At 36.0% G+C, this 57,671-nt stretch carries 49 protein-coding genes (2 of these 49 running past the window's edge); 15 read left to right on the forward strand and 34 right to left on the reverse strand.

The genetic code is table 11. The features are described 5' to 3' along the window. The 18 genes from G440_RS0103130 to G440_RS0103220 all read right to left on the reverse strand — a co-directional run. Nucleotides 1–813, reverse strand: partial view of a type I restriction-modification system subunit M gene (locus G440_RS0103130; protein ID WP_026449961.1) — the 5' portion only. 801 nt of this gene lie to the left of the window's left edge; 813 of the gene's 1,614 nt are visible here — the first part of the coding sequence; the start codon lies at nucleotides 811–813; its stop codon lies off the left edge, out of view. Nucleotides 814–988: 175 nt separating this feature from the next. After that, entirely contained in the window at nucleotides 989–1,369 is a 381-nt protein-coding gene (locus G440_RS0103135; RefSeq protein ID WP_026449962.1) for a hypothetical protein, read from the reverse strand. A gap of 36 nt (nucleotides 1,370–1,405) precedes the next feature. Next, nucleotides 1,406–2,296: a hypothetical protein gene (locus G440_RS0103140; protein ID WP_026449963.1), complete on the reverse strand. Its 891-nt coding sequence runs from the start codon at nucleotides 2,294–2,296 to the stop codon at nucleotides 1,406–1,408. A 584-nt stretch (nucleotides 2,297–2,880) separates the two neighbouring features. Further along, nucleotides 2,881–3,489 carry a hypothetical protein gene (locus G440_RS0103145; RefSeq protein ID WP_026449964.1) on the reverse strand — a complete coding sequence of 203 codons (609 nt, stop codon included), beginning with the start codon at nucleotides 3,487–3,489 and terminating at the stop codon, nucleotides 2,881–2,883. A 145-nt stretch (nucleotides 3,490–3,634) separates the two neighbouring features. Next, nucleotides 3,635–4,243, reverse strand: coding sequence for a hypothetical protein (locus tag G440_RS0103150; protein WP_034258901.1), 609 nt, complete (start codon nucleotides 4,241–4,243; stop codon nucleotides 3,635–3,637). 481 nt (nucleotides 4,244–4,724) lie between these two features. Next, nucleotides 4,725–5,114: a hypothetical protein gene (locus G440_RS0103155; protein ID WP_245574818.1), complete on the reverse strand. Its 390-nt coding sequence runs from the start codon at nucleotides 5,112–5,114 to the stop codon at nucleotides 4,725–4,727. Nucleotides 5,115–5,335: 221 nt separating this feature from the next. Beyond that, nucleotides 5,336–6,169 (reverse strand): prolipoprotein diacylglyceryl transferase, encoded by an 834-nt coding sequence (gene lgt, locus G440_RS0103160; RefSeq protein ID WP_026449967.1) that lies wholly within the window; start codon nucleotides 6,167–6,169, stop codon nucleotides 5,336–5,338. Further along, nucleotides 6,169–7,398, reverse strand: coding sequence for an MFS transporter (locus tag G440_RS20550; protein ID WP_084426561.1), 1,230 nt, complete (start codon nucleotides 7,396–7,398; stop codon nucleotides 6,169–6,171). The genes lgt and G440_RS20550 overlap by 1 nt, the downstream gene beginning before the upstream one ends. A 165-nt stretch (nucleotides 7,399–7,563) precedes the next feature. Beyond that, nucleotides 7,564–8,433: a hypothetical protein gene (locus G440_RS0103170; protein WP_026449969.1), complete on the reverse strand. Its 870-nt coding sequence runs from the start codon at nucleotides 8,431–8,433 to the stop codon at nucleotides 7,564–7,566. Continuing rightward, nucleotides 8,433–9,146 carry a hypothetical protein gene (locus tag G440_RS0103175; RefSeq protein WP_026449970.1) on the reverse strand — a complete coding sequence of 238 codons (714 nt, stop codon included), beginning with the start codon at nucleotides 9,144–9,146 and terminating at the stop codon, nucleotides 8,433–8,435. The genes G440_RS0103170 and G440_RS0103175 overlap by 1 nt, the downstream gene beginning before the upstream one ends. 45 nt (nucleotides 9,147–9,191) lie before the next feature. Further along, nucleotides 9,192–9,641: a hypothetical protein gene (locus G440_RS0103180; protein ID WP_026449971.1), complete on the reverse strand. Its 450-nt coding sequence runs from the start codon at nucleotides 9,639–9,641 to the stop codon at nucleotides 9,192–9,194. A 708-nt stretch (nucleotides 9,642–10,349) separates the two neighbouring features. Beyond that, the gene (locus tag G440_RS0103190; protein WP_026449973.1) at nucleotides 10,350–13,385 is read right to left on the reverse strand and encodes an AAA family ATPase; all 3,036 of its coding nucleotides are present in this window, start codon (nucleotides 13,383–13,385) and stop codon (nucleotides 10,350–10,352) included. Between the two features lie 3 nt (nucleotides 13,386–13,388). Further along, nucleotides 13,389–14,591, reverse strand: coding sequence for an exonuclease SbcCD subunit D (locus G440_RS0103195; RefSeq protein ID WP_026449974.1), 1,203 nt, complete (start codon nucleotides 14,589–14,591; stop codon nucleotides 13,389–13,391). Nucleotides 14,592–14,939: 348 nt separating this feature from the next. Continuing rightward, entirely contained in the window at nucleotides 14,940–15,695 is a 756-nt protein-coding gene (locus G440_RS0103200; protein ID WP_026449975.1) for a carbonic anhydrase family protein, read from the reverse strand. 42 nt (nucleotides 15,696–15,737) lie between these two features. Then, nucleotides 15,738–16,940, reverse strand: a complete 1,203-nt coding sequence (locus G440_RS20555) for a serine hydrolase domain-containing protein (protein ID WP_026449976.1) — start codon at nucleotides 16,938–16,940, stop codon at nucleotides 15,738–15,740. Nucleotides 16,941–17,457: 517 nt separating this feature from the next. Then, complete coding sequence (locus tag G440_RS0103210) at nucleotides 17,458–18,129, reverse strand: response regulator transcription factor (RefSeq protein WP_026449977.1); 672 nt, start codon at nucleotides 18,127–18,129, stop codon at nucleotides 17,458–17,460. 42 nt (nucleotides 18,130–18,171) lie between these two features. Then, nucleotides 18,172–20,409, reverse strand: coding sequence for an ATP-binding protein (locus G440_RS0103215; protein WP_026449978.1), 2,238 nt, complete (start codon nucleotides 20,407–20,409; stop codon nucleotides 18,172–18,174). Between the two features lie 389 nt (nucleotides 20,410–20,798). Beyond that, on the reverse strand, nucleotides 20,799–21,854 hold the full coding sequence (locus G440_RS0103220) for an NAD(P)-dependent alcohol dehydrogenase (protein ID WP_026449979.1): 1,056 nt from the start codon (nucleotides 21,852–21,854) through the stop codon (nucleotides 20,799–20,801). 356 nt (nucleotides 21,855–22,210) lie between these two features. Between G440_RS0103220 and G440_RS0103225 the strand changes: the two genes are divergently transcribed. After that, a complete protein-coding gene (locus G440_RS0103225; protein ID WP_026449980.1) occupies nucleotides 22,211–22,852 on the forward strand; it encodes a hypothetical protein in 642 nt (213 codons plus the stop codon). Between the two features lie 181 nt (nucleotides 22,853–23,033). Then, nucleotides 23,034–23,189 (forward strand): lmo0937 family membrane protein, encoded by a 156-nt coding sequence (locus G440_RS21160; protein ID WP_014783457.1) that lies wholly within the window; start codon nucleotides 23,034–23,036, stop codon nucleotides 23,187–23,189. A 58-nt stretch (nucleotides 23,190–23,247) separates the two neighbouring features. Here G440_RS21160 and G440_RS0103235 read toward each other — a convergent pair whose 3' ends face one another. Continuing rightward, nucleotides 23,248–24,180 carry an EamA family transporter gene (locus tag G440_RS0103235; RefSeq protein WP_026449981.1) on the reverse strand — a complete coding sequence of 311 codons (933 nt, stop codon included), beginning with the start codon at nucleotides 24,178–24,180 and terminating at the stop codon, nucleotides 23,248–23,250. A gap of 340 nt (nucleotides 24,181–24,520) precedes the next feature. On the opposite strand from G440_RS0103235, the gene G440_RS0103240 reads away from it, so the two are divergent. Then, nucleotides 24,521–26,032, forward strand: a complete 1,512-nt coding sequence (locus G440_RS0103240; RefSeq protein ID WP_026449982.1) for a toll/interleukin-1 receptor domain-containing protein — start codon at nucleotides 24,521–24,523, stop codon at nucleotides 26,030–26,032. Then, entirely contained in the window at nucleotides 26,029–28,257 is a 2,229-nt protein-coding gene (locus G440_RS19390) for an nSTAND1 domain-containing NTPase (protein WP_051285124.1), read from the forward strand. Before G440_RS0103240 ends, G440_RS19390 begins: the two co-directional genes overlap by 4 nt. Nucleotides 28,258–28,260: 3 nt before the next feature. Here the strand turns inward: G440_RS19390 and G440_RS0103250 are convergent, their stop codons facing one another. The 5 genes from G440_RS0103250 to G440_RS0103275 all read right to left on the reverse strand — a co-directional run bounded on the left by G440_RS0103250 (nucleotide 28,261) and on the right by G440_RS0103275 (nucleotide 34,890). Beyond that, complete coding sequence (locus G440_RS0103250) at nucleotides 28,261–29,607, reverse strand: DEAD/DEAH box helicase (RefSeq protein WP_026449983.1); 1,347 nt, start codon at nucleotides 29,605–29,607, stop codon at nucleotides 28,261–28,263. Between the two features lie 159 nt (nucleotides 29,608–29,766). Beyond that, nucleotides 29,767–31,005 (reverse strand): peptidoglycan-binding domain-containing protein, encoded by a 1,239-nt coding sequence (locus G440_RS0103255; RefSeq protein ID WP_026449984.1) that lies wholly within the window; start codon nucleotides 31,003–31,005, stop codon nucleotides 29,767–29,769. 272 nt (nucleotides 31,006–31,277) lie between these two features. Beyond that, on the reverse strand, nucleotides 31,278–32,831 hold the full coding sequence (locus G440_RS0103260; RefSeq protein WP_026449985.1) for a DEAD/DEAH box helicase: 1,554 nt from the start codon (nucleotides 32,829–32,831) through the stop codon (nucleotides 31,278–31,280). A gap of 95 nt (nucleotides 32,832–32,926) precedes the next feature. Then, a complete protein-coding gene (locus G440_RS0103265; protein WP_026449986.1) occupies nucleotides 32,927–33,148 on the reverse strand; it encodes a VF530 family protein in 222 nt (73 codons plus the stop codon). A 125-nt stretch (nucleotides 33,149–33,273) separates the two neighbouring features. After that, entirely contained in the window at nucleotides 33,274–34,890 is a 1,617-nt protein-coding gene (locus tag G440_RS0103275) for an SDR family NAD(P)-dependent oxidoreductase (protein ID WP_084426581.1), read from the reverse strand. Between the two features lie 359 nt (nucleotides 34,891–35,249). Between G440_RS0103275 and G440_RS19395 the strand changes: the two genes are divergently transcribed. Continuing rightward, on the forward strand, nucleotides 35,250–35,531 hold the full coding sequence (locus G440_RS19395) for a YtxH domain-containing protein (protein ID WP_034258905.1): 282 nt from the start codon (nucleotides 35,250–35,252) through the stop codon (nucleotides 35,529–35,531). 75 nt (nucleotides 35,532–35,606) lie between these two features. Here the strand turns inward: G440_RS19395 and G440_RS0103285 are convergent, their stop codons facing one another. The 3 genes from G440_RS0103285 to msrA all read right to left on the reverse strand — a co-directional run bounded on the left by G440_RS0103285 (nucleotide 35,607) and on the right by msrA (nucleotide 37,613). Then, complete coding sequence (locus G440_RS0103285; protein WP_026449988.1) at nucleotides 35,607–36,053, reverse strand: cold-shock protein; 447 nt, start codon at nucleotides 36,051–36,053, stop codon at nucleotides 35,607–35,609. A 326-nt stretch (nucleotides 36,054–36,379) separates the two neighbouring features. Next, the gene (msrB, locus tag G440_RS0103290) at nucleotides 36,380–36,937 is read right to left on the reverse strand and encodes a peptide-methionine (R)-S-oxide reductase MsrB (protein ID WP_026449989.1); all 558 of its coding nucleotides are present in this window, start codon (nucleotides 36,935–36,937) and stop codon (nucleotides 36,380–36,382) included. Between the two features lie 130 nt (nucleotides 36,938–37,067). Beyond that, nucleotides 37,068–37,613 carry a peptide-methionine (S)-S-oxide reductase MsrA gene (gene msrA / locus G440_RS0103295; protein ID WP_026449990.1) on the reverse strand — a complete coding sequence of 182 codons (546 nt, stop codon included), beginning with the start codon at nucleotides 37,611–37,613 and terminating at the stop codon, nucleotides 37,068–37,070. Nucleotides 37,614–37,765: 152 nt separating this feature from the next. Here msrA and G440_RS0103300 point away from each other — a divergent pair, with 152 nt between their 5' ends. After that, nucleotides 37,766–38,377: a hypothetical protein gene (locus G440_RS0103300; protein ID WP_026449991.1), complete on the forward strand. Its 612-nt coding sequence runs from the start codon at nucleotides 37,766–37,768 to the stop codon at nucleotides 38,375–38,377. Between the two features lie 14 nt (nucleotides 38,378–38,391). On the opposite strand, the gene tamL is transcribed toward G440_RS0103300, so the two are convergent. Together tamL and G440_RS0103310 are read right to left on the reverse strand one after the other, a co-directional pair. After that, entirely contained in the window at nucleotides 38,392–40,656 is a 2,265-nt protein-coding gene (gene tamL, locus G440_RS0103305) for a translocation and assembly module lipoprotein TamL (RefSeq protein ID WP_245574819.1), read from the reverse strand. A 56-nt stretch (nucleotides 40,657–40,712) separates the two neighbouring features. Continuing rightward, nucleotides 40,713–45,857, reverse strand: coding sequence for a translocation/assembly module TamB domain-containing protein (locus G440_RS0103310; protein ID WP_026449993.1), 5,145 nt, complete (start codon nucleotides 45,855–45,857; stop codon nucleotides 40,713–40,715). Nucleotides 45,858–46,127: 270 nt separating this feature from the next. Between G440_RS0103310 and G440_RS0103320 the strand changes: the two genes are divergently transcribed. Then, on the forward strand, nucleotides 46,128–46,652 hold the full coding sequence (locus tag G440_RS0103320) for a YceI family protein (protein ID WP_026449995.1): 525 nt from the start codon (nucleotides 46,128–46,130) through the stop codon (nucleotides 46,650–46,652). A 10-nt stretch (nucleotides 46,653–46,662) separates the two neighbouring features. Beyond that, a complete protein-coding gene (locus tag G440_RS0103325; RefSeq protein ID WP_026449996.1) occupies nucleotides 46,663–47,538 on the forward strand; it encodes a pirin family protein in 876 nt (291 codons plus the stop codon). A 31-nt stretch (nucleotides 47,539–47,569) separates the two neighbouring features. Here the strand turns inward: G440_RS0103325 and G440_RS0103330 are convergent, their stop codons facing one another. Next, on the reverse strand, nucleotides 47,570–48,163 hold the full coding sequence (locus G440_RS0103330; RefSeq protein WP_026449997.1) for a Crp/Fnr family transcriptional regulator: 594 nt from the start codon (nucleotides 48,161–48,163) through the stop codon (nucleotides 47,570–47,572). Nucleotides 48,164–48,285: 122 nt separating this feature from the next. Here G440_RS0103330 and G440_RS0103335 point away from each other — a divergent pair, with 122 nt between their 5' ends. The 6 genes from G440_RS0103335 to G440_RS0103360 all read left to right on the forward strand — a co-directional run bounded on the left by G440_RS0103335 (nucleotide 48,286) and on the right by G440_RS0103360 (nucleotide 53,312). After that, nucleotides 48,286–48,729, forward strand: a complete 444-nt coding sequence (locus tag G440_RS0103335; protein ID WP_034258907.1) for a Fur family transcriptional regulator — start codon at nucleotides 48,286–48,288, stop codon at nucleotides 48,727–48,729. 54 nt (nucleotides 48,730–48,783) lie between these two features. Continuing rightward, nucleotides 48,784–48,960 (forward strand): hypothetical protein, encoded by a 177-nt coding sequence (locus tag G440_RS21305; protein ID WP_169718936.1) that lies wholly within the window; start codon nucleotides 48,784–48,786, stop codon nucleotides 48,958–48,960. A 13-nt stretch (nucleotides 48,961–48,973) separates the two neighbouring features. Continuing rightward, nucleotides 48,974–50,923: a heavy metal translocating P-type ATPase gene (locus G440_RS0103345; protein WP_026449999.1), complete on the forward strand. Its 1,950-nt coding sequence runs from the start codon at nucleotides 48,974–48,976 to the stop codon at nucleotides 50,921–50,923. A 166-nt stretch (nucleotides 50,924–51,089) separates the two neighbouring features. After that, entirely contained in the window at nucleotides 51,090–51,842 is a 753-nt protein-coding gene (locus G440_RS0103350) for a YoaK family protein (protein ID WP_026450000.1), read from the forward strand. A 211-nt stretch (nucleotides 51,843–52,053) separates the two neighbouring features. Further along, the gene (locus G440_RS0103355) at nucleotides 52,054–52,383 is read left to right on the forward strand and encodes an ArsR/SmtB family transcription factor (RefSeq protein WP_026450001.1); all 330 of its coding nucleotides are present in this window, start codon (nucleotides 52,054–52,056) and stop codon (nucleotides 52,381–52,383) included. 41 nt (nucleotides 52,384–52,424) lie between these two features. Continuing rightward, nucleotides 52,425–53,312, forward strand: coding sequence for an arsenite methyltransferase (locus G440_RS0103360; protein ID WP_026450002.1), 888 nt, complete (start codon nucleotides 52,425–52,427; stop codon nucleotides 53,310–53,312). Between the two features lie 11 nt (nucleotides 53,313–53,323). Here the strand turns inward: G440_RS0103360 and G440_RS0103365 are convergent, their stop codons facing one another. From G440_RS0103365 to G440_RS0103380, 4 genes are all read right to left on the reverse strand, one after another. After that, complete coding sequence (locus G440_RS0103365; protein ID WP_026450003.1) at nucleotides 53,324–54,592, reverse strand: MFS transporter; 1,269 nt, start codon at nucleotides 54,590–54,592, stop codon at nucleotides 53,324–53,326. Nucleotides 54,593–54,665: 73 nt separating this feature from the next. Next, nucleotides 54,666–55,280 carry a YqaA family protein gene (locus tag G440_RS0103370; RefSeq protein WP_026450004.1) on the reverse strand — a complete coding sequence of 205 codons (615 nt, stop codon included), beginning with the start codon at nucleotides 55,278–55,280 and terminating at the stop codon, nucleotides 54,666–54,668. 729 nt (nucleotides 55,281–56,009) lie between these two features. After that, nucleotides 56,010–56,315: a DUF1456 family protein gene (locus G440_RS0103375; RefSeq protein WP_026450005.1), complete on the reverse strand. Its 306-nt coding sequence runs from the start codon at nucleotides 56,313–56,315 to the stop codon at nucleotides 56,010–56,012. 207 nt (nucleotides 56,316–56,522) lie between these two features. Next, nucleotides 56,523–57,365: a mechanosensitive ion channel family protein gene (locus G440_RS0103380; protein ID WP_026450006.1), complete on the reverse strand. Its 843-nt coding sequence runs from the start codon at nucleotides 57,363–57,365 to the stop codon at nucleotides 56,523–56,525. Between the two features lie 161 nt (nucleotides 57,366–57,526). Between G440_RS0103380 and G440_RS0103385 the strand changes: the two genes are divergently transcribed. Next, nucleotides 57,527–57,671 carry the 5' portion of a hypothetical protein gene (locus G440_RS0103385; RefSeq protein WP_026450007.1) on the forward strand. It continues 170 nt past the right edge of the window, so 145 of the gene's 315 nt are visible here — the first part of the coding sequence; the start codon lies at nucleotides 57,527–57,529; the stop codon falls past the right edge of the window.

The following is a 57,671-nucleotide window of genomic DNA, read 5'->3' on the forward strand; positions in this document are numbered from 1 at the left end:
TCCGTAAAAGTTGGTTACTTCTTCCACTTCCTTGGCAACCCGCAAAAGCAAAGATCCACTTCCGCAAGTTGGATCATAGACAGATCTTAACTTGGTTTTTCCAGTGGTTACCAACTTCGCTAAAACGATACTCACCTCTTGCGGGGTGTAAAACTCCCCTGCCTTCTTCCCTGCCCCACTAGCAAATTTCCCGATAAGGTATTCGTAGGCATCGCCTAAAACATCTAGTTCGGTTTGCTCTAGCTTAAAGTCTATTTTATCTAAATGCGCGAGTACCTTGGCAATAATCTCGTTACGTGCTGCTGGCGTTTTCCCCAGTTTGGTAGAGTTAAGATCCATATCCTCAAAGAGGTTGTCAAAATCTTCTTCGCTCTCCGTGCCCATCGTACTGTTTTGTACGTTGTTTAGGATTTTCTGTAAATCTTCTAGTATAAAGTTGTGTTTGGTGTTGTAGCTATGTACTTCTTCCGCAGCGAGATCTAACGCAACTTCTTCGTTGTGATTCCCGCGTTTGGCTACGGCGCTAAACAGTTCGGAAGGTTTTAAAAAGTAGCCTAGTTTTTCCAAAGCTTCTTCCCGAATGGCAGCAATATATTCCTTGCCATTGGTAGCGTTTTCGTCTATATCATTAAATTCAATTCCATCGGGTTTTAGAATGGCATTGGCATAGATTTCCATCCGTTCGGATAAATATTTGTAGAAAATAAAGCCCAGGATATAATCGCGGAACTCATCGGCGTTCATTTTTCCTCTTAGAGTATTGGCAATATTCCAGAGTTGTTGCTCCAGTTGTTTTTTATGGTCTTCGGACATTGGTGGGGTTTATGTGTTTGGGGGTATTGTTTGTTTTGAAATTGTATTTTTTGATTGGTTGGGGAAGTTAGGGAAAATTTTGGGGAAATGTTAAGATTGTAGGATTGAAAGGGTGTTGTTCTGGGCATATAGCTCGCTTATTTTTTTTTTGGAATGCTTAATATTATTGGTTGTTTCAATCTTCTAAATATGCCTTAAAAAGTTCTTCCGGCTTTGATTTTATTATGTTATAGACTACAACACTATGCGACCCGTGATAATTCATAGCTCTAAAAAGAGCAGCGTTTTTCACTAAGGTTATTTGATTCCGCCACTTATGATTAAAATTTAATATTTGATCGTCGTTTAAAAAAATGTAATCATTTTCACTTAGCGCAAAGACAACTAGAATATATAATTTCTCATCTCCATCCTGTTCAAATAAGTGAGGCTCCAAAGAAGAAAAATCTGTATCCTTTGGCAGGTTATGCACTATTATTTCTTGCCCAATCAGGTTGCGTTTGCCTAGAAGCAGGAATGCAACAGTAAGCCAGATATATATTGTCGATTTGTTCATTTTTAAAATAGCAACTACTTTTAGCAAACGTTTTTATTACTCGTACTCAATATCAAATTCACTTGCGTTGTGTACGTTAGGTTCTTCATTTACATTTATTGGATAATGGGCATTGTCATATAAATAGTTAAAATTACTATCCAAATTTCCATTCTTTCTTAGAGAGGTTATATTATTTTTTAAAAAAGGAAAGTAATATCCTTCATACCCATCCCAAACAAACTCTCCAAAATACGCGTCAATAAATGCATTTAAGAATAATGGTAAATAAATTGATTTTAATTGACCGTGAAAAGGGTTAGGTTTATTATCATATGAATATCCTGTAGTATTTAATAAATTATCATTAATATCAAATACCTTAATTTCCGATATATTACCATTTGTGTCATAGCTAATCACTACGTAATACAGACTTTCAATCATTTTATTAATTAATTCCGAATTATTAACTTCTAAAGTAACTACCCTTGTATCGCCTGTACTAGAACCAATGTTTACAGTAATAATATTATTGTTATACGAAAATTCTTGGGTAATAATTTTGATTGGATTAATTGGGTTATTAGGTTGATTAATAGTTAGAACAGCTTTTAAAAGTCTGTTACTTCCGTTAAAGGAATAGTTTGTTATTGAACTATAATTCGAATTCCTTGACACTAGGTTTCTCTTTACTATATTATTTGAATTGTAAGTAAAGTTTATTTCAGAATCGATTTCTTCTTGAATATCAATATCAAGAATTCGAGTTAAATTTCCATTTTCGTTGTATCTATATTCTAAATTGACATTATTACTTGCATATTCTCGTTTTACAAGATGGTTGGTGTTGTTCGGTTCATTTTCTTTGTCGTTGTTATCGGTTGAACAAGATGAGAATATAGTAAGTCCGATTAAAATTCCGCAAAATAATTTCATTTTTTTCATTCGTAATTTAGATTTAAATGTTTGCTAACATGCATATATAGAACTTCCGATGCCGAATATAACACAAATGAGTATCGCGGCTTTTATTAAGCTAATCCTTAAAAATTTAATAAATACTTAAAACCGGAACAAGCTTCTAGCACAATTGGGTTTAAGTTTTCTGGGGAGGAGAAAGCAAAAGCTTCAATTTCAAATATATTAAAACTATTTAATCCTTTAACGTAATTGTCTTAAAAAAAATAACGTTTATAGTGTATTTGCTTGTGGGACGGTTGTGTTATTGGGGGTATTATGAACCCTATGGCCAAAACCTAAGAAAACGGCCAGAGAAACCTCAAAAATAGCCAAGAGAAACTACAAAATGTACAGCGATCTTTGACTCCTTAACAAAAACAGCAGCCAACGATCCCAAATCAGGAAAAACCGACTCCTGAAAATCTATTCCAAACTAGACCAATCCCCATAGTGCTGATCGACAAACACCGGTTCCACCTGCGGAGGGCGGGCAGTCAATCCCGAACATTTGGGATTTTCATGTTGGGCCGTACCGGCCATACGAATGCTTAGTTATTGTAGCACGCTTTCTAATCAAATTTTGAGCTTTTCCAAGCATTCATCATTTCGTTTTTTTCTTTGTCATTAATATAGTTTAGGTTAACTCCAAAATCATATCCATTTATGAGTTTGCCGTACATATCTTGGTGCAACATTACTTTTCCGTCTGGACCGTACATTTTAATATGAAAAACGTGGAATTCTATATTATCAATAATTTCTTTGGAGGAGGAAGTGTCAATTTTTATATCACGTGTTGAATAGATCTCATAGATTAGTTCCTTCAGTCCAGCGTTGTTTTCTTCCCATTCGCCATCGTATTCGAGCTCAAAAGGTTCAGAAGTTGATTGAAAAATATGAGCTCGGTCATTTTGAAAATTTAATAGTTGTTTTAGTTCGCTCGCATTATAATCACTTCCTGCTGTCTCATTAATTGCATTTAATCCTTTTTCAGTCCGTTTAAGAAGTTCACTTCTGTGAGTTACCTTCCACCCTTTTGGGATTTCCATTGTCCAACCAATTTCTTCGCTGTGATAAATATTCTCAGTGATTTTACCTTCATCAATTTGTTTATTCGGGTCAGATTTACACGAAACAAAAAATGCAATGACTAAAACTGTTAGTAAATTAAATTTCATAGGTTTTTTTTTGATTTGGCTAGATATAGTTCCTGTTCACTAAGATTTCTACTTTTAATTTCCCTTTTGGCTGTTTCGACTGCAGTGTGAGAGGCGCAGTGGCGACTTTTAAGTCGTCACCCGTCTACTCGATTGCCACACGTTTTTATCCCCCTTTATATTCATCTTTCATTTTCGGAGGCAGTGGTGGTGGTGGGATTTGTCTAAAATAATCAAAGAAAATTCTTAATTCGATACTGTCATTAACTTCTTCTTTAATTTCATCAAATGACCTCGTTAATTTGGTCAAAACTTCTTTAAGTTCTTTTCCGCTTTTACTTGTGTCAATTGTAACTTCAATTAGAGCCCTTCTTGTTGATACCGAATAACTTAAGTTTTTTCCATCGTTTAAATAATGTCTTTTTAAAAGTTTTTTTAGTTCTGTAATTGGATAGCCATAATCTTTAAGTATTGAATCCGATGTAATGGGTAATACATTCCGAGATTTTATTAATCCACCATCATAAACATAGGGTATAATTCGCTTTTTTATATTTCCGTCATCGAATTCCACAACTAATTTTCCGTAATCTTTGTAGAAAGTCCCAACTTTATTAGTTAAGCCTATAAAATTTAATTTAGTTGTATCAAGTCCGATTAATTCAGATTTTTCATTTGAAAATTCACGGTCAGTTGGGTAATACCTTATCTCGGTTGTTTGTTTCCCACAACTAAAAATCAGAAGTAATGTTGATATGTAGATAATGTTTTTCAAATGTGTGGAAACATAGATATATTCAATAGACAGTGACGTATATATAGCACTTGTATATAGGTTTTAAAGTAATATTTCAAAATTTAATAAGCACTTAAAACCACAATAAGCTGGTAGCCTAATTAGATTTTAGTTTTCTGGGGAGAATAAAGCAAAAGCTTCAATTTCAAATATATTAAAACTATTTATTCCTTTAACATAATTGTCTTAGAAATTTTAACATTTATAGTTCATCTGCATGGGGGTAACGCCACTCCCTACTAGATACTATAGTTTTGGTTTGCTGCTACACATTTGGAAAACCTCGATTTTATGACATAAAAAAGACCTAACAGGTTTTTCATCCTGCGGATCAAGCTACGGACGAAAAAGAAACCTGTTAGGTCTAATTCTACATTAAAAACTGCCTCGGTTTATTTCTAAGCAATCATTTGGTCAAAAAATATCTGGGAATTAAAATAAACTTTTGACTATATTACTTTTAGTCTTCGCTATCTGCCTCCGTATATTTTGCCAAAAGCTTACTAGAAACCTTATAAGTCGCAGCATAGGTAAGTCCGGCTTGGCGAGATTTAAGCGTTAGAAATGCTTTTTTATACCATTTTGGATCTGTAGCTTTCTTTTTAAAATCGTCGTGTTCGGCTACTTCAAAAGCTTCTCCATTTAGCCAAGTACTAATATTATAAACTCCTATTCCGTTGTGTTCAACGAGTTCAAGTAGGCTTTCAAAATCTGCTTCGGAAAATTGCTGCACGTCGTCCGCATCGGTTCCTTCGTTTATGTTTTTAAAGTCAGTGAATATATATTTTTCTAAGTATTCGGTTTGTTCCATTTCAGTATAAAAGATTAGTGGTGGGTTTAAATTGTTCAAAGATAGTCTTATTAGAAAGCTTTGGTTTAAAGATGGAGATAATTTGCTTGATAGATTTGAGAGGTTATTGAACTTGATTTATTAGTAATTTCAAATAAAATCATCAAGGCACGAAAAATTCACATAGAATCGAATTGCTTATTTTTAAAAAGTTCAAAACTATACTTACGCTAGAATTAATATGTACATGTTGCTTTTGAAGAACAGGATTGATTGTTTTATCAGACCCTTTGGTGCATACTTCGATTCTTCCTAGTAACTATTAAAATAAGTCCGATAATGATAAACGGAATACTTAGAATCTGCCCCATATTTAGCAACATTTGGTTTTCAAAATCGACTTGGTTTTCTTTAAAAAACTCAATGATAAACCTTGCAGAAAAGACCAAGACAAGAAGCACTCCAAAAATAAGTCCGTTGGATTTTTCTTTAGCATTTGTGTTATAGATAAATAGTAATGCACCGAAGATTAAAAGGTATGAAAATGCTTCATAGATTTGTGTGGGATGTCTTGGAATTAAATCATCTCTTTGAAAAACAACGCCCCAATTTCCATTTGTTGGTTTTCCATAAATTTCAGAGTTCATAAAATTGCCTAATCTTATAAAGACAGCTATTATTGGCGTAACAATGGCAATTTTGTCTAAAACCCCTAAGAAGTTTGTTTTATACTTTTTGCAGAAAATTGCGATGGCAATTAAAGTTCCAATTCCTCCGCCGTGACTTGCCAATCCCTGAAAACCAATAAACTGATAAGAATCTCCAATCTTTTTAATTGGTAACAAGATTTCGAGTGGGTTTTGAAAGTAATACGCAGGCTCATAAAACAAACAATGGCCAAGCCTTGCGCCTAAAAATATTCCAACAACAATATAGATGAATAGCTTTTCGAAATTTGCAACTGGTATATCCTCTTTAATGTAAATACGCTTCGCAACATAATGTGCTATAAGAATCCCTACAACGAAAAAAACTCCATAATATCGTAAAGGGAAGGTATCGGTTATCCAGAAAATTACTGGGTCGAGGTTCCAATTTATGACTTTGTTGTTCATTAGGTGTTGTGGTTTCTGGCAATATAGTGGCTAACTTTTTTATTCCACCATACATATCCAATAAGTCCAATTCCAACAATAATCATTAATATAATTCCGATTTTCAATCCTAAAATTGGGTTGTCAAAAATTCTATCATTGAACAAACCAAAAAGTAGATAAATTAGACTTGTTGGCAAAAATGCCAAACTAATTAATATTGCCAAATATTTCGGGTTTGAATATTTTGTCAATATTGAATGAATTATTGGTGCAATATGAATTTCCGAAATTCCAAGAAAAAATAGTGACACCAAATACGTAATTGCATGATGTTCAGTTGGAATTTCTGGAATTAAAAATAATATTCCTAATGATATTACTCCAAATATGCAACCCAGTATTAATTTAAAAAACTGAGAACTATAGAAATATGTCCATAGAACGATTGCAGCTAAACTAATTGTTAATGTGAAAATAGAACCAATAGATTGCCACATACTTTTTGATATATCCAAAGCTGAAATTTCCCTGAATTCTAATTGTAAATTTAAAATCCGAATTTGTGAGATTTCATAAGTGCCCCAAAATATTGCAACAACAAGAAGTGCAATTGAAATATTTAATATCCTTTTGCCTATTGATACTTTATTTATTTCAATGTTATTTTGTGTTTTTTCTTTTAAAATAACTATGGGAACTATTGATAATAACATTAGTATTCCAGACATAATAAATCCAATACTATATCCAAAAGTTTCTCCTAAATATCCAATTAGTAAAATTCCAAGAAACGAACCTATATTTATGGCAAGATAAAATATCGTAAAACCAGAATCCAACAATTTAGTTTTATTCAAGTATGATTTTCCGAAATTTGAAATAATATTTGGTGTGAAAAATCCGCTACCTATAGAAACAAGGAATAACCCTAAATAAAGTCCAATGGTCGAAGGAATACATAAGCTAAATGCCCCGATTGCTTGAATAATTCCACCAAAAATAACCGCTTTTCTATTTCCAATAAGTAAATCACCAAATACTCCCCCAATGATTTGAGAAAGCACCACGGAAGCTGTAAGCCAAGCATAAATGCCTAATGCTTCAGTTGCTTCCATTTTAAACGTTTCCCCAACCATATAGAGAAAGATAAGCGCACGAAAACCATAATAAGATGCTCTTTCCAACATTCTTGAGATCGCGTAGTACAGAGTTTCTCTGGTATGTTTCTGATTTTGAATTTTTTCCATTCAGTTTCTTGGGTTGGGAATGTCCTATAACGTGTATAATTAGTTACGTGATTAAGCTCGGAATTTAGTAAATAAAAACCGGACCTGCCTGCTGGTAGGTAGAAAATTCGCGAGTCCTGATAGCTATCGGGATTCGTAAGTAGGCGATGACTAGCCATTAATTATTCACGGTATTGTTTGTAATTTTTTTATGTTATAAACGAACGTTAAAACCCTTAAATTCCATAATGTCAATGTTTGTTCTGCTGTAATTACTTCATTTACCGAACTTACGACAAGTTGGTCTTTAAATGATTTAATGTATTTAGTCCATAGGTTTCCTTTAGAGTCATTTAATAAAAAATAAAATCCGCTATCTCCAATTTTTCTTCCCGAAGATTTTAAAATTAGTTCTCCATTCTTTCCTACATTTGGTTCCATTACAACTGTTGCGTTACCGTTGGGTAAAGGAAAAATAGCTTTTATGCACGTTTGTCCATTCGGAATAGTACAAGTTTCGTAAACACCTGAATAAACTACTTGTCCTGAGTTTTTAAAAGTTCTGAGCCAGATTGTCCGTTTTAATTCTTTGGTTTTTTTATCAATTAAGTGTATTATTTCACTTGTTAAGACCTTAGAGTCCTTGTTGTTTCCCATTGGTAGGTTTAATTGTTCAATTCTATTACTAAACAATATTTTTAATAATCTCCCGAAAACTTTAAAAAATGGATTCCACTTAACTTTTAAATCAAACTCATAATTGCTTGTGGCTTCGTAAAAGTCAATTACATTTTTTGATAGACAGTTAAGTTGTTGATTTGATAAGTTTAGTTGATTTATTGACTTTATTAAACCTTTTTCATGTTCACTTCTATCGATTTCTAAATTTTCGTTTATCGCTAATTGCTCAATTAGTTTTAGGCCAATTCCTTTGGTTTTACCGAAAGGACCTAACAACCATTCATTTTGACTGGGAATGATTTTCCTACCAAATAGAATAACCCATTGTTGGGTTAACCAATCTTGAAGATTTTGTCTTAAAGATGCAATTCCCATTATTCGTTTACATTAAGGATTGGGATATAACTTTTTTTTCCTTTCCAAGTTCCAAATTCAGAAAGTGGTTTAAATCTTAATGTTGAGAATTCAAAGTGAAAGTTCTTTCGTTCTCTCTCTTTCATTGCATTTGAATGTCTTTCTGGTTTAGGTATATCGCTATGACCGTGAACCATATTAGTCATTTCTTTTTCTGTTTTCCAAATTGAAAAGGTAGAAACTGTATTAGGAAATCTAAATGAAGCTAATGAAAGTAAAGTTCCTGTATGGTCACGAACTAATTTCTCAACTGGTTTTCCCCAATGCAAAAATCTGGGAATTGCTAAAGGTTTCATTCTAGCAATTGTAACTGCAACAACTGGAGATGAAGGACTTTCCAATTTTGCTTTTTGATTTGGTATTTTGAACCCACTTATTTTCCCCCATTCTCTCATAAATGCTAATCGAACGTGCCAACCATCTGTCAAAATTTTACCAAACTCCTCCTTTTTTAAGTAGTTTTCAAGAGCTTGTTCATTTTCCCATTGTGCAAAAATTGCTACTTGTCTTATATGAAATCTTGAAGGGGACAGGATTGGAGAACCTAATGTCATTGCTGACATATATTCAAGGTGAATTAGGCCCTTTGTTTTCTTTTGAATTGGGGCTGAGAATAATCCTTTTATCGCTAATGTAAATGGTACTTTTACAAGATGATAAGAGAATATACTCATATTAATTGTAGGTTTTGTCGCGTTTCTGAAATGTCCATATAACGTTTATACTCGTGTTGTGCATTGTTTTTCCAATTCTTCTATTATACTTTTCCACTGTAAAGCATTTTTTACTTTTAAATTAAAGCTTTCAGGTTTTCCAAGTTCCGTTTTATAATAAATCGTAATTCGGTTAAACCTGTTTAAAATTCTATTCTTTCGGTAAAATTTAAATTTATCTATCGAATTATAATCAATTTCCAAATGTTCTAATTGATCTGAAATGGTAACTCTATAATCAAAAACAATCCTGTCATCTTGGAACTTAAAATTGGTCATATAATATTCCGCTGTGTTAAAAAGAAAAACTATCGTCACAACGAATAAAATCAGAATGAACAGTATTGTGTTTTTCCAATTACCACCAGATATTAATAGCATACCTAACGGCGGTATTATTGAATAAACTCCAGCAGAAATAGTTCTATCGATTATTATGTCTTTCTTATCAATCATAAATAATGCACAACATGGGTTTATAAAACACCAAAGTGAGGTATATATAGCACTTGTTCATCTTGTCAATAATAATTTTTACATCAAAATCTTAAAAGATTAAAAACAACCTCGGGTTCATGTAAAAAAATAGAAGTGCTGCGTTTTTTTATAATAGCTTTAAAACTAATATTATTAAAGTAATATCTCTCTCTAAAAGAAAAATATTCAATCAACCTCACTGCACCATCTCCAAGGGAGAATAGCGCAAACTGCCTTTTTCCAATTTAATCTGCGTGGTAATCGGCTCTTCTAGCGCACTGACGATAAATGTGGAATGGGAACAACCCCTTTCGTTTTGCCTGCCGAAGGCATGGCAGCTGGATTGAACATATTGCGTTAAATCAAAATGTTTGCCAGCTGCCACCCTTCCGAAAAAATGGCAGGCAGGCTTCCCCTATGAAACTATTTTGTCTATTGATTTAAAATGATTTAAAGGGAAGAACCCCTTCCGTCAGCTGGATTAGACATATTGCGTTTAAGAAGACTGTTTCCCAGCTGCCACTTCTTCGCTAAAAAGCTTCAAAGAGCAAAGCACCTTCCCCTGTAAAACTAGTCTTTAAATTTGAAATGGTTAGAAGGGGAAGGAACACGCCGCGTGGAGTTGAAGTTGGAGTTAATTTATTGACTGATAAGCCTTAGATTTTTGAACCCGAAACTTGAAACCACCTACTGCACTACTTCCAACGTAGAATACCCCAAACTACCTTTCTCCAATTTAATCTGCGTGGTAATGCGTTCTTTTAAAGCGCTTACGTGCGAGATTACACCAACGGATTTATCGCCTTCGTTTTGCATTTTTTCGAGGATGGTGATGGCTTGGTCTAAGGTTTCTGGGTCTAGGGTTCCAAAACCTTCGTCTATAAATAGGGATTCTATTTTTACGTTTCTGGCGGCAATGTCGGACAAGGCAAAGGCCATTGCCAAACTAACTAAAAAGGTTTCCCCACCAGATAAAGTACGGACGGAACGGCGAGCGTTCCCCATATATTTATCGAAGATCTTTAGGGTGTCGCTTTTTTCGGCTTCTTGGGAAGTGGGAATATCCAGAAGATAGCGATCGCTAAATTCTGAAAGGCGTTTGTTAGCAAATCCAATAAGTTGTTCCAAAGTTAGATCCTGCACAAAGTTTGAGAATTTGTTTCCCGTAGCATCGCCAATTAAATCGTTCATTGATTTCCATAGGGCCAAATCTTTCTTTAAAAGGTTTAATTCGTCCACAACTTTTTGCTGGCGCTTCTTGTTGTTTTCATCGTCTTCCAAGCTTTGGGTGATTTTCCCGATGTTTACTGAAAGTACGTCCCATTGCTTTTTAGATTCGTCAAAGAGAGAAGTTAAGGCTTCGATTGTAAGTTTTACGTCATCTTTTTCGGTTAATTCCTTTAAAACTTTTTGAAGAGAAGTTTCCTTTTCTGAAATCCGCGTTTTCCGTTCCTTAAGTTGGCCTTCTTGTTTTCTAATTTTACTAGCTCGCTCTTCCGAAATAATTGATTTCCGTAGCGCTTCAAGGTTTTCTAAGTCTTCTTTTAAAACAATACTTTCTAGCTCCGTTGCTTTCTTCGTTTTCTCTGAAGCAGTGACTTTGAGCTTTTCTGTAGTATCGTATAATTGCTTAGTTATAGATGAAATATTTGCGACAGATTGGGTGATTTGAGTCGCTAAACTATTTGATTCCTTATTAATATCCTGTCCTCTATACAGTGAGCTGCGCTCTTGCTTTAACCTTGTATAATCTTTTTCGGAAGTTGCCCAATGTTTTAAACTCGCGTCCAGGTCTTTTAAAATAGAATCTGCTTGAAAAGCTTTTTTGGAGGCTTCCATTTTTTGAATCTGATGGGTTAAGTCAGATCTACGGGTTTTAAGAGTTTCTAAATCTTCCTTATAATCCCATTTTAGTTGATTGGCAAGTTTTGTGAGGGTTTCCGAATATTGGGTCTCCTCCTTTTTTAAGGTTTCAATAGCAGTTTCTAATGCAGTGATATCCTTTACTTGGAATTTATTCTTTTCATTTAAAGTGATTAGATGCTTGGTTTTTGTTTGAAGCGAATCCTTTTTTTCCTTTAATAACTCCTCTTTGATATCGAAATAAGGCTCTTCGGAAGCATACGGATGATGTATGGAACCACAAAGCGGACAAGGTTGCTCGGGATCCAATTGCAAGCGATATTCGTCTAAGCTCTGATGTTTTCGTTGTTGCTCTAGGTTCTTCTCAAGATTTTCTACTTCCTTCTTTAATTCGGAAACATTTTTTTCTAAAGTCGCGATGGCCTTGGTGTCTGCGTCTAGGCTTTCCTTGGCAGTATTAAGTTTTTCTAAATGGGTTTTAAGATTGGTTTGAACTTTTAGTAACTGCTCTTTTTTAGTGAGTAATTCTCCTGCTTTTTCCTGTTTTTCGCGAATGAGTTCTAATTCGGTGTTTAACTCCTCCATCGTCTCCACTCCAGAATTGGTAATGCTTTCCTGCACTGATCTTGAAAAGGAACCAAATTGCGGTTTAAACTGTTCTGAGTTTTCTGCTTGATTGAGCGTATAGCCCAAAGACTTTATATTGCGAACATAACTATTCAACTGGGTTTGATGGAGATTGGCTTCCCCCTTTTTCTTTTCTTCCTCGGTTTGAAGTTTTGAAATTTTACTTCGGAAAGCTTCTAACTTGGCATTCGCATTTGCAATGTCTATTTTTTCTGCAAGCAGATCTGAAACTGTGTTTAGATATGTTTTTTGTTGCGTTTCAGCTTCCTCTTTTGATTTCCCAAGTTTCTCCAATCCATCATTCAGTTGGTTTACTTCTTTTACAACTGCGTCGTATTCCCTAAGATTAACAGCGTATTTGGAAAGCTTTTCGTGCTTTTCCAATTCAACTTTAAAAGGTTTAAATACTTCAACATCTTCCTTTAACCTTGCTTTTTCGGCTTCCAGTCCCTTTTGTTCTTCTTGCTTCTTTTGAAGATTTTGACGTGTCTTTATTTTTTCTGAAGCAAGATTATATGCTTTTTCTGTTTTTGGTTTTGATTCCGTTAATGTTTTTAGTTCGGCTTTCTTTTCCGTGATAACTTCTGAAGTCAATAATTCGATACCTTCCAGTTTGGCTTCAACTAAATCAATTTTCTTTTCAATTCCCTTAAATCGGAAATAAACTGCTCTTCCAATATCTCGATAGGATTTTGCACCCGTAATATCTTCCAACAACTTATTGCGTTCGTTGCGCGGAGCTTGTAGCAATTTGCTAAATTCTCCCTGCGATAAAACCATAGCTTTTACAAACTGCTCATAACTTAAACCAATAACTTCGTGGTTTTTATCGGGAGTTTTGGTGCCGGATTCTAAAATCTGACTCGTGGCAACTTCCACCAGTTCCTGTTTTCGGGCGTTTAGGTTATTATTCCTATTGCGCTCAATGGACCAATGGCTGCGATAGTCTTTTCCGTTTACGCGGTATTCCACTTCGGCATAACAACTTTTCATATTGCGGGTCATAATCCCACCGTCATCTTCCAAAATTGAGTTGCTAACGGTTTTATCCACTCGAGCAATCCGGTTGTACAGCGCCAAAGTAATAACATCCAATAACGTAGATTTCCCAGAACCCGTAGGACCGGTAATGGCAAAAAGACCTGCTTCGGCCAAGATGCCGTCGCCAAAATCTACTTCGTGTTCGCCTTTTAGGGAATGTATATTTTCAAATCTTATTTTTAGAATTTTCATAAACTATAGATTCAATTCTTGTAAAATTTCACGAAATGCGTTTTTTAATTCTTCTGTATTTTCCAGTCCGCTTTGCAACTCCAACTTTTTTTCAAACATCTGCATCGGGGTAACATCGGCTACATCTGTGCCAACAGCAAAAGCGTCACTGGCGCCACGAACTAAGTTTTTAAAAACCAGCCGTGACTTTACGATTGCGATATTTGCATTGGGTTGCGAATTGGTTAGCGCTTCAAAAGCTTGCCTTCTTTCCAAACTCTCGCTTTCTTCATTTACGATTATTTCGGCTAAGGAAATCAACGTGGTTTCTTCGGAATAGGCGTTTAACTTCTCCTCCACTTCTTGTAAACTCCCTTCAAAAGTGACCAAGTTTCTGTGTTTTGGAATGGGGACGATTTCAACATTAGTAATTTTATTATCAGATATTGTAATCACATTAATTTGCTTGCAATCCTCCTTTTCTGAAAAACTTAAAGAAACAGGAGATCCGCAATAATGGATGTTTTGCTCGTGCGAAATAACTTGGGGTTTGTGGATATGTCCTAATGCCACATAATCTGGAACTTCCTCAAACATACTAGCCTCTACCCCTGCTTGATTCCCTATTTGAATATCTCTTTCACTTTCTGAAACCTCGCTTCCCTGCACATATAAATGTCCCATTAAAATAAAAACCTGATCAGGATGATATTCGTCATAATACTTATTTACTGTTGAAAAATACGTGCGAAGTCCAGATTTTATCTGTTCAATTTTAGTGGCATAACTTTCCCCAGCAACCGACTTCCGGATATCCCGATCTTTTAGGAATGGAATTGCTGCCACAACTAATTTTTCATTGTTTTTTTCAACTTCTACAAACATTTCTGCGATCATTTCGGTAGCGCCGCCAATAACGCTAACGTCGAACGCTTTTAACAGTTCTGCTGGGGCATTTAATACCGCTGGCGAATCGTGGTTTCCGCCAGTCAGGATAATTTTACAATCTAGATTTATCAGTTTTTTTAATAAATCATAATATTGTTTATACGCAGCTTGAGAAGGGTTTGCTTGGTCAAAAATATCGCCTGAAACTAAAAGTACGTCGATGTTTTCAGCTTTTATATATTCGATCATCCACTCAAAAAACAGCTCAAGATCTGGGCTTAAATCGTATTTATGAAGTTGTTTCCCGATATGCCAATCGGAGGTGTGAAGAATTTTCATTGGATAGGTTTATTGTGAAAGATTCAAAGATAGGACTTTTTAAAAAGTAGTTTTTGCGGAATCCCGTAATATGTGGAATTGTTTGTTGTGAGATGTCGGTTCTCGGTTGTGGGTTGTCGGTTCTCGGTTGAGAGTAGTAAGAACGAGAGTAAATAAATCTAGGTTGGCACATATTAACCTCGTTTTTTCTTGAATTCTCAGGGTATAATTTAAGTCAGACTAGGTTGTTGGCTAGCCCTGGAACACGAATAGATATAAAAAAAGCCAAAACAGTTTTTAAGCTGTTCTGGCCCTGGGAGAGTTAAAAATAATAATTTCAATAACATCTATCTAATTGAAAAGGGGATTCTAGTTTAACCAATCTACTTTTCCAGTTTCTAAATTATAAACCGCACCTACAATTTTAATTTCACCTTTATATTCCATTTCTTTTAAAATAGGGCTGTTTTTTCTGATGTTGCTAATAGTATTTTTTACATTACTATGATTGGCCATTTCTACGAATTCAAGGTTTCCTGAAGTTCTATCTCCCTTATAATCAACCATTGCAACTGCTGGCTTTATTTTTTGTAGCATGGGAGTAATATTTCCCAATTTAACATCGTCTACAGCCGCTCTCACAGCGCCACAATGATTGTGTCCCATAACCAAAACAAGTTTTGAGCCTGAAACGGCACATGCAAATTCCATACTTCCGAGAATATCCTCATTGGCAAAATTACCGGCTACACGTGCAACAAAAATATCTCCAATACCTCTATCGAATACATCTTCTACAGGAACTCTACTGTCAACACAAGACAAAATTACGGCCTCGGGAAACTGTCCAGAAACACTGTTTTTTACTTGTTTTGAGTGATTTCTTGCGGTGAGATTATTATTTATAAATCTTGTATTTCCATCTGCAAGGGATTTTATAACATCATCTGGCGATAAAGCTTCTTGCTGCTTTTGACTTAAAACTTCACCAACCAAAACAGTTGTTGGCTCTTCGGCCATAACATCAAGTTTTGCTACGTCTTTGTCTGATTTTTGCCCTTGCATACAGCCTGTGAAGGACATAAGTGCAATTGCGATTGCTGAAATTTTAATTGTTGTTTTCATAATAAGTTGGTTTTAATGGTTTATATAAAATTTGGTTAATAATTATTTTTGATATTCCCGAATCGCCACGTGGCACGCATCCCTAATATCTAAGCCCAGATCAAAGACACTTTCGTTGCCAGTAGCGGGATCAATCCTTATAAAATTGGCTGACATCAAGACGGTTATTCCTGTGTCTGGATTATACCTTAAGGAGGATATATAACTTAGATGGGCGCCATTATGCCCATAGCCCAAACCCTCGTCATAAACCAAGCCCAAGCCATACACGCCGTGGCCTCCATCTGCGGGTAACATTTCTTTCATTAAGGCTACGTTTGATGCGTTTACTCCGGCATTTCCCGTTAATAGCAATTGCATCCACCTTGTGATGTCTTTTGGTGTGGAGACTATATTGCCCTCTGTTACATGTATTGACATATTATCTTGTGAAGTTTCTTCGGTTTCTTCGCCTTTAATGTACAAGTAGGAATTTATGTACGGCGTCCTCATTTCCAAATCGCTACCCTTCCAAGCACTATACGTTCCTGTTAATCCTAAAGGAGTGGTAAATTTTTGCTCTATAAATTCACTATAACTAATCCCAGAAACTACCTCAATTATTTTCCCCAGAATATTATAGCCTGTATTTGAATAGAAAAAACCTTTCCCAGGAACCGCTGCGCTCAATTGGTGCTCTGCATTTATCGCCACCAATTCCTCAAAAGTAAAAGTGTGCTGATTGTCTTGGCTCCTAACGTAATCTTCATACTTCATACCTGCGTATGGTGCATTGACAGATTCAGGAATTTTATTATTGGTAACGTCAAAAACGCCTGATCTATGTTGTAATAACTGCTTAATGGTGATTTGATTTCTGTAAGGAATATCATAAGCTGGAATATTGGGAATATACTCACTTATAAAATCGTCAATGTTTAAAGCTTCTTCTTGCTGAAGTAACATGACGGCAGCAGCGGTAAAGGTTTTAGATATACTGGCCACTCTAAAGTGGGATTCTGGAAGTGGATTAGGCGTTATATTACTTGAGGCCATATAGGTTCCGTTTGGACCATCGATATAAACAAAAACTCCCGCTTTATCTATATCCCATTTTTCGTTAAAATTATTGTAAACACTATCCGCTAGATGCTGCAAGGAATCCTGAACATCTCTTTTATCACCACCATTATCATCTTTATTGCAAGAAATGGAAGTTGCGCTGAGGCTTAGAATTACTGCAATTAGTAGTATTTTAATATCCATAATTTGAGTTTTATTATGATTACGTTTTTTTTAGGTTACAATCTTACTTTTCGAAGGTTGATGCTTAAAAAACCATCACGTGGTTTCATTATATTTTAGTTATAATTGATTTTTATATCTCAGTCTTTAAACAAGTTTATTTTTGAGTTTATTTCATAAAACAAACATTTTTATTGCATTAATATTAAATTTTTAACCATAAATATTTATTTAGTTGCTAAATTATATGATTTATTAGTTCTATGAAATAAGTAAGCCTACGTATGGTGTAAGTAGATCTACGTACTTCTATGTTTTACTTTTCTGAATGGTTTTAGGAAGATTGTAAATCATCATCGACTGAAATAACTAAGAAGCTATAGGACTTGGGTTGGGGTTATAATTGGCTCCTGTTTTAGTAAGAAATAAAAAAAATGCGATCCCCAGTGGATCGCATTTTAGTTGATGGTTTATATGATTTGCTTAAAAAAAGTTCGGCATTCAAAAAACTTTAAGATACGAATGCGAGCGTTTCTATCTACTGAAGAATACCATTTTCTGAAGCAAATTTATATAGTGAAACGGTGTTTCCATCTATGTTCAGTTTTCTGAAAATGTTACGGCGATGGGTTTGTACGGTGAAGATAGAAAGAAAAAGGCGCTTCGCTATTTCCTTGGAATTATAACCTTTGCAGACCATTTGAATCACCTCGGCTTCACGTTTGGTGAGGTTGTATTTTTTTAGAAATTCGTCTAGATAGGTAAACTCATTGGGATCTTCTTCGGTATTTTTAGAAAAGTCTGGGAAGGCTGTTTTACCTTCCACTACTTCCAAAATTGTAACCGCTATTGTATCTAACCCGTCAGACTTTAGAATATATCCATGAGCACCCGAAAGAGCACATTGGTCCGCGAGCTGTTTAGAAAAATAAGATGTTAGCACCAAAACCTGAAGCTTGAGGTTCATTGCTTTTATGTCTTCCAAAACCTGCAATCCATTTTTGCCAGGCATATTCAAATCTAAAAGCAAGACATCGGCATCTGCCAAACAGGAAGATTGCATTAACCCATTTCCATTTTTAAAGGTAGCCATAATGCTAAAACTTTCGCTCTTCTCCAGAACCTCGGTAATTCCACTTATAATGAGCGGATGATCGTCTGCAATGATAACCTTTATTTTAGTTGGATGAGGATCAGTGGGTTTATGCATGTAAATTTTGGTTTTATAGTTAATGCGTTTAGTTGCATGGAATTAAACAGAAATTTTCTCCTCGGTGATTTTCACTATGGGAAGTTCTGCAAGAATAAAAGTTCCTTTATTATCGCTGCCATTTATTTCAATAGTTCCATTTAGATATTCCACATTACTTTTAATTGTTTTAAGCCCCATGCCACTGCTATTAGTGGATCCACTCATTCCTTTTCCGTTGTCTTCAATATATATAGTTACGGAATTTTCCAGTTCAACAACTTGCAAAAGCACGTGGCTTGCTTGTGCGTGTTTAATGATGTTATTCATCACCTCTTGAACTATGCGATATATAGTGAGTGAAAACTCCTCGCTCCAAGTACTGGTGTCATCAAGGCCTTCCAAAATCTCTTCTACCTTTAGTTTTTGGGAAGTGTTAACCGCGTTCACCAAATCGTGAATGGCAGGTTTTAATCCATACTTTTCAAGGGCAATTGGCATCAGCGTGTGACTTATATTCCGTACGCTTTCGCTGATATCGGCTAAAATCTTTTGAGTTGTATCCAGCTTTTTTTCGGCATGACTACCTGTCTTAAAAACATCGCGCTGAATTTGTTTTAAATTCAATATTGCAATGGAAAGCATAGAGCCAGCTTCGTCGTGAAGTTTATGGGCAATTTTCTTTCGCTCTTGCTGTTCTGCGTCCTTTAAGGTTTTAGTTAGGCTTAAACGATGCTGTTGACTCAAATTCGTGATATGTGCCTGATGGCGTTCTTTTAACTGTCTTCGGCGTAACCATAAAAATACGGTTGCAATTAACAAAATGAGAACAACACCACCGAAAATAAAAAGAGCGCGTTGCCTAGCGAGTTTTTCCTTTTTCTTTTGGAGCGCCAATTCCATATCTCGCTTTTCCAATTCATATTCGGTCTCTATTTTTAGAGTGTTAACCTTTTCACTTATAGTAAATAGTGTTTTTTCCAGTTCTAGCTCTTCTGTTTGGAAGTGAAGTGCTTTTTCAAAATTTCCTTCTTCCGTGTATAGGGTCTTCAAATACCCGTAAAGTTCCTTTAAACTTCTACTTTCACGATGACTTTTTTCTAATATTTCTTTAGCGGCTAAAAGATATTCCTCGGCTTTATTCCAATTTTGTTGTTTTAAAGCTGACTTCCCCAAAATTGCTAATGAAGTAGCGGCAGGGCGTTCTGCTCCTATTTTATTTCGTAATTCATAAGCTTTCAGTAAACGTTTATCTGCTTCGGCATAATTCTCTGTGATTACCAAAAAGTTTCCATAATTATGGTTTGCAAAAGCAATTCCCCCTAAATCTGAAGCCTTTTCGAAATATTGAATACCTTGCTCATAAAGTGTATCCAAATCATTATATTCTCCCTTTCCACAATAAACGGTGGCCATATTTACACTGGTTAGCCCCATAGACTTATAGTTTTTAATAATCTTCCCTAAATCGAGGCTGTTTCTGTAATATTTGAGTGCTTTGTCATATTCCCCAGCATTTTTAAATGCAATGCCCAAGTTGTTGTAGGCCCTCAGAAGGCCAAGAGTGTCTTGGTTTTTTTCCGTTAATCGTATTACTTTAAAGTGAACTTTAACGGCCTCATCAAATTTTGTTAAGCGGGAAAGGGTGTTGGCATGGTTAATGTAAATGTTGGAAAGTAGCGAATTGTTTTTGCTGCCTTCCGCCAAACTTATTGCTTTTTCACTTAAAAATAAACTCTTTAAGTGATTACCGCGTTCAGCATTTAAGATGCTAAAACGATTATATAGTTCTGCTAAGCGATCCCTATCCTGTGGATTAAAACCTTCTTCGGCTTTAATGGATTTTTCTATAAGATCTTCCGCTTTATTAAAGTTCCCAGTTGTAATAAACTCTCTACCCAAATTACCTAATCCCGTAGCTTTTCCCTTTTTATAGGAAATTTCATCCGCTAACTGAATGGCAAGCGAATCGAAATGCGAAGCTTTTAAAGGGTCTCTACTCTGAAAGTAAACGTTTCCGAAGGCAATATAACTATCTACTTCCCCTTCTTTTTCGTCTTTATCTTTATAATACGCTAAAGCCGCATCAATATCTTTAATCGCTTTTTCACGATTATTTTTTTTATAGAGAAGCGCTCTTTCCAATTGAAATTTGGCCTTTTTTGCCGGCGCCCTTTCATTTTCAATAAGTACGGAGATACTATCTATTTTTGATTGTCCGAATCCTTTTATACAGGAAAAAATGATTCCAGAAAAGACGAGGATTCTTAAAACATGGGAAGAAGAAAAGGTAAAAAACAATACGCTAATAATTAAGGTTAATATCGAAATTAAGCTATGATTTTTACCTAAATAGATAGAGGAATCATAAGTATTTATGGATATAAAGATAGATAAATCGTTCTAACATCAAAATAAAATGTTAATTTCTTAGAAAACACTTTTAAATAAAAACGTACTAATCTCTTATCCAGAATGATACTATTTTTTTCCAAACACATTTACAATAAGTTTTGATTTTTTAACTGAACAGGGTTTAGGAATTTTAGATTAATATTTGCCTAAGCTGAAGTGTTTAGGCTATCAGACAACTTTGATTATAAATGATTAGCATAAACTTCTCGCCAAATTGGATTATACAAAAAATGCGACCCAATTAAGTCGCATTTTAAGTTTCTTTAGTTCCAATTTTATTCTTTCAACGAAGCCATATCAATCACAAAACGATATTTTACATCGCCTTTAACTACGCGGTCATAAGCTTCATTTATGTCTTTTATATCAATCATTTCAATATCTGATACAATATTATGCGCTCCACAAAAATCGAGCATTTTCTGCGTTTCTTTAATTCCGCCGATCAACGAACCTGAAATTCTTTTTCTGCCTCTTATAAGTCCGCCACCGTGAAAAGGATCTAAAGGTTCAATGGCACCCACCAGTACCATAGTGGCATCGTATTTTAAGAGTGCGATATAGGGATCCATTCTATGGCCGACGGGAATGGTGTTTAGAATAAAATCGAAGGAATTTTTATGTTTTTTCATTTCCGCTTCGTCATTACTTATAAGGACTTCGTGGGCTCCAAGCTTTTTGGCATCTTCAGCTTTTGAAGGGGAAGTAGTAATCATGACCACATTGGCTCCTAGTGCGTTTGCAAATTTAACCCCCATATGTCCCAAACCGCCGAGACCGATAACACCTACCTTATCTCCTTTCTTTACGTTCCAATGTTTTAACGGGGACCAAGTGGTTATTCCAGCACACAACAAGGGCGCGGCCGCTGCGGCTTCGATATTCTCTGGAATACGGAGGATAAATTCTTTGTCAACCACAATTTGCGTAGCGTAACCGCCGTAAGTTCTTTCTCCTTTTAAGTATTTGTCTTCACTGTTATATGTGAAAGTGGCGCCTTTATCACAAAGTTGCTCTAAATCTTTTTTGCATTGCTCACATTCTTGGCAAGAATCTACCATGCACCCTACCCCAACTAAATCACCTTCCTTAAAGTTCTTTACATTTTGTCCAACTTTAGAAATGCGACCAATAATTTCGTGACCGGGCACCACAGGATATTTTGAGCCACCCCATTCGTTTCGGACCGTATGGATGTCGCTATGGCAAACCCCACAAAATGAGATTTCTAGTTTCACATCATTTTCACCAACTTCCCTACGTTTTATATCTAGCGGTTTTAAAGGTTCTTTTTCGCTAATTGCGCCGTATGCTTTTGTTGTTATTGCCATTGATTTATAGGTTTTTGATTTTCGTTTTTGATGAAAAATGAATATAATTACTTAAAGATCCGTAAAGATATTTACACAAGTATCTTAATTGGGTTAAGGCAGTGTTAATACTCAAAGCTTTCTTAAAGTATTGAAAAACCGATCATTTTATCATGAACCTCTGTTAATTAATCTATTAAGCTATGAGTATCCTGAATGCGTCTTCAGTCCAATGAGAGCTTACATCACAGGGGTTATAAAGTTTAGCCAAAAGCGCTATAACGAAATGTGAAAATAAATTTTACAATAAACTTCCTGCCTAGCTTTGTACTATTATTAACTGGCTTCATCATAAATGTTGCCCCAAAAAAAATGTCATGAAAAAATTAATACTTTTAAGTACACTCTTTATTATAGGGTTTACAGGAATTACGAACGCACAGATTGAAAAAGGAAACCTTATGTTGGGAAGTGACATAGGAAGCGGTCTGGTTAGCAACACTAGCAGTGGATTATTTGGACTTAATTTCGGTTTGAATGAGGGTGCAGGTTACAATGTGGGTATAAGCCCTAAAGTAGGATACTTTATCCAAGATAACTTTATGCTTGGTGCAGTTGTAAACCTAGGTTTTGCAAAATCTGCTAAAACCAATGGCTTTTCTACCCAATCTACAACTTATGGTGTTCAGGGTCTTTCCCGATACTATTTAAGTCCTGGTGAGGAAGGAGTAGATAACTTGCTTAAACGCGGACGTTTCTTTATGGAAGCAAATGCAGGTATTGCTGGAGTAAACGTAAAAGATGGTGCCACAACAAATGGTTTTGCTTTTGGCGTTGGTCCAGGATATTCTTATTTTGTGAGTAATACCGTTGCGTTAGAATCTACTTTAAAATATAACGGCCTTGTTGGTGGTGGTAATACAACTTATCAACATGCTCTTGGTTTAAACTTTGGCGTTCAGGTATTTTTACCTTCTTCAACCGCTAAAGAAAGAATGAAGAATCCAAATAGAGGATAGAAATTACATTTGTTAATTTATTAAGGCAGCTTCAATTGAGGCTGCTTTTTTTTGTCTATTTGTGAGTTTTGTTGACAGAAACATTCTTTTACGTCAATTCTATTGCGATATGAGTTAACATATATCAAATAAATAAACTACTTTCACGTCACTAACAATTAAACATTTAAACAACGCAATCATGGGAGACATTTTATGGATTATTGTAGTCTTACTCGTTTTAGGGTGGCTATTCGGATTTTTTCTATTTCCAGCAATAGGTGGTATTATCCACATTCTACTGGTAATAGCGGTAATAATGATAATATATAAATTACTTACCGGAAGAAAAGTCTAATACGCAACAGACGATTATCATAAAAGCCTTCAAATTTAAATTTGAAGGCTTTTTTTATTTACTTTTTTATTTTTCCTGAAAATCGGGGAATAGTTATCGAGGTCCTTGTAGTGGTAATAAAATAAACTCCAGTCAACAATACTACGGCTGCAATAATAGATTGAGTTGTGATTTCTTCATTTAAAAAATACCACCCTAAGGATAATGCGATTATTGGATTTACATAAGTAGAAGTTGCTACTTTATCTGGAGATACCGTCTTTAATAAATAATTGAAAGAGGTGTAAGCTACAATACTTCCAAAAAGAATAAGCAAAACCATACTCCATTGTACTCGCTCTCCCCAATTATTTGGAGCGATCCATTGTTCGCCGAAAGCCAAACTAACCACAGCAAGTGTAATTCCTGCCGTAATCATTTGATATCCAGTATTGACAAAGAAGTTTTTGTGAAGATCTGCCTTCCCCACAAATAAACTGCCATAGGCCCAACTGAGCATACATGCAAAAATCATCAGCATTCCTACTACAGAGCCTTCTTTGGTCACTATTTCCTTTTGACTTACCAATAGAACGATACCTATAATTCCTAGGACTACCCCAAACAATGACATAAGTTTTATCGGTTTCCCTTGCAGTATTCGCATCAATAACAAAACCACTAAAGGTTGTGCGGAAATCTCTAAGGCGGCAAATCCGCTATCCACATATTTCAGGGCCCAGACAATAACTCCGTTCCCAAAGGAAAGAAAAAGCACTCCCACAATAAAGGCATTTATAAACTGCTTGCGAGTAATGGCAAGACTTTTTCCCATTGCTTTCGAAATTATAAAAACAAGTAACCCAGCACTCGTAAAACGAATAGAAGCCAAAAAGAACGGTGGTAACTCCCCTACCGCAACTTTATTAAGCATGTAAGTAGATCCCCAAATAACATAAATGGAGAAAAAGGCAAGAATAATCAGCGCTGTATTTTTAGTTTCTGGTTTCAATTTTCTGCTGAGGAATTTGGAGTTTATTCAAAATTAATGTTGCATTAGTATTTTTATATGTTTTTCTTAATTAATTTTTAACCGACAACCGATTGCTAAGATAAGCGTTTCCCTAGGCTAAATCATGGTTGATTTCTAAACGCTCTACAAATTTTTAATTTCGCTTTTCAATCTTAAAATAGCAAACACAACAATCTGATCAATAAACAACTAATCGATGATTTTCTTGAGGATTATATAGCTATCTTAGGTTATAATTTGTAAATTAGTGCAGATATTATTCTATCCTCACATCACTACTGTCCCCTATTTTGATTTAATTATTTAATAATCATACGCTATGGCATTAATTCCAGGATTTGAATACGACATTTTTATTAGCTATGTGCACGCTGATAATGAATCTGAAACTTTTGAGGAGGACGGATGGATCGATCAATTTTATAAGTATCTGGATACAAAGCTCAACAAGCACTCCAGAAATATTAAGATTTGGTGGGATTCAAAAAATCTTGACCGTAGTGAAGTTTTTGACAATTCCATAGCAGAAGCAATAGACAAATCAGCCATTATGATCTGCCTGTATTCGAGGCTTTATCCACAATCTGAATATTGTAAAAAAGAATTGGAACATTTCTACGAAAAAGTCGCCAAGGAAAAAATTGGAATGAATGTAGGGAATCGCTCCCGTATTATCCCTGTATTTATGTCCAATATTCCACATACCGAATGGCTGGAAAAACTGAGTGGCACCAGTGGTTTTCCCTTCCATGACGATAATGAATACGGTGACCCCTTAAAAAACACGAGTCCACAATTTGGAGAGCAAATGATTCAATTGCGAAATGCTTTGGTGCGAATTTTTGATGATTTCTCCAAAGAACTCCCAGAAATACAAGAACCACTAATTGTAGAGGAAGAAAAGGAAAAAGGCTTCACCATTTTTATGTCTGAAGTAAATGATAGCCTCTATGACAGACGGGATGGAGTGATTGCCGAATTAAAAGAAAAAGGATATCATATTATAACTGGAGATGCCTCTGTAGGCAATTTTGAAACTCATGATAGCATAACAAAAGATGCCATTGCTAAATCACAGTTCGCGGTTAATATTTTAGGAAACTTTCCGGGTAGAAAGATTCCCGGAGAAACCCAATCGCGCTATATTCAAAGACAAACCGAATTGGTTTTAGAATCCAAAATCCCACAATTAATTTGGGTTTCAAGAGATGCCGATCTAAATAAAACAGACAGCAAGGAATATCGGCAGTTTGTAAATGGCTTGGAAGATGCAACCGTTTCTTCAAAAAAATATGAATTTGTACGAGGCAATGAAGGCGAATTGGCCATGTTGATCGATGATTATGCCAAACAGTTACAAGAGGTTCAATTACAAAAGCTTTCAGAGAAGAAAAGTCCAGATGGAGCACCCATCAAAGTTTTATTAGATACACACACTGACGACTTTAAGCAAGCCTTCGATCTGAAAAAAATATTAAATGATTATAATGTCGATTTAATATTCAACCCCGAAGATGGCGACCCACAGGAAAATATCAAATCCTTATATGCAAACATTGGGGAAGCCAAAAAGTTTATCTTTTTGTATGGAAATGAAACCCATAAGGACTGGGTGGATATTCGCGTTAAGAATACGCTTAAAAAGCTGATGGATTACGACCGTTATGGCCAAGACATCTTTATATATGTTACTCCTCCAGAAAAGGATATGAACTCCATAAAAGTAGCTCAGAATCCAATGGTTAAATTGGTGGATCACAGTCATAATAATCCTCTTGATGATGAGGTTTTACAAGCTTTTCTCAAGGATCTTAATGCATTAGGGCTATGAGCGATAACTTCTTTAATCCATATGTAGGACTTCGGCCATTTAGAGATGATGAAAATTTATTGTTTTTTGGCCGTGATGAGCAGACTCTTGAATTATTACAACGTCTTCACACCAACCGTTTTGTGGCGGTAGTAGGAAGTTCAGGTAGTGGAAAGTCTTCCCTGATAAGAGCGGGGTTAATTCCTGCCTTAAAAGGAGGTTACTTGGTTGAAAACAGTAGTCAATGGCTGATTGCTATTATGAAGCCAGGACAAAACCCAATGTTCAATCTAGCTGAAACTATTTTACTTCAAATTAATCCGAATGTAGAAGATCCGGAAATTCAGGCATTTGTTATACGCATTAAAAAACAAGGGGTTTCTGCCATTTTGGATGTTATTGAGCCACTTCGGAAAAATAAAAACGCTAATTTCTTTTTGCTCGTTGATCAATTTGAGGAGCTCTTTCGCTTCTCTATAAAACAAAGCGACGTTTCCAATAGAACGGAAGCAATTGACTTTGTTAATACAATTTTAAAGCTTTCAGAACAAAAACGAATTCCATTTTACGTAGTTTTTACCATGCGTTCTGATTTCATTGGAGATTGCGCACAGTTTTTTGGCCTACCTGAGGCTTTAAACAAAAGCCAATATCTGGTTCCTAGACTAAACAGATTGGAACTAAAAAAGGTAATTGAAGGACCCGCAAAACTATACGGTGGCAATTTTAATCCAGCCTTAACTTCTAGGCTAATTAACGATTTAGGAGTTGTGAAGGATGAACTACCCTTAGTGCAACACGCTTTAATGCGCATCTGGGAATATGAAAACAACGTAGATAAAAGTGGGGAACTCGACCTTGAAGATTACAAACATATTGGCGGAATAGAAAATGCACTGTCCATGCACGCCGATGAAGCTTTGAAGGAATTAAAACCAGATGAAGTGCCATTGGCAAAAGCACTTTTTCAAGCCTTGACAACTATTGATGAAAATGGTAGAAAAATACGTAGACCCGCTAGATTAAAGGATTTAATAGAGTTAACCGGTGCCAGCGAGGAAAAACTTTTAGGCGTAATAAATACTTTTGTAAAGAATAACCGTTCGTTTTTAGTTATTGATAAAATAGGTGATTCTGGAGATAAACTTATTGATATATCGCACGAAAGCTTGATTAGGCATTGGAAATCCCTAAACGCATGGGTAGATGAGGAAAGTGATGCCGCTATCCAATATATTCGTCTCTGTGATGCGTATGTAGCGAATAAGGAAGATCGAAAAGATTTACTCTCCGGAAGGGAATTTGAAATTGCCCAAGAATGGTATGAAAAGTTTAAGCCTAACAAACTCTGGGCCTCCCGTTATAACGATAATTTTGATGAAGGGATGAAATACCTTTCAAACAGTGCCAAGGTTTACAATATAAAAAAGCGAAATGAACGAAGAATTAAACGTATTAAGAAAGGGAGCGTATATACTTTGATTGCTTTCGCATTTATTGCCCTTTTCAGTTATTTTCTACTCCAGCCTACTATGGAGCAAATAGATTGGAGCACTGCGAAATCTCAAAACAACGTGGACGGGTTTACAGAATATTTAGAATCCCATCCCAAAGGGGAATATTCAGAAATTGCGCAAAACTTTCTTGACTCTATAAACATGCAGCAAGCTTGGTTGGTTGCTGAAAAAGATAATACCGTCAAGGCGTATCAGAAATATTTAAACTTGGCAGCTATAGAAAAAGATTCCTTAAATAATATACTTGAATACTCCAAGTTTGCAAAGGATACACTTACCGCCACCAAAAGAATTCAATCGCTGAAAAGCGAAATAGATAACTTCAACTTAGATCTTGAAGCATGGCAAGCAGCACTAGGGAAAAACACATTAGCTTCTTATTTGGGATATATAAAAAATGATTCTATATCCGGAAATCATAATGATGAAGCAAATAAAAAAATTCAGGAAATCGGCAAAAACGGGTTTTTGTATAGTGGAAAAACCGTCGGTAATAGAATTCCGAATTCGGTGTTTGATGTAATTTACAGAAAAGAAGGCGAGTTTAAAGCAGATGATATCCCCCAAACAAATGATATTGTTCGGGCGAACGATAATCGCTATATCTATAAAGATTTGTCTGTAAACTATAAAACTGGAAATAGTGTAAAAATCAACAAGATTTACCTTATCAAAAGTGTCAGTTTACAAGCCAATGCGGTGTTTGTTGAAATTGTTTATGAACCCTAAACCTTACTTTCCCTTTTTGCGTTGGTTGTAGTTTTTGTCTCCGCGGGTTTTCGGTTTCTTATATTTTTGTTTAATAATACGTTTGTATGAGCCGCCCTGATTTTCCTTTCTGTTCTTTTCTTTTTTCTCGTGAAAGGCAGGTCCTACTTCCTCAATATTATTGGGATTGTTAACTTCAATTACATCAGGCTGCTCTTCGTAAGTAAGTTTTTTTGAAACTTCTACTTCTTTTGGCAGCTCCAATTCTTCAATTTTATGATCCATCAAAGTTTCAATGGTATCTTTTGCATCTTTTTCCTTTTCGGTATAAAGCAAAAATGAAGTTCCTTCCTGCTCTGCCCTTCCAGTTCTTCCAATTCGGTGCATGTAGTTTTCTGGAAAAGAGGGAGTGTCAAAATTAATTACGTGACTTATCTTATCCAAATCCAAACCACGCGCCATAACATCAGTGGTTACAAGGATTCTAGTTTTTTCGCTGTTGAAGTTTTCAATAGAACGAATACGATAATTCTGAGTTTTATTGCTGTGGATTACTGCTACTTCACTTCCAAAGAATTCATCCAAAAGATCAAAAAGCAAATCGGCACTCTTTTTATTTGGCACAAAAACAAGCACTTTTTTAAAATCACTTTCATTTTGAAGCAAATTGAGTAACAAGTTTGCCTTTGTATAAAAGTTTGGAACTGAATAAGCGTATTGCGAAATATTCTCTAAGGGAGTTCCACTAACGGCCACTGAAACGGTGACAGGATTACGGAAAAAATCGTGAATAAAAACATTTACATCGTCCGTCATGGTCGCTGAAAACATAATGTTTTGTCGTTTGCTAGGAAGCAATTCCAAAATGTTTGTAAGCTGAAAACGAAACCCAAGATCAAGCATGACGTCTACTTCATCAATCACCATCTTTTTAATGGATTTTAACTGTATAGCTCGGCTGATAATCAAATCGTATAAACGGCCAGGAGTTGCCACGATTATATCCGTTCCTTGAGCAACTGCTGCTTTTTGATTGTTGATATTTGTACCACCGTACACTCCAAGAACCCGAATAGAAGAATATTTTCCGAATTTTTCAATCTCATCAACTACTTGCAGAACCAATTCACGTGTAGGCACCAAAACCATCACTCGAGGATGAACTTCCTTAGAGAACTTCAAATCCTGCAATATGGGAAGCATATATGCAAAAGTTTTCCCAGTTCCAGTCTGCGCTATCCCAACCATATCGGTACCAGACATAATTACTGAATAAGACTGCGCCTGGATTGGTGTGGGTTTATCAAAACCTAAATCGGCAATCGCGTAATGTAATTGTTTGGAAATGTTCAGTTCCTTAAATGACTCCATTTTATTTTATTTCCTGCAAAAGTAGCGTTTCAAGCACGAATAATACACATTTATGTATTTATTGATTCTTCTAAATTTGATGGAATATCATTTTCCACAGAAATTCACTACCGTTTAGGCATAAGGGCGTTGATTTTTAAGTAAAAAGATAACGAATGTCTAGACTGCCGCAGGGTTCATTTTTCTTAATGCATTAAGCGCATAATTAGAGCCGAAATTGGTATCAAGGTCTAATGATTCTTCCCGTCCCAGCGTATATAGAACGTGATCTATACCGGGTTTGGAGTAACACACTATCAAATCAGCCAAAACATTATAAGCTCCTTTCGTTTTTTTGGATGAGGTATTGAGCTCACTATAGGATGTAGAGGCAAATTTTGAGCAATCCACCAATTCATTACGATTATTGATATAGTTTTTGCCAACAATTACCTGACAGCCCGCAGACCAGTTGGAAGTTCCTATTCCAGACCAATGGATGTTGATACTATTGTTTGCTTCTAGGCTGTTATTTCCCCGAACGTTAAGGTCATTTGGAGTTAGCGCATGGTCGTCGTCCAAATCCCGCAGCACAATTACTCCTTTAGGATTATAGGGTTTTAGGGCGCGATATATCTTTTTCTCATCACTTATTTTATGCCATCCAAACCTATATTTATGTTGTCCTTCTACTAAAAATGGTGCTTTTCGGCTTGTTCCCACCATATTTTTACTGGGATCGGTGGAGCCCCAAAATTTAAAAACCATCCCAGTGACCAATAAAATAAATAAATCGTCATTAGCCCGTCTATTGGAAGCTGATTGGTCTTGATTACGGCGTATTCCGATTAAATGAATTTCATCAGTATTAAAATTCCAGTCACTCGCTTTAATCGTAGAATAGGTATTATCCAAAGCGTTAACAGCTTTCATTATTGGGCCTGGGTTGGCTTTATAATATGCCTTTGATTCATTGAGGAGCGTAATCCAATCACTGTATTCTTTTGATGGATTGGTTGATGCTTTTCCCCAATCGGCTATTTTGCCTTGACTTTTCCAGCGTTGTACGTGCTGCATGGTTCCATTGCCCACAATGCCATCTGGCACCATCGTTTTATCGCCTTCTGGATCTAAGCTGCGCACATACTCTTGAAACAATCTTGCTGCGGCTTGGGTTACATAATCAAATATGCCATCGATAACTCCTCTAGGCATAAAACCTGCCTTATACAGAAATTGTTGTAGTTCAGCTACTTCCTTTGTGCTTTCTTCCCTAAAGGAACGCCAAGTAGTTCTATCATCATCGCGAAAGGAAACAGCGGCTGCAGTAAGTCCATCCTTATGGTATGGATTAAGAAATTTTTTACGGTCTGTGGGGACGCTACCCCTATCACAGCTACCAAGATAAAGCGTGCTCATAAAATTAGTTTTAAATTAATATATAGACAAAACTGAATTCAAACCAATCAGTTATAATTGAAATCTATTTAAAATACTAATCTTGAGGATAATCTTGTGAGGAAGAAAATTGAAGTTAAGATAATAAAACCAACATACTATCTGGAAGTCATTTTATTATACACTTATTTTCGGACTAAATGTATGAAATTACATCGAGAAAATCGTCGTAAGTTTTATTTTTATGTAAAAAAATTCCTTGTTGTAGAACTATTTAAAAACATCCTAGAAGACTAATCTTCTGGTGGATGGCCGTGTATTTTTTCGAAATCAGTATCAAAATTATCGCGGAGGTAGCTTCTCAATTTTAAGCGATAATCTTCTTTTAACCAGGTAATAAAGTTATGCGTGCTTTTACTGATACATTGGGAATACTTATCAATTCGGTGATCAATATCGTCGCCAAGCATTTTGGCCAAACCAAGTGCATCATAAACATCTTCACTATTTTCTATACAGATATGCGCATGTTGTTCAATAGAACGTTCCAATACCACTTTACTGGATTCACCTCTATAGGTTGCATCAATATAAGTAGATTTTATATCGAAATACACTTCCTCCGTATTGGCAAATTCCGCGCGAAGTTCCTCAGGCATTTCATATCTGAAATTGCTCTCCAACTCATCATCACTCACCAAACGATCCATATAAAAATCAGGCGAAGTGAAAATAGCTTGCCAGTCCAAATCAGCTTCCCAAGGACCAAAACGTTGATAGTTGTTTCCTAAATCGATTAGCGAAAAATGGGACTTATTATTCAGAATTCGCGAGCCACGACCAATCATCTGAAAGTATAACGTCAAGGAACGAGTAGCCCTATTCAGAATTATAGTGTCTATAGTAGGTTCATCAAAACCTGTAGTTAAGATACTCACCGATGTTAGAATAGCATCTGGCGTATCCCTAAACCATTTTAAAATTTGCTTTCGTTGCTTCTTGGTAGCAGTATTGTCCAAGTGCATAACATTTAGCCCCTCTGCCTTTAAATGATAATAAACCTGTATGGAGGTATTAATACCATTATTAAAAATCAAGGTTTTTTTACCTTTGGAATGATTGAGATAGGCTTGATAAAGTTGATCTAACATTCCCACTGCGGAATATAGGTCATCCGAAGACTTTACGGTATAATCACCATTAGATCCAATTTCCAAGGAAGTAAGCCCCATATTGTACTGAAATACATCTACTTCAGCCAAAAACTCATTATCAATTAAGGATTGAATGCTTTCTCCAACAATTAGCTCCTGATAGTTATCCTTCATAGGAAGGTTTCTGTTGGAACTTAAAGGGGTTGCAGTTACCCCGAGAATAAAGGACTTCTCAAAAAACTTAAAAAGTTTGGTGAAGGAATTGTAATGCGCCTCATCAATAATCACCAAACCAATGTCTGATATATCAAGTTTATTGTCGTTTAGACGATTATTAAGTGTTTCCACCATCGCCACAAAACAACTGTATTTAGCTTGATCTGAAAGATCGGCGGTGCTGTTCACCACTTTGTTCACCACTCCAAAATTGGTCAACATTTCTGAAGTTTGCTTGCAAAGTTCAACGCGGTGCGTCATTACAAGCACCTTTTTATTATGGTTTTTCAAATATTGGCGAACAATTTCAGAAAATATAACTGTTTTTCCACCACCGGTTGGCAATTGATAGAGTAAATGATAATCATCTGGGGCTGTTTCAAACTTTTCAAAAATTCGGTCAATAGCCCCTTTTTGATAGCTGTACAGCTCCTTATCAGTTTTCTTTTCTTGAATTGCGTCTTGAATATCGGTCATAAAAATTCCCATTTGTGCAGGTTTGCAAAAATACAAGCTTTTGTAGGTTTTTGACGAAGAAATAAAGGAATATTACCAAAGATTTTTTCCGAAACTTATTTAAACTTGGTTTTCAGGTAAAGCTGCTCCACTTTTTCACGTGCCCAAGGAGTCTTCCGAAGAAAAGTGAGACTCGATTTTATAGAAGGATTCGTGTTGAATGAGTTGATCAGTATTTTTTCACCCAAAACATCCCAGCCATAATAATCTACTAGATATTCCAAAATATCGGCAAGTTTCACTCCGTGTAATGGGTTGTTAGGTTGTTCGTTATTCATAATGTTTGTGTTGTCGCATTCATATCTTGTCGTGAGTCAAAACGTCTTTTTTCTTTCCTCTTTGTTCTTTCTTCTTTGTTCTTTCCTCTTTCTTCTTTGTTCTTTCTTCTTTCCTCCAAAAAGAACTACCAATCAATAGGTCTATAATCTTTTAAAAATTTTCCACTCCAATGTTTCCCGGTATTTATTCCATCAATTAACGGATCCATAACTCGCGCTGCGCCATCAACTATATCTAAAGGGGGTTGAAAATCGTGAAGCTCCATTTTTCGTTTAGCCAATTCCACAGGATCTTCATCGGTAACCCAACCCGTATCTACTGCGTTGATGTAAATCCCTTCTTTAGCAAGACTTCCGGCGGCGGTATGCGTTAACATATTTAAGGCAGCTTTAGCCATATTGGTATGTGGATGACGATCTTCCTTAAAAAAACGATGGAACTTCCCTTCCATTGCAGAAACGTTTATAATGTGTTTCTTCCCTGTATTTTCCTTCTTCATAAGTTCTCCCAAACGGTTGCAAAGTACAAAAGGGGCGATTGAGTTTACTAACTGAACCTCAATCATTTCAGTGGTTTCAATTTCACCAAGTCTTAAACGCCAACTATTTGTTTTCCGAAGATCCACCTGTTGTAAATCTGCGTCTAATTTTCCTTCAGGAAAGACCTCGCTAGCGCTAATTGAATTGTCAAAACTATACGGAATCTGTGAAAGTTTCGCCGAGGCTCTAATTCCAATACCCGGTTCGGAACCGTGCCAAGTAACAGGAAGATTTTTATTTGGGTCTTTGCCCACATTATCTGTAAGTGTCTTCAATTCCTGTAAACAATAGATATGATCTTGAAGTAAATCCTTTACAAATTGTGGATGCTCTTCAAAAGGCATTTCTTCCCTCTCCATTAAATGCTGGTAAAAACCTGCTGGTCTTCGCACCGTCTGGGCAGCATTATTGATAAGAATATCTAAAGTATCATATTGTTGTTCTATATAGTTACAGAAAATCTCTACGCTCGGTATATGTCGAAGGTCTAAACCGTGAATCTTTAATCTATCTGACCATTGATCGTAATCTTCTTCCTGCCCAAAACGATATGCAGAATCTGCAGGAAATCTAGTGGTTGCTACAACGGTCGCCCCTGCCCGTAATAACATTAAGGTAATGTGATAACCAATCTTTAGCCGAGACCCCGTCATAACTGCTACCTGCCCTGTTAAATCAGCAGTCTGAAAGCGTTTTGCGTAATTGAAGTCGCCACACTCTGTACACATCGTATCATAAAAATGATGAAGCTTGGTGAATAGTTCTTTACACACATAACAGTTACGTGGAGATTCCAACTCTCCCACTTCCGAACTGGTTAAATCGGCAGCCACCAACATTTTTGGTGCTACAAAAACTACATTTTCACGGGCACTTCTAATCCCTGTTTCCTTGCGAGCGGTTCTGTCTTTGGCAGCTTGTTTTCTCTTTTGCGCTTTCTTGGCATCCTTCTTTCTACGCGAAAATTCATCGCGATTGGGACGGGAAAGTTGTCCAGAAGCCTTTAATAAAGCCGTGCGTTGCTCTTTGGGGATTTCAAAAATTTGATCGGTATTGCTGTTTAAACGCTCAAGAATTGAAATGCACTTTGCTATTTCTTCGGCATTAATCTCATTACTCTCGTTAAAATCAGAACCCTTTGAATTTGAATTGGTAAGTTCATCTTTAGCGGAAACCTCCTTTTCATTAAGCTGCTGCGACATAATTAATTTTTCGGCAAATATAGTCACAGTTTGAATGTATAGCGCAGTTTAAGTGAAAATAGGAGAATAATAAAAAAGCTTAGCTGTAAATACCAATTAAACACCGAAATATCTAAACAGTAAAAGAAATCTAATTGGCTTTCATTGGATAATTTGATGCTACCGTTTATTCGTTATAATATTTAATCAGACAAAAATGACTTCTGAATTTAGCTGTGTATCTCTCTTTTATCTTAAAAATTTATGAATACTTTTTAGAATAGCACGCTTTAATATTAAATATTTATTAAAGTCAGTTTAGAATTATTGAAGAAGCTGCTAAAGCCGTATCTTCACTCAAACAAAAAAAACAAACAACTATGAACAATAAAGGAAAAGGATTATTAGCAGCTTTGGGATTGGCAGCCGGTGCAGGTGCACTTGCATTTTGGAAGTACAAAAAAATGTCACCTGAAGAAAAGCAAAACTTAAAAGATAAAGCCAATAAAACTGGTAGAAAAATTAAGGAAAAAGCTGGGGAAGTAGAAGATACTATTTCAGAGAAATATGACCAACTGAAAAATTCAGCTAAGAGAGAGGCAAGCAATCTTAAAGAGGATGCTAAGGATTATAAAAACGAAGCAAAAGATATTGTAAGTTAGATAATTTCTAACTTTATTTAAATTGAAAAATCCCGTTAAAAACGGGATTTTTTTATGCTTTAAAAGAAGTGAAAATTAGATTTTGGTAACCTTAACGGCATTCATTCCACGCTGTCCTTTTTCAAGTTCAAATGAAACGTTATCGTTTTCAGTTATCTCATCTATGATACCACTAACGTGGGTAAAGTATTTCTCATTATTTTCGTTATCGATAATAAATCCGAAACCTTTTGAAGAGTCATAAAATGAAACCTTCCCTTTTCTTACTGGATCAAACTCTTCACGATCCCCTTCCTCTTTCGGTGGGATACCAAGAACGATATCTTCCGCTTCAATTTCAACTTTTAATGATGGATCGGGCGGAGTATCGGTAAGATTTCCATTGTGATCTACATATACGAAATCAATTCCAGGAGTTTTGTTGGCCTGACGAGCATCTTTTTTCTTTTGCTTGTCTTCTTTCTTCTTCTGTTTTGCTTTTTCTTTTTCTTTTTTACTGTAGGTTTGTTGCGATTTTGCCATTGTGAATTTTGAATAAAAAAAAGCCATCGGCTATGGGCAGATGACTTTTTTCTTAGTTATATGTTACTGTTTGTTTTATTGTTTTACCTTACTGGGGTTTAAATGTTCAATTGCCCTGAAGCGTCAAAGATACGGTAAATTAAATGGTTAGCATCATAAAAAGGGATTAAATTAATGATAATTAAACCTCTCTCCTAGTAATCGAACGCTTTCTACCCAGTAAATAATTTATTGGAATACAACTTGGCTATTAAGACGAACAACTGAGATATAGACTAAAAAAACCTTCCGAAGAAGGTTTTTGTAAAAATTGAAACTAAACCGAGTTATTCTTTATCCTTTACAAATTTTAACGCTGCAGAATTCATACAATATCTCAGACCAGTTGGTTCCGGGCCATCATTAAAAACGTGTCCTAAATGCAGTCCAGTTGACTTTTCTACTATTTCGTCACGGCTCATTCCCAAGCTGTTGTCTTTAACCCAAACTACGGCATCATCGTTAATTGGTTTGGTAAATGATGGCCATCCTGTTCCAGATTCAAATTTATCCTCAGAACGAAAGAGAGGTTCCCCAGTTGCAGCACTAACATAAGTACCTTTTTGGTGATTATCATTGTATTCATTCTTAAAAGGTGTTTCAGTTCCCTTTTTAACCATGACCTTATATTGCGAATCATTTAGAATCTCTTTCCATTCCGCATCAGACTTTGCTTCAGGGAATTTGCTGTTCATTGCGGTTTCTTGAGGCGATTCCATCTTTTCCTGGGATACACTCATGGAATTATCAGAACTCTTATTCTCCTTGTTTTGACAAGAAACTTGCGAAAGACTAACTAATAGACCGAAGGAAAGTGTTAGTGTTTTTAAAAAATAGGTTTTCATAACTAATATTGTTTTTTATGAATTGAATATATTAAGTGTATATAAAATATACGCAATTTTAGTCGGGGTGGTTTGTAAAAGCTTTCCCAAATACAGCGTAAAAGTCATAAAAGAGAAGTGGATATTCTCTTTAAGCAGACTTTAATTTATCTGCATGCATCTCTCTTAATCTTGCCAATTTTGGGTTTATAACTGCTGTACAATAGCCTTGAGATGAGTTATTGGCGTAATAATCCTGGTGCGAACCTTCCGCTGGATGAAATTTTTCCAAAGGGCTTATTTCCGTTACAATGGCATTCTCATAATATGGTGCCATCTCCTTTATTACAGATTCCGCTATTTGCTTTTGTTTTTCATCATGATAGAAGATTACCGAGCGATATTGTGTTCCTTGGTCCGCCCCTTGCCTGTTTAAAGTTGTGGGATCGTGACTTGTCATAAAAATAATAAGCAAATCTTCAAATGAAACAACAGAGGGATCAAAGCTAACTTGAATTACCTCTGCGTGACCGGTTAAACCACTACAAACTTCACGGTAGGTTGGAATTCCCGGAACAGTTCCTCCAGAATATCCTGAAACTACCATTTCCACTCCTTTTATTTGGTCGAAAACTGCTTCGGTACACCAAAAACAGCCACCTCCAACGGTTAATTGTTCTAAATTTTTATTTTCCATTTTCATCATTATAATTTTGTCTTCCAAAGATAATCACTAGCAATTTTAAGCTTAATAATTAATTGTTAAAGCTGATAACCGTTGTCATTGCAAATTCTTTTTTGAGTTCTTAACAAAATTTATACCTTCGGAAGAAATAAAAATCCAACTCCATGTTAAAAAAATTACTAAGTGTAGCTTTGCTTCTAATATGTTTTACGCCCCTATTTTCACAAGAAAAACCGATAGAAATTGTTGAAGAGACGAAAGCCAACCGGCTTTTTCTTTATGCACTCAATAAAAACGAACAAGATTTGGATGTTACCATTAATGTGGAGGGAACCAACTTTAGACAGAGCAAAAGGATACCGAGACCCGTGCGAGTTCCTGCCGCGTCAAAAGTATTGTTGGCCAACTTAATTGTTGAAAGGGGCAAAAAGGCTAATTACACCTATAACTTAGAAGCAAATGACAGTCTTTCAAAACGCGCTTTAAGAAGAGAATCTGAAGGGATTAAAATCGAACCAAAGAAAAAACTAATAGTTTATATTCCTGAAAACTGCACAAGTTGCGACAGCCTTGTTTCAAATTTAGAAAGAAGCCATTACTTATATAAGTCCTATAGTTTTTCAGAAAAACCTGAATTAAAAACTCAATTGGCTCCAGCATTTGTCAATGCAAAAGTAAAAATAGATTCAGTACAAAATCCAATTATAAGTTTGGGCGGCGTGCTTCACGTAACTATTGAAGATTATGATTCGCTGATGGAGAAGCTCAATAAATAATACCTCTAAAATCGCTAAAAAGGGTATCCGATTCCAAAATTGAAGACCGTTTCCTTAACGTTAAAATTGTAGCCATCTTTTGACGGGTCGTGAATTGGCGCGGCAAAGTCAAAACGGATTACAAAGCCCTGCACATCTACCCGAAGCCCAACTCCGGCACCGATTCCCAATTCATTCATAAAACTTGAAGTAAACTTATCCTTACCATCAAAAGCCTCATTGGGCTTCGAGTTCCATATATTTCCCGCATCTGCAAAAACAGCGCCTTTAAAAAATGAAAAAATAGGAAATCGATATTCGATATTCGCTTCTAGCCGAATATTTCCTGTTAAGTCAAAATAATCACTGTTTGGATTTTCTTCATCACTATAAGTACCAGGGCCCAAAGAGCGTATTCTAAATGCTCTTACGCTATAGGGACCACCAGAATAATACTGTTTCACATAAGGCATTATTTCTGAATTCCCATACGGAAGTCCATAGCCAGCAAAAAGCCGGGTGGCGATTACTTGCTCCTTCCCAAAGTTGAAGTGATATCTTAAATCTACATCAGCCTTTGCATATTGTGCGTATTCCGAGCCTAAAAACTCCTTTGTTCCAGTTTCGTTCTCTTTTCCGAAAAGGCTTAAACTATTTCCTGCAACATCTAGGGTAGCATTTAAAAAAAACTGATGCTTTTTCGCTGTATCAACCATTCCATTATAGGTGAAGGAATAATTGAGACCTGAAATAAACTGTTGCTCAAAACTGCGTTTTAAAAATGGATTCTGCCGCAATATTGAATCAAACTCCTTAGTAGTGTTCGAGAGTTTTGTATAATTGATAGAAATAGGTATAATCTCGTGTGTAATATATCTATTCGCTTGCCATACATAACCGAATTGGGCGGTACCAGAAAGCAAGGCATATAACTTTGTTCTGGCTAAATAATCAACACTTAAACTGGTTTTTGTTTTAGGAATAGAATATTTAAAAAAGTCACTGTTTATTTTTATAGGGAAAATAACACGGGGAAATATCAGTTCATTTTTTAGGCCAAGTTCAACACTGGTATTTCCGCTATTTCCACCGCCACCCGCTTGAAATTCATACCCAAATTTTGCAGTTGTATTAAAAGTTTCCCCTCCTTTAAATAAGTTTCGATTACTATAAGTAAGGGCAATTCCCGGACCTGCAAAATTATTCGATTTAGAAACGGCTTGCAATTCAGCTCTTAAAGCACGCCTGTTTAAAGGTGAAAGGAATATGTTAGCCTCCAAAATTCCCAAACTGTCTGAAAGGAGCGAGTCTTTTTCAGTGTATTGGATGTTTACAAACTTATAAGCCCCAATGGATGAAAGTCTTCTTGCCGTATTTTTTGAAGTCGTAGGGCTGTAAAGCTGCCCTTCTTCCAAGGTGATAAATGGATCTAAATATTTTGGCTTAAAAAAATTTTCACTATTAATGAAGTTTTTCTCATTAAAGCGCGCCACATCACTTACCGTGGAATCTTGTACATCGTAATTGGCGTAAACATTTATTTTTGAGATTTTATAAGGAACTATCGATTTTTGGGGTACTTCTTTTTTTAATTTAAGGAAAAGATCAAATCTCTTTTTATCGTATTGATTGGTATCTGCTTCAAAAATGAGGAATCCAGGATTGAAATTATAATAGCCTTCACTCTTTAAGTCGCTGTCTATTCGCTCCCGCTCCATTTTCATATTGGCAAGATCAAATCGCATACCTTTTTTAAGTTTGGTAGCAGCTACACTCTTCTTTATTTTTGAATAAATGGGTTCCGATAAACTATCCAATTGGTATGTAGCTATTGTATAAGGTGAAAGTGCTTTTACAGTATATTTAGCTGAAGCTTCCTTTTCCTTCTCGTCAAATTCTGAAACTGCCTTACTGTAGAAAAACCCTCTGTTTTCCATCCTGTTAAGCAATATATCCTGAACTTCATAAGGCTTCACATCACTTTGATAAACTGGTGGTTCGCCTAATTTTTTATAGAGAAACTTATTGATAAAACCAGGATGCTCTTTCTGCATTTTATAATAATAATAAAGTCCCAATCGCATTCCTAGAATTTTCTTGTTAGGTTTTGGACGTAAAGCTTCTTCCAATACAGCTTTTAACTGTGCCTCATTCTTGATTACAGAATCAGACTCTATTTCAACGCTCGCACCTGTGTACAGCCGCTCGCCATCTGGCACGTGTTTTTTTACGGCACAGGATTGCAGTACGATAAATGTCGCAATTAAAACGAATGCTATTTTATATTTAAAAATATTCAAAGCTTAAAATTCTTATTTTAGGTGACTTGTTTCAAAATGAACAAAATAGCTGTTAACTAATCATCGCTATTTTCTTCTTCTTTATTCTCTTTTTTAAATTCCACAGCATCCTCTTTCTTTACCTCTTCCATTTTTTCGCTTTCTTTTTCGGCTTTCTCCTTTTCTTCTTTCTCTTTGAGTTTCTCTTCGGAAGCTTTACGTATTTCCTTTTCTTTTTTAGTTTCTCCACGAAGAATTGCTTCCCATAGTTCGTCAAACTTGTTGAATTCCTGCGTAAATATCAATGCTATCCCGCTCACGATAGTTTGGCCGTCAATTACATTTTCGAATTCATTTCTTCTAAATCCTTTTAGTCGATATCTGCCATTTTCAGTAAGAAGATATTCCAGACTTACGTTTCCAATTAATGGCGCCGGTTCATTATTGGAACTGCTTCCTTGGATGTCAACTTCACTACCCACCCTTACAATCAATCGATCGTTAAACAGTTTCTTTTGTGCTGCAATATCCAACTGGGTGCGTTCTTGGGGCGTTTCTCCTTGATAATCGGTATAGCTGTCTAGACCAAAATCCAACTCCACACCGCTATTTCCTAAAAGTTTATCGGAAAAAGTATTTAATTGGTCGGAAAGCGCATCGTTTAAATTATCACGTGCCACGGTTGCGAAACCTCCCCCACTTCCGTCGCTGCCTGGCTCAGGATAGAAGCGACCTAAAACAAGAAGTGAAAAGACCTGACGATTCAATTCCCCTTCCTGCGCATTTACTTGTTGTAACCTTCCATAAACCTGTCCACCTATTGCACCCTGCTCATCTTTAGGCATATCGAGGTCAAACGAAATTTCTGGCTTGGTAAGTTCACCATCTACATTTAAATACACATAAAATGGTAATACCTGTCTATATTTATTTTTTGCTGAAGGATCTGAACCAGAACTAACAGGCGCCATTAAGGCGGAAGCCGAAGATTCTACTTCATACATAGCCTTCACATCTAATTTTGCGTCAAATGGATCGCCAGACCAGCTAACTCTGCTTCCTTTTGCCAATTCAAAACGTCTATTTACAAGATTGTAAAGATTCATTTCATAATGACCGCCAGCAATATCGTAAACACCACTTAGGTTCATTCGGCCGTTAGGATTTAATGTGAAATCGAATTCACCATCTCCAAATACTTCAAAATTATCACCAGTTTCCTTGTCTATAATAATGGTGACTTTAGCCTTCTTACCAATTTTTAGAAAAGCACTTACATCAATCCCTGATAAAGTTGCTGTTTGTTCTTTGGTCTGTGTTAATATAGCGTCACGGTTTTCGCGGTTAACAAAAATCACTACTCCTCCCCTTTCCTCAATAGCAACTGATGATGATGGAAGAACATAGGTTAGGTTTGTATCGTCATTTACTGTGATTTTAGCATCTAGTTTTGGAATTTGAAGATCGCCGGTTAAATTGGCATCGGCATCAAAAGATGCTGTTCCGTAGAGAAAATCATTATCTTCATTGGTTGCATTTAATACTTGAAAGTTAGTGGCATTCACTTTTAAATTAAAAGTTGGATTTACAAAACTCTCCGTACCAATTTGTCCGCTAATAACTAACTTGTTTTGGTTTTCATCGCGCACCGTAAAGTTATCCATGCTCAAGCCTTTATTATCAATATTTAAGGTTTCATCGGCCATGGCGAAGGGAGCATTTAACTTGGCAACCGTAAATTTGGCATCGTTAAAATGTATACTTCCATCGTATTTTGGTTTTTTGGCACTTCCGCTGACTTTGAATTTACCAGAAAAACTACCATTAGCATCTTTTATTTCGCCCAAAGAGAAGCCTTCCAAAGCGCGCATCTTAAACTCATTTATATTTAGATCTAAATCTATTTTTGCGTCTTTTCCGGAAGCAACATAGTCTCCTTTTAAGTCAAGGTCTACTTCCCCTTCTTTTAAAGCCATGTTGAAATCATACGTATTGCCACCAAGAGATTTGGCATCAACACTAAGTACCCCTAAATCTACCTGTAGTAAATTAAGTTGTTCTATGGAAAGGTCTGCCAGAAGTCCTGTATTTCCAAAAGGTTCTACGACCACTAAATTTCCGTTTAGATTCCCTTGAACAAGTTCTTCTTCCGGATTTAAATAATTTAGAATATCACTTAATTTAAAGTTTTCAAATTTTATGGCGAAATGATCTCTTGAAACATCCGTTAGCTTATTGGTTAGCTCTACAGTCTCTTCATTTCTAGTAAACTTAAAATCATTGAAAACAATTTTCTTTTTTGAAATAAGAACCTCGTTGTCATCAGGAGTTTGCCATTTATTTCTATCAAAAATCAAATCTTCGGGTACTATATGAAACCTAAGTTCTTCCTCAGTACCTGTTATTTGCGATTGAATGTTAATCAGCGTACTGTCCTTATAAACCGAATTAAAGTTCAAACTAAGTTCGTTATCCTGTTGGTTTCCCCTAATTCGTGTCTTTGGAATATTTATAGGTCCACCTTTTATATTATTAAAGCCTAAGTCGAAAACAAACTTTTCCTTATCGGTATCCATCGTAAACGCGAGGCTGTCCAATTCATTGCCGCCGTAATTAATATGTGGCGCTCGGATATCGGCCTTCAACTTTCGCGCTGCCTCATCAAAATCCACTGCAATTTTAACGGTATCTAGCTTTTTCACATTCACTAAAAACACATCGTTTAAAACTGGAGCTTCTACAATTTTACCTTTTACATACAGTTTTACTGGATGTTGAATGGTATCTGAAAGTTTTATTTTCCTCGAAAAATAACTTCTAATATGGCGTTGTATGGCTGTTGCAAAAGTTTCAGGATCTGTATTGCTCTCCAGGCTTAGCTGTATCATTTTGTTATCCAGCCAAATAGAAGTAGTATCGCTTCTAACGTGCGCTGTAGCCAATAAATCACCTAACAAATAGGTTTTATCGTCATAAACCACCACGCCGTCACCCAGAGTTGAAATAACGTCAAACCCATATTTCCCGACTTCTACATCGGCATCCAATTTAAAGGCGGTACGAACATCGCGATCCATCAATCCCAAAGATTGGAGATTGGCACCAATCAAGTTTAAATGCGCGCTGGCCTGTGAAGCGACAGAGTCTAGTGCAACATCAACATCTAGGTCAAGGTTAATGTTTTTATCTTTGTATTTTGAAACAATATCTCCCTTCCCATTCTTTATTTTTCCATTAATTGCCAAATCCTTGATGGCATAACCGTCAAACTGGAAATTAGAAATAGTAGCGTCTAAAGTGGCGTCAAGATTGTTTATATCGCTACCAGAACCATTGGTTTTTATGCTTAGGCTTAGCGCACCCAATTGGTCGTTTTTAAGAAGTTCGTTTAGTTTATATTCCTTTATCTCAACATCGGCATCAAAAGCTATTTGTGAATCGTTTTTGAAATGACCATCTATAGTAGCGATTCCTTGAGAAGTTGTTAAGTTTGCTTTTGCGTATATATCTTCCAAATCACCTTTTGCGTTTCCTTGAAGTGAAACATCTTCTGGCAAACTAACTCCCAAATCTTTCTCACTTAAAAATTGAATAAGATCATTACGCTTGCTTTGGACGGAAAATCGGGGTATATCAAACTTTAAATTATCTGGATCAGTAGCATTCTGAATAAATCCGTTAGCAGAAATACGCGTAGTATTTCCCCATCGAACATTCAGGTCTGGAATTTGAATTGCAGAAAGGTAACCGGAAGCATTTATATTCCCGGTAAGATATTTCTTGCTAAGCGCTTTTAGGTATTCATTCTTCTTAAGGTCTGGCTGAAATTTAAAGACATCATTTAAATTTGCCTGAAAAGCAGGTATATTGAGTGCTATTTTTGATTGGTCAGGTGCATCGATTAAATCTGCAAGAGATGGATAATCCAACCGTACTTTCCCTTTGAGTTTGTTGTTGTTTAGCGCGAGTTTTAAATCATTAATTTTTAAGAAATTATCAGTCGCTTCAAGATTTAAAGCCAGTTCCTTTAAATTTAATCCTGAGCCTTCTTTAAAATTAAATGCGTCCACTGTTAGTCCAGCCTTCTTATCTTTTAAATAAACAGTATTTGCCTTCAGTTGAAGGTTTTGTAGGGTGATGGCGTTAGGGTTGAATTCGTTTTGTTTTACATTCGCACTCCCTACAAAATAGCTGACATTGTTTCCTTCAAGATCAATATCAGCAACTGCAATCTTAAAATCAGGCCACTCAAATTTTTGAATATCCTCTTTTACATCGTCTTTTACTTCTTCAGCTTTTTGAGTAATTCCGTTGGTTTCTGTTTCCGTATTTATTTTTATGATTGAGTTTTTCAATCTAAAATCCCCAACTTCAATTTCATTATTGGCTAAATCTGCTTTTTCAAGTTCTAAATAGAAGTCTGAAATTTCTAAATCTGCAGCAATTCTATCGCCATAAGATTGATAATCTACAAATACGTTTTTAAGAGTAAGTTTATCCATTTCCAAAAAAGGCAATGGAGTGTCTTCTGAAGGCGTAGGAGGAACTGGAGATTGAATATATTTTATTCGAGTATTGGAAATAGAAGCTTCGGAAGCGCGGAAATCCATGTGCTCCAAATCCGTCTTTTTCATTTGGAGTGCCAAAGCCCCGATTTTAATCTGGGTGTCGATTCCCAAAACGGCATCGTCAAAAACAATATTAAAATCCTTAAAATTAATATCACCTAACATAATTTTCATTGGTGCTGAAGTGGTATCAACTGCAACAGCCGTTGTGTCTGGAGTTACAAAGGCATCAATAAGAAATTGAAAATTATAACCAGAAACAGAATCTTTCCGAATTACATTGGCGCGCAGGCCTTCCCAATCTAGCGTGTTTACACCGATTCCATTACCGCGAATAATTGGGAGAAGCGGAATATCGGCTTCCAAGGATTTTGAATAAACCAGAGTATCTCCTTTTTTATCTTCCAGAAACAATCCTTTTAGCATGATGTTTCCATCAAAAGTGATAAAAAGTTTTTCTATTTCTACTTTGGTATGGGTTTTCTCAGAGACATAATTTACAGCTTTCTGAACTATAATATTCTGACCCCAAGGACTTCGGATAAATAGCACAAGCAAAATGAACAGGATTATAAGAACCACGAGAATTCTCGCAATGATTCTTAAAAACCTATACTTTCTTGGCTTTTTCTTCTTTTCTTCTTTCTTTTCCAAAGCAATTTTTGGTAGTTTTCAAATGTAAGAAAATACTATTGTAATTTGTTGCAGAATTTGCTTGAAAGCTACTATTTACGTATAAACTTGTGTTAAATTTTATGTGTAAATAAAATACTATTGGCCTACTTGTAGCATTAAAGTTTAAAACTAATTGAAAGAATTCGCCTTCCACAGCATTATTTCATTTCTTATCATACATCAATGCGAGACTTACTTTCCAACTTTATCTTTGTTCTTTAATAAAAGAATATCTAAAAAAACATAAAAATGGAGAACAATACAAAAACAATTTGGAATATAGATGCCACACATTCAGAAATCAATTTCAAGGTGAAACATATGATGATTTCTACTGTTACTGGGAGTTTTGAAAAGTTCGATGGAAAGATTGAATCCGCCAATGCTGATTTTATTGGTGCTGAATTCTCCTTTTCTGCCGAAATTAATTCTGTAAACACAAAAAATAATGATAGGGACAATCATTTACGATCGGCTGATTTCTTCGAAATAGAAAAACATCCTGAACTTAAGTTCACTTCAAAATCTTTTGATGGCAACGAAATGCTTGGCGATTTAACCATAAAAGGTATTACAAAAGAAATAAGACTAGCAACGGACTATAACGGAACAGCCGTTGATCCTTATGGACAAACAAAAGCTGGTTTTGAATTGGAAGGTCAAATAAGTCGGAAAGAGTTTGGCTTAACCTGGAGCGCTGTAACAGAGGCAGGAAGTGTGGTGGTTAGCGATAAAGTAAAACTGATAGCTTCGCTTCAATTTATTAAACAATAAAACTAAGGAAATGAACACACGAAAAATAGAACGTATCCTAACGCCACCCAACCCACATATGGTTGGGGATGGGTTTAGGGTTCACAATTATATCCCTTCCGGTTTGGGAGCGGGTTTTGAAAGAATGAATCCATTTATAATGATGGATTACAACAGTAAATTCTACTTTCCTCCTACGGACCAACCTCGCGGCGTGGATGTACATCCACACCGAGGCTTTGAAACTGTAACCATTGCCTACAAAGGGAAGGTTGCCCATCACGACAGCGCCGGAAATAGCGGAGTTATTGAGGAAGGCGACGTACAATGGATGACGGCGGCTTCTGGAATTCTTCATAAGGAATATCACGAAGCGGATTTTAGTAAAGCAGGAGGCGATTTCCAAATGGTGCAGCTTTGGGTAAATCTTCCCGCGCAATATAAAATGAGTCCGCCAAAATATCAGGGAATTATAAACAGTGAAATAAACAGCGTTGAACTCCCTGAAAATGCTGGAACGGTTGAAGTAATTGCAGGAGAATACAAAGGTGAAAAAGGTAGTGCTTCCACATTTACACCCGTTCATCTTTTAAACGCTAAATTGAATAAAGGTGGTAAAGCAACTTTCAGTTTTCCGGAAAATTACAATACTGCCATTTTAGTTTTGGAGGGAAATATAAAAGTGAATGATTCCGAAGAAATAAAAACCGATAGCTTGGGATTGCTTTCAAATCAAGGTGAAACCTTTAGCGTGGAAGCAACAGATGATGCAGTTGTATTAGTTTTAAGCGGAGAACCAATAAACGAACCTATTGCAGCGCAAGGTCCTTTTGTAATGAATACTCGGGCAGAACTGATTCAAGCTATTTCTGATTTCAATATGGGGAAATTTGGGTATTTAGAATAAGCAATCTGTAAACCAGACTTTCCGTTGAAACTTAATTCGGCTTAAAGTTTTTGGTAGCCAGTTCCTTCCTTACACGGCTTAAACTTTCAGGAGTTATTCCCAAATAAGAAGCGATCATCCATTGTGGCACGCGCAGTAATAAATCTGGATACATTTTTATAAAGCTCAAATAGCGCGTTTCGGCGGAAGCACCTAGCAAAAGGTTGATTCGCTTCTGCATTTGGCGGATATGATTGTGCAATAATTTATCGTTGAACTTATTGAATACTGAGCTGATTTCTTTTGCTTGACAAAAAAATTCTTCATCAATCAGCACTACTTCGGTATCTTCTATCGCTTCAATATAACTATCTGATGAATCATTAAAATAAACGCTGCTTCTATCTACAATAAACCAATTTTCAGGTGCAAATTGAATGATGTGTTCTTTCCCATCATCAGCCAACATATACGATCGCAACAAGCCTTTTTCCACAAAAAAAGAATGTTTGCACGGCGCGCCTTTATCTAAGAGAATAGCGCCTTTTTTATATTCTTTTTTTTGAAGGTTGTGATATAAGGTTTTTGCTTCTTTCTCAGGTAAACCAGCGGTTTGAATTAAGTACGAATCAAAATTGATTTCCATCGTTGCAATATCTTAAGGTTTATTGATGTGTAAAATTACTGATTTCTTCATAGTTAATTACTATCTCGCAGTTTCATAAGCTTAATTAAAAGCAGTATTTTTATGGCAGATTAATACTACAGATGAAAACGAAAACAATTGAGAAGCCTCAATTATCCAATATAGAACCATTACTGCAAAAGAGCAATATTAGACCGACTGCTATGCGTATTCTGGTCTATAAATTTCTATTGGAGAACGAAGCGGCCAAGGCACTCATCGATATTGAAAATCATTTTGCAAAATCAGATAGAACAACACTTTACAGAACTATAAAGACGTTTGAAGACAAGGGAATTGTTCATCAAATAGACGATGGTACCGGCACGGCTAAATATGCATTATGCGAAGAAGGTTGTAACTGCGAAATAGAAACGGATCTTCACCTTCACTTCCACTGCAAAATTTGTGATGAAACCATATGTCTCACCGATCATAAAATACCGCAAATTAACCTTCCAAATGGATTTTCGGCGGAAAACGCAAACCTCGTAATTAAAGGGATTTGCGATAAATGTTCTTGTTAATGCACTTCTGTTGCACTAACATATTAATTAGATTGCAATCATAAAAATATTCCTATGGAATGGACATTTGAAAACTTTAAGGCAGATCTTGATAATTTATCCCCAGGGGTTCGAGAAAAAGCCATGGAAATCGCCAATAGATTGATGAAAAAAGGTGGTATTTCCGAAGATAAAGCAATCAAGATGGGCATAAAAAGAGCCGAAGAATGGTTTCTGGATTCCGGAGGTTAATTAATTAATTGCAATGAAAAATGAAAACATTAGCCTAGACGATCAACATGTCGAGGAAGGTTGCTGTAGTAGCAACCCTGGTAATAATTCAAAAAAAAATAACAGTAATTTTCAGATATATCTTCCTGCAATTATAAGCCTCGTGATGCTTATAGGTGGGATAGCTATGGATTATTTTGAAACAGTCTTCTTTAAGGATTGGATTCGAATAGTATGGTATGTTGTAGCGTATATTCCTGTAGGCTTTCCCGTAATGAAGGAGGCCTGGGACAGCATTTTAAAAGGAGATTTTTTTACTGAATTCTTTTTAATGACAATCGCAACCTTTGGTGCCTTTGCTATCGGGCATTATGAAGAAGGTGTCGCCGTTATGCTGTTTTATGCTGTGGGAGAATTGTTCCAACATTCCGCTGTTGAAAAAGCAAGAGGAAATATTAAGGCGCTCCTAGATGTTCGTCCAAACGTTGCTTTAGTGAATCGGAACAATAGTTACGTTTCAGTAAATCCTGAGGAGGTAGCAGTAGGTGAAAAAATTCAGGTGCGTGTTGGAGAAAAAGTTCCCTTGGATGGCGAACTGCTTTCTGAAAAAGCTTCACTCAATACAGCAGCTCTTACTGGTGAAAGCAAACCGGATTCTATCGCCAAAGGAGACACCGTTTATGCAGGAAGTATAAATCTTGAAGACGTTATTGAAATAGAAACCACTAAGGTTTTTAAAGACAGCTCTATAGCTCGAATATTAGATCTAGTTCAAAATGCTACTTCCAGAAAGTCTAAGACCGAACTTTTCATCCGAAAATTTGCTAGAGTTTATACGCCCATAGTTGTTTTTTTAGCAATAGGTGTAACGCTTCTCCCCTACTTTTTTGTTGAAAATTATGTGTTTCAAGATTGGTTATATCGCGCTTTGATATTTCTTGTAATTTCCTGCCCTTGTGCTTTGGTGATTTCTATTCCCCTTGGATATTTTGGCGGATTAGGTGCCGCATCACGAAACGGAATTCTTTTTAAAGGCGCCTCTTTTTTAGACGCCATAACAAAAGTAAACACCGTGGTAATGGACAAAACAGGTACCGTTACCAAAGGAGTTTTTAAAATTAAGGATGTTAAAAGTTATGATGTTTCAGAAGAAGAACTGATGAAGTATCTCTTGGTATTGGAAGCAAAATCTACCCATCCAATTGCTCGGGCCATTATGGAATATCAAATAAATGAAAACAGCTATAAGGCTTCCAATGTTACCGAAATTGCAGGAAAAGGTTTGCGAGGAACCGTGAACGGCAAAACGGTGCTAGCGGGAAATAAATCCTTGATGACTTCCAATAACATAAATGTTCCTAATGAAACAGAAACTATTGTAGATTCCATCGTTATGGTAGCAATAGACGGGGAATTTGCTGGCTATGTAATTATTGCAGACGAATTAAAAGAAGATGCACATCACGCGGTTTCAGAACTTCGAAAAGCAGGAATTAAAAAAATCATTATGCTTTCTGGCGACAAGGCTTCCATTACTGAAAAAATAGGGGCGGAATTAAAATTAGATCAAGCTATCGGTGGTCTCCTTCCTGAAGATAAATTAAATGAAGTTGAGGCTTTAAAGAAAATTCCAGGGACAAAAGTTGCTTTTGTTGGTGACGGAATAAATGATGCTCCAGTAATTGCCGCGAGCGACGTTGGAATTGCCATGGGTGGTCTTGGAAGCGATGTCGCAATTGAAACGGCCGACGTTATTATTCAAACTGATCATCCTTCAAAAATTGCACGCGCCATTAAAATTGGCCGCTCAACCAGACGTATCGTTTGGCAGAACATTTATCTGGCTTTTGGGATTAAATTGATTGTATTGATTCTTGGTGCTGGCGGAATCGCCACCATGTGGGAAGCTGTTTTTGCAGATGTGGGCGTTGCATTTTTAGCAATATTGAATGCGATTAGGCTTCAGCGAATGAAATGGTCTTAAAACTGATTTAAACATAATTAAAGTAGCAAGAAAATTATACCTAAATCATTTAATAAAGATGTTTTGGAGAAGCACATTCAATCTTGGCAAAATCATTAAATTTGTACTCGATAAGAATGCATCATATATTCTTTCCGTATTCTTTTGAAAAGCAAATGAAAAATTAATGTTTAGACATCAGGGCAAAAGCAGAACCTTAAAACACAATCTGCAAATTGCCACAGTTTTATCTTTTGTAGCGGGAATTGTAAATGTCACGGGATTTTTAGCCATTCAACAACTTACCACCAACGTAACTGGTCATTTCGCTCAATTTATGTTTGACGTTGAGAAACTTGAATTCTGGAAGGGTACTATATTTCTCGTTTATATCATTTCGTTCCTATTCGGGTCATTTTCTTCCGGATTTCTTATTGAAAAATTTAAGGAAAATAGAAAACTAAATGTCTTCGCTATACCAACAATAGTGGAATCAGTTATTTTAATTTCTGCTGCAGTTATAGCAAAGATTACCGAGATGCAATATCCAAATACTTTAGCCTGTATGTTGCTTTTTGCTATGGGAATGCAAAACTCTTTTGTGACTAAAATCTCTAATGAAATTGTAAGAACCACGCACTTAACGGGGCTTTTCACTGATTTGGGGATTGAGCTTTCCCACTTGTTTTTTCCTAATTCTTATCCAGACAGAGAAAAAAATAAAGCTAAAATTAAATTAAGAGGCTTTATTATTTCCTTTTTCTTTCTTGGTGGAATTGTTGGTGGATTTTGCTACTCGACCTTGGGACTAAAGACAAACACTTTAATTTTAGGAGCTCTCGTTTTAATGGTGAGTTTATTCTATGACGATCTTAGATTTAGCTTCATCAAAACAAAAAGAAAACATCAGCAAAGAAAAGCAGATAAAATTAATGGGTAGTCTTACGTTAAACAGGACTTCAATATATTCCACATTTTTATTATATCTATCAATGACTTTGCGGGTAATTATATTTGTTAGGGATCTGAAGTTTTTATGGTTTCTTAAATAAGGGATTAATAAAATAGCTGCCTTATTTAGAAATAATAAAGATTTTTCTTTTTCGTTTTATTCATTAATCGTAATATTGCAATGAAACAATTAAGAAGAAATGGGATTAGTAAAAACAGAAATATTTAACGAGCAGCAAAACGAAATCGCCTTGTTTGCGAAAGTTTTTGGTCACCCGGCCAGAGTAGCCATTCTCCAACACCTATTCAAGATAGATACTTGTATTTGCGGAGATTTGGTTATTGAAATAGGGCTTGCTCAAAGTACAATTTCACAACATCTACGGGAGTTAAAGCAACTAGGGCTCATCAAAGGAAACATTGAAGGAACAAGCGTTTGCTATTGTATCCATAAGGAAAATTGGATGCAGATGAAGAAAGTTATGCATCAGTTTTTAGACCAAGATATTTCAGATGAAACCTGTTGCTAATAAATTTTAAACACTATTAATATCACAAAGCACATAAAGTCATGAATAAAGAACAAGAATTAAAAGAGATCGTAAAAGAACGATATGCGAAAATCGCGGAGCAAGGAAAAGCCGAAAATGCTTCCTCTTGTTGTGGTGCAACTACACCATCAAACAAAGTGTACAATATAATGATGGATGATTACTCCGGAACCGAAGGCTACAATGAAGACGCAGATTTAGGTTTGGGGTGTGGATTACCTACACAGTTTGCGAAAATAGAAAAAGGAGATACTGTGATTGATTTAGGTTCAGGCGCTGGAAATGACTGTTTCGTTGCACGCCATGAAACAGGAGTTGAAGGAAAAGTAATAGGAATTGACTTCACTCCTATTATGATTGAAAAAGCCCGGATCAATGCAGAAAAATTAGGCTATAATAATGTAGAGTTTAGAGAAGGTGATATTGACGCAATGCCAATAAGTAACGATGTAGCTGATGTTGTTGTAAGTAATTGCGTTTTGAATCTGGTTCCTAACAAACAAAAAGTGATTAGCGAAATCTTCAGAGTACTAAAACCTGGCGGACATTTTAGTATTTCAGATATTGTTTTGGAGGGAAATCTTCCAACTAGTTTAAAAGAAGATGCCGAAATGTACGCAGGATGTGTTGCTGGAGCAATTCAGAAAACAGAATATCTAAAACTTATTGAGGAAGTAGGGTTTAAAAGTGTAAAAATTCAAAAGGAGAAACCAATAACGATTCCCAGCGATATTCTTGAGAAGTATTTAACCGAAAAAGAATCTAAGGCCTTCAATAATGGGGGAACAGGAATATTTAGCATAACTGTTTACGCCGAAAAACCTGGGACAAAAGAGGAAAAGCAAAATTTAGATCTATCAGAAATTAAGTCAGAATCTTGTTGTGAACCAAAAAGTGGATGTTGCTAAAAACATCAGTATTATTCCTCACGTTCATGCGCTTCTAGATCTTTTCTAAGATCTAGTTTGCGCAGATGTGGGAAAAATGCACCAGTTCCTATAACGGTAAGAATTGTCATTCCACCACCGAAAACCACTGCGGTAACCGTGCCCATTAACTTGGCTGTAAGGCCACTTTCAAAAGCGCCTAATTCATTGGAAGACCCAACGAACATAGAGTTTACCGAAGCTACCCTACCACGCATATGATCGGGCGTGCGCAATTGTAAAATGGTCTGACGAATAATTACGGAAATACCATCAGTAACACCACTTAAGAAAAGTGCAATTACAGAAACCCAAAACCATGTGGAAACCCCAAAAATGATAATACAAATTCCGAAACCGAAGATGGCGGTAAGCAATTTATAACCTGCATTCTTGTTGAGCGGAAAATATGCTGAAGTAAACATAATAATTAAAGCTCCAACAGCTGGAGCTGCTCGTAAGATTCCAAAACCTTCTGGCCCTACTTTAAGAATATCTTGCGCGTAAATAGGAAGCAAAGCTACTGCGCCACCAAAAAGTACAGCAAACATATCTAATGTGAGCGCGCCAAGAATTACCTTGGTGTTTTTTACGAATTTAATACCTTCTTTTAAACTCTTCATTATAGGCTCACCTATGTTTGGATTCATGATAGGTTTCTTCGGAATTTGAAGCAACATGATTAATGCCATCAGGGAAAATGCAAAGACAAAGCACATAGACCAGTGCACACCAATCCAATGTATAAAGAAACCGCCAGCAGCAGGCCCAACAACAGCTCCCATTTGCCAAACAGAACTACTCCAAGTTGCTGCGTTTGGATATATTTTCTTCGGAACTAATAATGAGAACAAAGAAAAGATGGTTGGACCTAAAAACGCACGAACAATACCACCTAGAAAGACGAGAAAATAAACCCCATAAAGTATAGTATTTGTAGACCATCCGCTCACTACTGTAGGCCAAGTAAGCAGGAATAATCCAAGACTTACCACCGAAAACCCAAAAATACATTTAAACAGAAGCGAACGTTTTTCCCGTTGATCTACTATATGTCCTGCAAAGAGCGCCATGGAGACTGCCGGTATAACTTCCATTAAACCAATTATTCCTAGAGAAAGTGGGTTTTTGGTGATGCTATAAACCTCCCATTCTATCACAACAAATTGCATGCTCCAAGCAAACACCATCGCGAAACGTACCAAAAGAAAAATATTAAACTCCCGAAATCTTAATGCTGCATAGGGATCATTTTTCTTCATGAAAGGTTAGTCTTGGTATAGATCTGTAAAAGTAGAATAATCTAGGGCAAGAGGTCGGTGAAAATCGAAAAGATTAAAGCAGGCTAAATATAGCTACGGCATATAGATAAAATCGCACAAAGCGAAGTAGCCCAAACAATAAGTAGTTTCTGAATTTATAATGAATCATTCCAGCAGCCATACTGGTCAGGGAATAAGGAATTGGCAACAATGCACCAACAATAATCAAGAAGCCACCCCATTTGCGAATTTGCTTTAAGTGTTTCTTCATCTTTCCCTCCATATACGCATATACTTTTGGGAGGGTAAAAATCCATCTACCAATGAAGTAGGAAATAATTCCACCTATATATGACAAAGTAGCCAAGAGCGTCAAATAAACAAGTGGTTCTGGCATTTTATTACTCCAAGCAATAAAGATCTCGGGAGGCACCAAGCCTAAAAGTGATTCTGAAGCAAGAAAGACAATTAAAATATTTAGAGGCGCATAGTTTTCAGTGATATATGTAAATAGATTGCCGAAATCTACTAAGTAAGTATCTACAACAACAAGAGCTATCACCAAAAGAATTAATGGCACTATGGCCTTCTTGAGTGTTTTTCCCACAAAAGAATAAAACCCAGTGTATTTATAATAAAGATGGGTTCTCTTTAATTTGTTTGTTTCAGATTTTCTCACGGTATTCATTGCTGTTTAATATACTATATATTCACATATATATTTTAGGTTCACCGAATGTGTAATCGGCATCAGTCTAATAAAGTGCAAATATATATTGAAAAGGCTAGTGCTCCAATCTTTTAATCTTTCATTAGCGGTTAATGCTATGTTAAACTTTTTAGAATATAAATCTTGGTCTTTAAATCGGGGTGGATTGTTAATGTTTCGTTAAACTACTACTTTGTATTGCATAGTACTGTAACAAAAATAATTGTTCTGCGTCTTTTAAGTATAACCCAAAAAACAAATTATAATGAGAACTCTAGACAGCAATCAATTGACAGAAAGAATAAAAACTTCCAGAATCTATTCTTGGAATATGAAAAGAAGGTTTCGTTAATATCATTAATTAAAATTAATTAAAAATCACAAATCATGAGAACATTAGACAGCAATCAGAATCAACACAGACCGCAAACTTCCAAAGCTTTTGTTTGGAATACCAAAAGACGCTGTAAATAAGTTATTTCACCATAAATTCACGATAATGAAAACCTTGAGAAATATTCAAAAGCGAATTAAATGCGGCTCCCAAAGACAGCACACTTTTTATTTATATCAAGAAAAGCATCTTTTTGAAGATCCTACAATAAGAAAAACTTGTAGATATGCGTTTTGATAATTTAAATAATAAATTGTCATTAAAGCTGAAATGAGCTACCGGAAGTAAATACATTCCGGTAGCTGATTTTAGCTTTATTCTTTTTTTGATTTTGGATTGGGATTGTATTTGCGAACTGGTTTGGGTTTAGAATCAGGTTTGGCGTGTTTCTTTTCTGGCATCGGCCCTCTTAGATGAATTACCAGTCCATTTAGAAAATTACGGAGAAACTGATCTCCACATTCCATATATTTTTCGTGATTTTCATTTCTAAAAATCGCTCCCAATTCACTTTTAGTTACAGCAAAGTCAACAAGAGCGCAGATCTTTACAATGTCTTCATCGCGAAACTTATGAGCGACGCGCAGTTTTTTCATGATATCATTATTGGTAAGTGGCATAGGTGTTTTTTCAGAATGATTACTTTAGTGCGAAGGTACAATTTAAGCAGAAAACCTTAATATGCTTGATGTTTTATTTATTCCATTAAAATAAAATTGAAATATCCAGCCTTGTTTTTCTTCCTTAAATAAATATCCTCTTAACAGAAATAAGATGTTTCTACCCCTTGGGTTTTTCAACTGTCAGAAAACGATTATTTGAAAAGTCTAATCTCTAGGTGCACTCTTGACAAGGTTCTCCTGATAAATAGCCCGTTTGGGAATAGCCAAGTGAATATCATTTTTATCCAGTGCTTTTTTTACTGCTTCCATTTGAGCCCAATATACAATCCAATAATCGTCCGTATACGCCCAACACCTTGCAGACACCTCCATGGAATAATCGCCAATGCTGTGTAGCCACACATCTACGGGCTGATCTTTAACCAGGTCTGGGTTTGCATTTAAGGCCTTTACAATAATTTCACGCAATTCATCAAAATTTTCCTCAAAAGAAAAGTTAAGTGATATTTCTACACGACGGTAGGGCTCCATGGAACGGTTGTCCACATCATTATTAGACACCTTGCCATTTGGCATAGTGACGATCCTACCGTCATAGGTTTTGATCCGGGTGTATAAAATGTCTACCTTTTGAACAAAGCCAAGGTTGCCGTTGATTTCAACTAAATCATTCACCTTAAAAGGTTTAAACGCTAAAATGAGGACTCCACCTGCAAAATTGGATAAACTCCCTTGTAGGGCAAAACCAATGGCTAGGGCTGCAGCACCGAACATAGCCATAAATGAAGAGGCCTTAATGCCAAGAAGTATACCAACAATAAAAATCAGGAAGGCATAGAGCATAAAAATACTCAAGCTTTGGAAAAAAGTTCTTAACGAGGGCTCTACGTTCGCTTTTCTCAGCAACCCACGAAGCAAACGCATAACGATCTTAATAACAAATATCCCAACTACCAAAGCCACAACTGCATAAATGACATTGGGACCAAAATCAATAAGAAATTTTAATAGTGCTTCTTCTAATCTTTTCCAAATACCTTCGTCCATAGACTTTTGATTCTTTAAAATGAAATGAGGGCAAATGTAGTCAACTTAATTAGACTGTACTTGCCAATAAAAGACAGGCTTTGTTAAAAATACTTTACTTGATTTAACTTAATATTAATGATCGTTCCATAGCCTTTTCTATATCTTTAAAATAAAAAATCATGAAAGACACAGAAAAAAAATCAGAAAGCAAAACTTCAGAATTTAAAAAGAAGGATGAAAACCTATACAACCCTGATATCACTGAACACGACAAAGACATACTTTCACAGAAAAATGTTCATGGTGATGGTGGCGACGATCAAC

Origin of the sequence: Aequorivita capsosiphonis DSM 23843 (genome assembly GCF_000429125.1) — a bacterium.
Lineage (GTDB): Bacteria > Bacteroidota > Bacteroidia > Flavobacteriales > Flavobacteriaceae > Aequorivita > Aequorivita capsosiphonis.

What these genes read in the sequence shown, in the direction of transcription:
- G440_RS0103135 (WP_026449962.1), bottom strand. Translation starts at nt 1,369, where the DNA reads ATGAACAAATCGACAATATATATCTGGCTTACTGTTGCATTCCTGCTT.
- G440_RS0103140 (WP_026449963.1), bottom strand. Translation starts at nt 2,296, where the DNA reads ATGAAAAAAATGAAATTATTTTGCGGAATTTTAATCGGACTTACTATA.
- G440_RS0103145 (WP_026449964.1), bottom strand. Translation starts at nt 3,489, where the DNA reads ATGAAATTTAATTTACTAACAGTTTTAGTCATTGCATTTTTTGTTTCG.
- lgt (WP_026449967.1), bottom strand. Translation starts at nt 6,169, where the DNA reads ATGAACAACAAAGTCATAAATTGGAACCTCGACCCAGTAATTTTCTGG.
- G440_RS20550 (WP_084426561.1), bottom strand. Translation starts at nt 7,398, where the DNA reads ATGGAAAAAATTCAAAATCAGAAACATACCAGAGAAACTCTGTACTAC.
- G440_RS0103170 (WP_026449969.1), bottom strand. Translation starts at nt 8,433, where the DNA reads ATGGGAATTGCATCTTTAAGACAAAATCTTCAAGATTGGTTAACCCAA.
- G440_RS0103175 (WP_026449970.1), bottom strand. Translation starts at nt 9,146, where the DNA reads ATGAGTATATTCTCTTATCATCTTGTAAAAGTACCATTTACATTAGCG.
- G440_RS0103180 (WP_026449971.1), bottom strand. Translation starts at nt 9,641, where the DNA reads ATGATTGATAAGAAAGACATAATAATCGATAGAACTATTTCTGCTGGA.
- G440_RS0103190 (WP_026449973.1), bottom strand. Translation starts at nt 13,385, where the DNA reads ATGAAAATTCTAAAAATAAGATTTGAAAATATACATTCCCTAAAAGGC.
- G440_RS0103195 (WP_026449974.1), bottom strand. Translation starts at nt 14,591, where the DNA reads ATGAAAATTCTTCACACCTCCGATTGGCATATCGGGAAACAACTTCAT.
- G440_RS0103200 (WP_026449975.1), bottom strand. Translation starts at nt 15,695, where the DNA reads ATGAAAACAACAATTAAAATTTCAGCAATCGCAATTGCACTTATGTCC.
- G440_RS20555 (WP_026449976.1), bottom strand. Translation starts at nt 16,940, where the DNA reads ATGGATATTAAAATACTACTAATTGCAGTAATTCTAAGCCTCAGCGCA.
- G440_RS0103210 (WP_026449977.1), bottom strand. Translation starts at nt 18,129, where the DNA reads ATGCATAAACCCACTGATCCTCATCCAACTAAAATAAAGGTTATCATT.
- G440_RS0103220 (WP_026449979.1), bottom strand. Translation starts at nt 21,854, where the DNA reads ATGGCAATAACAACAAAAGCATACGGCGCAATTAGCGAAAAAGAACCT.
- G440_RS0103225 (WP_026449980.1), top strand. Translation starts at nt 22,211, where the DNA reads ATGAAAAAATTAATACTTTTAAGTACACTCTTTATTATAGGGTTTACA.
- G440_RS21160 (WP_014783457.1), top strand. Translation starts at nt 23,034, where the DNA reads ATGGGAGACATTTTATGGATTATTGTAGTCTTACTCGTTTTAGGGTGG.
- G440_RS0103240 (WP_026449982.1), top strand. Translation starts at nt 24,521, where the DNA reads ATGGCATTAATTCCAGGATTTGAATACGACATTTTTATTAGCTATGTG.
- G440_RS19390 (WP_051285124.1), top strand. Translation starts at nt 26,029, where the DNA reads ATGAGCGATAACTTCTTTAATCCATATGTAGGACTTCGGCCATTTAGA.
- G440_RS0103250 (WP_026449983.1), bottom strand. Translation starts at nt 29,607, where the DNA reads ATGGAGTCATTTAAGGAACTGAACATTTCCAAACAATTACATTACGCG.
- G440_RS0103255 (WP_026449984.1), bottom strand. Translation starts at nt 31,005, where the DNA reads ATGAGCACGCTTTATCTTGGTAGCTGTGATAGGGGTAGCGTCCCCACA.
- G440_RS0103260 (WP_026449985.1), bottom strand. Translation starts at nt 32,831, where the DNA reads ATGACCGATATTCAAGACGCAATTCAAGAAAAGAAAACTGATAAGGAG.
- G440_RS0103265 (WP_026449986.1), bottom strand. Translation starts at nt 33,148, where the DNA reads ATGAATAACGAACAACCTAACAACCCATTACACGGAGTGAAACTTGCC.
- G440_RS0103275 (WP_084426581.1), bottom strand. Translation starts at nt 34,890, where the DNA reads ATGTCGCAGCAGCTTAATGAAAAGGAGGTTTCCGCTAAAGATGAACTT.
- G440_RS19395 (WP_034258905.1), top strand. Translation starts at nt 35,250, where the DNA reads ATGAACAATAAAGGAAAAGGATTATTAGCAGCTTTGGGATTGGCAGCC.
- G440_RS0103285 (WP_026449988.1), bottom strand. Translation starts at nt 36,053, where the DNA reads ATGGCAAAATCGCAACAAACCTACAGTAAAAAAGAAAAAGAAAAAGCA.
- msrB (WP_026449989.1), bottom strand. Translation starts at nt 36,937, where the DNA reads ATGAAAACCTATTTTTTAAAAACACTAACACTTTCCTTCGGTCTATTA.
- msrA (WP_026449990.1), bottom strand. Translation starts at nt 37,613, where the DNA reads ATGGAAAATAAAAATTTAGAACAATTAACCGTTGGAGGTGGCTGTTTT.
- G440_RS0103300 (WP_026449991.1), top strand. Translation starts at nt 37,766, where the DNA reads ATGTTAAAAAAATTACTAAGTGTAGCTTTGCTTCTAATATGTTTTACG.
- G440_RS0103320 (WP_026449995.1), top strand. Translation starts at nt 46,128, where the DNA reads ATGGAGAACAATACAAAAACAATTTGGAATATAGATGCCACACATTCA.
- G440_RS0103325 (WP_026449996.1), top strand. Translation starts at nt 46,663, where the DNA reads ATGAACACACGAAAAATAGAACGTATCCTAACGCCACCCAACCCACAT.
- G440_RS0103330 (WP_026449997.1), bottom strand. Translation starts at nt 48,163, where the DNA reads ATGGAAATCAATTTTGATTCGTACTTAATTCAAACCGCTGGTTTACCT.
- G440_RS0103335 (WP_034258907.1), top strand. Translation starts at nt 48,286, where the DNA reads ATGAAAACGAAAACAATTGAGAAGCCTCAATTATCCAATATAGAACCA.
- G440_RS21305 (WP_169718936.1), top strand. Translation starts at nt 48,784, where the DNA reads ATGGAATGGACATTTGAAAACTTTAAGGCAGATCTTGATAATTTATCC.
- G440_RS0103345 (WP_026449999.1), top strand. Translation starts at nt 48,974, where the DNA reads ATGAAAAATGAAAACATTAGCCTAGACGATCAACATGTCGAGGAAGGT.
- G440_RS0103350 (WP_026450000.1), top strand. Translation starts at nt 51,090, where the DNA reads ATGTTTAGACATCAGGGCAAAAGCAGAACCTTAAAACACAATCTGCAA.
- G440_RS0103355 (WP_026450001.1), top strand. Translation starts at nt 52,054, where the DNA reads ATGGGATTAGTAAAAACAGAAATATTTAACGAGCAGCAAAACGAAATC.
- G440_RS0103360 (WP_026450002.1), top strand. Translation starts at nt 52,425, where the DNA reads ATGAATAAAGAACAAGAATTAAAAGAGATCGTAAAAGAACGATATGCG.
- G440_RS0103365 (WP_026450003.1), bottom strand. Translation starts at nt 54,592, where the DNA reads ATGAAGAAAAATGATCCCTATGCAGCATTAAGATTTCGGGAGTTTAAT.
- G440_RS0103370 (WP_026450004.1), bottom strand. Translation starts at nt 55,280, where the DNA reads ATGAATACCGTGAGAAAATCTGAAACAAACAAATTAAAGAGAACCCAT.
- G440_RS0103375 (WP_026450005.1), bottom strand. Translation starts at nt 56,315, where the DNA reads ATGCCACTTACCAATAATGATATCATGAAAAAACTGCGCGTCGCTCAT.
- G440_RS0103380 (WP_026450006.1), bottom strand. Translation starts at nt 57,365, where the DNA reads ATGGACGAAGGTATTTGGAAAAGATTAGAAGAAGCACTATTAAAATTT.